The 57,671-nt window shown below is 49.3% G+C and carries 57 protein-coding genes and 1 riboswitch (2 of these 58 running past the window's edge); of the genes, 6 read left to right on the forward strand and 51 right to left on the reverse strand.

Annotation, left to right across the window (positions count from 1 at the left end):
- The 11 genes from ABN764_RS06985 to ABN764_RS07035 form a co-directional block, all read right to left on the reverse strand.
- Positions 1-1,521: the 5' portion of a complex I subunit 4 family protein gene (locus ABN764_RS06985; protein WP_021257162.1), read on the reverse strand. It extends 90 nt beyond the left edge of the window; 1,521 of the gene's 1,611 nt are visible here — the first part of the coding sequence; its start codon is at positions 1,519-1,521; its stop codon lies beyond the left edge, outside the window.
- Positions 1,522-3,420, reverse strand: coding sequence for an NADH-quinone oxidoreductase subunit L (gene nuoL / locus ABN764_RS06990; protein ID WP_446671420.1), 1,899 nt, complete (start codon positions 3,418-3,420; stop codon positions 1,522-1,524). It abuts the gene before it with no gap.
- 20 nt (positions 3,421-3,440) lie between these two features.
- On the reverse strand, positions 3,441-3,752 hold the full coding sequence (gene nuoK / locus ABN764_RS06995; protein ID WP_021257164.1) for an NADH-quinone oxidoreductase subunit NuoK: 312 nt from the start codon (positions 3,750-3,752) through the stop codon (positions 3,441-3,443).
- Positions 3,749-4,276, reverse strand: coding sequence for an NADH-quinone oxidoreductase subunit J (locus tag ABN764_RS07000; RefSeq protein ID WP_021258896.1), 528 nt, complete (start codon positions 4,274-4,276; stop codon positions 3,749-3,751). The genes nuoK and ABN764_RS07000 overlap by 4 nt, the downstream gene beginning before the upstream one ends.
- Entirely contained in the window at positions 4,269-4,721 is a 453-nt protein-coding gene (nuoI, locus tag ABN764_RS07005; protein ID WP_021258897.1) for an NADH-quinone oxidoreductase subunit NuoI, read from the reverse strand. The genes ABN764_RS07000 and nuoI overlap by 8 nt, the downstream gene beginning before the upstream one ends.
- Positions 4,722-4,737: 16 nt before the next feature.
- Positions 4,738-5,748: an NADH-quinone oxidoreductase subunit NuoH gene (gene nuoH, locus ABN764_RS07010; RefSeq protein WP_021257167.1), complete on the reverse strand. Its 1,011-nt coding sequence runs from the start codon at positions 5,746-5,748 to the stop codon at positions 4,738-4,740.
- Positions 5,748-6,848: an NADH-quinone oxidoreductase subunit D gene (locus ABN764_RS07015; protein WP_446671421.1), complete on the reverse strand. Its 1,101-nt coding sequence runs from the start codon at positions 6,846-6,848 to the stop codon at positions 5,748-5,750. Before ABN764_RS07015 ends, nuoH begins: the two co-directional genes overlap by 1 nt.
- A gap of 4 nt (positions 6,849-6,852) precedes the next feature.
- Positions 6,853-7,992, reverse strand: coding sequence for an NADH-quinone oxidoreductase subunit C (locus ABN764_RS07020; RefSeq protein WP_446671422.1), 1,140 nt, complete (start codon positions 7,990-7,992; stop codon positions 6,853-6,855).
- The gene (locus ABN764_RS07025; protein ID WP_021257170.1) at positions 7,989-8,507 is read right to left on the reverse strand and encodes a NuoB/complex I 20 kDa subunit family protein; all 519 of its coding nucleotides are present in this window, start codon (positions 8,505-8,507) and stop codon (positions 7,989-7,991) included. Before ABN764_RS07025 ends, ABN764_RS07020 begins: the two co-directional genes overlap by 4 nt.
- Positions 8,492-8,863, reverse strand: coding sequence for an NADH-quinone oxidoreductase subunit A (locus tag ABN764_RS07030; protein ID WP_005544817.1), 372 nt, complete (start codon positions 8,861-8,863; stop codon positions 8,492-8,494). Before ABN764_RS07030 ends, ABN764_RS07025 begins: the two co-directional genes overlap by 16 nt.
- 495 nt (positions 8,864-9,358) lie before the next feature.
- Complete coding sequence (locus ABN764_RS07035) at positions 9,359-11,443, reverse strand: serine hydrolase domain-containing protein (RefSeq protein WP_446671423.1); 2,085 nt, start codon at positions 11,441-11,443, stop codon at positions 9,359-9,361.
- A 671-nt stretch (positions 11,444-12,114) separates the two neighbouring features.
- Between ABN764_RS07035 and ABN764_RS07040 the strand changes: the two genes are divergently transcribed.
- Positions 12,115-12,768, forward strand: coding sequence for an SDR family NAD(P)-dependent oxidoreductase (locus ABN764_RS07040; protein ID WP_446671424.1), 654 nt, complete (start codon positions 12,115-12,117; stop codon positions 12,766-12,768).
- Between the two features lie 99 nt (positions 12,769-12,867).
- Here ABN764_RS07040 and ABN764_RS07045 read toward each other — a convergent pair whose 3' ends face one another.
- The 22 genes from ABN764_RS07045 to ychF all read right to left on the reverse strand — a co-directional run bounded on the left by ABN764_RS07045 (position 12,868) and on the right by ychF (position 33,116).
- Positions 12,868-13,284 (reverse strand): F0F1 ATP synthase subunit epsilon, encoded by a 417-nt coding sequence (locus ABN764_RS07045; protein ID WP_005544821.1) that lies wholly within the window; start codon positions 13,282-13,284, stop codon positions 12,868-12,870.
- Between the two features lie 66 nt (positions 13,285-13,350).
- Positions 13,351-14,757 (reverse strand): F0F1 ATP synthase subunit beta, encoded by a 1,407-nt coding sequence (gene atpD, locus ABN764_RS07050; RefSeq protein ID WP_021257173.1) that lies wholly within the window; start codon positions 14,755-14,757, stop codon positions 13,351-13,353.
- Positions 14,758-14,792: 35 nt separating this feature from the next.
- Positions 14,793-15,653, reverse strand: a complete 861-nt coding sequence (gene atpG, locus ABN764_RS07055) for an ATP synthase F1 subunit gamma (protein ID WP_028533393.1) — start codon at positions 15,651-15,653, stop codon at positions 14,793-14,795.
- Between the two features lie 103 nt (positions 15,654-15,756).
- Complete coding sequence (gene atpA, locus ABN764_RS07060) at positions 15,757-17,271, reverse strand: F0F1 ATP synthase subunit alpha (RefSeq protein WP_021257175.1); 1,515 nt, start codon at positions 17,269-17,271, stop codon at positions 15,757-15,759.
- A 78-nt stretch (positions 17,272-17,349) separates the two neighbouring features.
- On the reverse strand, positions 17,350-17,898 hold the full coding sequence (locus ABN764_RS07065; protein WP_028533392.1) for a F0F1 ATP synthase subunit delta: 549 nt from the start codon (positions 17,896-17,898) through the stop codon (positions 17,350-17,352).
- Positions 17,895-18,380 carry a F0F1 ATP synthase subunit B gene (gene atpF, locus ABN764_RS07070; RefSeq protein ID WP_005544831.1) on the reverse strand — a complete coding sequence of 162 codons (486 nt, stop codon included), beginning with the start codon at positions 18,378-18,380 and terminating at the stop codon, positions 17,895-17,897. The genes ABN764_RS07065 and atpF overlap by 4 nt, the downstream gene beginning before the upstream one ends.
- A 90-nt stretch (positions 18,381-18,470) precedes the next feature.
- On the reverse strand, positions 18,471-18,686 hold the full coding sequence (gene atpE, locus ABN764_RS07075; RefSeq protein WP_174811504.1) for a F0F1 ATP synthase subunit C: 216 nt from the start codon (positions 18,684-18,686) through the stop codon (positions 18,471-18,473).
- Between the two features lie 100 nt (positions 18,687-18,786).
- Positions 18,787-19,572: a F0F1 ATP synthase subunit A gene (gene atpB / locus ABN764_RS07080; RefSeq protein WP_021257178.1), complete on the reverse strand. Its 786-nt coding sequence runs from the start codon at positions 19,570-19,572 to the stop codon at positions 18,787-18,789.
- Between the two features lie 30 nt (positions 19,573-19,602).
- On the reverse strand, positions 19,603-19,983 hold the full coding sequence (locus tag ABN764_RS07085; RefSeq protein ID WP_021257179.1) for an ATP synthase subunit I: 381 nt from the start codon (positions 19,981-19,983) through the stop codon (positions 19,603-19,605).
- Positions 19,976-20,209 carry an AtpZ/AtpI family protein gene (locus ABN764_RS07090; protein ID WP_044353145.1) on the reverse strand — a complete coding sequence of 78 codons (234 nt, stop codon included), beginning with the start codon at positions 20,207-20,209 and terminating at the stop codon, positions 19,976-19,978. Before ABN764_RS07090 ends, ABN764_RS07085 begins: the two co-directional genes overlap by 8 nt.
- A gap of 174 nt (positions 20,210-20,383) precedes the next feature.
- Positions 20,384-21,538 (reverse strand): non-hydrolyzing UDP-N-acetylglucosamine 2-epimerase, encoded by a 1,155-nt coding sequence (gene wecB, locus ABN764_RS07095; protein WP_268624089.1) that lies wholly within the window; start codon positions 21,536-21,538, stop codon positions 20,384-20,386.
- A 308-nt stretch (positions 21,539-21,846) separates the two neighbouring features.
- Positions 21,847-22,476: a uracil phosphoribosyltransferase gene (gene upp, locus ABN764_RS07100; protein WP_005544846.1), complete on the reverse strand. Its 630-nt coding sequence runs from the start codon at positions 22,474-22,476 to the stop codon at positions 21,847-21,849.
- A gap of 472 nt (positions 22,477-22,948) precedes the next feature.
- Entirely contained in the window at positions 22,949-24,199 is a 1,251-nt protein-coding gene (gene glyA, locus ABN764_RS07105) for a serine hydroxymethyltransferase (RefSeq protein ID WP_021257182.1), read from the reverse strand.
- A 151-nt stretch (positions 24,200-24,350) separates the two neighbouring features.
- Positions 24,351-24,920, reverse strand: coding sequence for a TIGR01440 family protein (locus ABN764_RS07110; RefSeq protein WP_174808053.1), 570 nt, complete (start codon positions 24,918-24,920; stop codon positions 24,351-24,353).
- A gap of 76 nt (positions 24,921-24,996) precedes the next feature.
- Complete coding sequence (gene rpiB, locus ABN764_RS07115; protein ID WP_021257184.1) at positions 24,997-25,455, reverse strand: ribose 5-phosphate isomerase B; 459 nt, start codon at positions 25,453-25,455, stop codon at positions 24,997-24,999.
- A gap of 184 nt (positions 25,456-25,639) precedes the next feature.
- Positions 25,640-25,720, reverse strand: a riboswitch (ZMP/ZTP riboswitch).
- Between the two features lie 121 nt (positions 25,721-25,841).
- On the reverse strand, positions 25,842-26,423 hold the full coding sequence (locus ABN764_RS07120; protein WP_446671425.1) for a low molecular weight protein arginine phosphatase: 582 nt from the start codon (positions 26,421-26,423) through the stop codon (positions 25,842-25,844).
- 100 nt (positions 26,424-26,523) lie between these two features.
- Positions 26,524-27,090 carry a manganese efflux pump MntP gene (locus ABN764_RS07125; RefSeq protein WP_174808045.1) on the reverse strand — a complete coding sequence of 189 codons (567 nt, stop codon included), beginning with the start codon at positions 27,088-27,090 and terminating at the stop codon, positions 26,524-26,526.
- A gap of 121 nt (positions 27,091-27,211) precedes the next feature.
- Entirely contained in the window at positions 27,212-28,534 is a 1,323-nt protein-coding gene (locus ABN764_RS07130) for an L-threonylcarbamoyladenylate synthase (protein WP_446671426.1), read from the reverse strand.
- Between the two features lie 252 nt (positions 28,535-28,786).
- On the reverse strand, positions 28,787-29,551 hold the full coding sequence (gene spoIIR / locus ABN764_RS07135; RefSeq protein WP_446671427.1) for a stage II sporulation protein R: 765 nt from the start codon (positions 29,549-29,551) through the stop codon (positions 28,787-28,789).
- Positions 29,552-29,785: 234 nt separating this feature from the next.
- Complete coding sequence (prmC, locus tag ABN764_RS07140) at positions 29,786-30,739, reverse strand: peptide chain release factor N(5)-glutamine methyltransferase (RefSeq protein ID WP_268624094.1); 954 nt, start codon at positions 30,737-30,739, stop codon at positions 29,786-29,788.
- Positions 30,736-31,809, reverse strand: coding sequence for a peptide chain release factor 1 (prfA, locus tag ABN764_RS07145; protein WP_021257190.1), 1,074 nt, complete (start codon positions 31,807-31,809; stop codon positions 30,736-30,738). The genes prmC and prfA overlap by 4 nt, the downstream gene beginning before the upstream one ends.
- Before the next feature lie 206 nt (positions 31,810-32,015).
- Positions 32,016-33,116, reverse strand: coding sequence for a redox-regulated ATPase YchF (ychF, locus tag ABN764_RS07150; RefSeq protein ID WP_065292957.1), 1,101 nt, complete (start codon positions 33,114-33,116; stop codon positions 32,016-32,018).
- A 507-nt stretch (positions 33,117-33,623) separates the two neighbouring features.
- Between ychF and ABN764_RS07155 the strand changes: the two genes are divergently transcribed.
- Positions 33,624-33,767 carry a hypothetical protein gene (locus ABN764_RS07155; RefSeq protein ID WP_021257192.1) on the forward strand — a complete coding sequence of 48 codons (144 nt, stop codon included), beginning with the start codon at positions 33,624-33,626 and terminating at the stop codon, positions 33,765-33,767.
- Positions 33,768-33,872: 105 nt separating this feature from the next.
- On the opposite strand, the gene ABN764_RS07160 is transcribed toward ABN764_RS07155, so the two are convergent.
- The 16 genes from ABN764_RS07160 to cls all read right to left on the reverse strand — a co-directional run bounded on the left by ABN764_RS07160 (position 33,873) and on the right by cls (position 53,466).
- Positions 33,873-35,105 (reverse strand): hypothetical protein, encoded by a 1,233-nt coding sequence (locus ABN764_RS07160; RefSeq protein ID WP_446671428.1) that lies wholly within the window; start codon positions 35,103-35,105, stop codon positions 33,873-33,875.
- Between the two features lie 247 nt (positions 35,106-35,352).
- Positions 35,353-36,705, reverse strand: a complete 1,353-nt coding sequence (locus ABN764_RS07165; RefSeq protein WP_268624096.1) for a sodium-dependent transporter — start codon at positions 36,703-36,705, stop codon at positions 35,353-35,355.
- A 246-nt stretch (positions 36,706-36,951) separates the two neighbouring features.
- On the reverse strand, positions 36,952-37,755 hold the full coding sequence (locus ABN764_RS07170; protein ID WP_028533386.1) for a carbohydrate ABC transporter permease: 804 nt from the start codon (positions 37,753-37,755) through the stop codon (positions 36,952-36,954).
- 117 nt (positions 37,756-37,872) lie between these two features.
- Positions 37,873-38,766, reverse strand: a complete 894-nt coding sequence (locus ABN764_RS07175; RefSeq protein WP_446671639.1) for a carbohydrate ABC transporter permease — start codon at positions 38,764-38,766, stop codon at positions 37,873-37,875.
- A 119-nt stretch (positions 38,767-38,885) separates the two neighbouring features.
- The gene (locus tag ABN764_RS07180) at positions 38,886-40,259 is read right to left on the reverse strand and encodes an ABC transporter substrate-binding protein (protein ID WP_446671429.1); all 1,374 of its coding nucleotides are present in this window, start codon (positions 40,257-40,259) and stop codon (positions 38,886-38,888) included.
- Between the two features lie 295 nt (positions 40,260-40,554).
- The gene (locus tag ABN764_RS07185; protein WP_174808051.1) at positions 40,555-41,382 is read right to left on the reverse strand and encodes an energy-coupling factor transporter transmembrane component T family protein; all 828 of its coding nucleotides are present in this window, start codon (positions 41,380-41,382) and stop codon (positions 40,555-40,557) included.
- Positions 41,375-43,087, reverse strand: coding sequence for an ABC transporter ATP-binding protein (locus ABN764_RS07190; protein WP_446671430.1), 1,713 nt, complete (start codon positions 43,085-43,087; stop codon positions 41,375-41,377). Before ABN764_RS07190 ends, ABN764_RS07185 begins: the two co-directional genes overlap by 8 nt.
- 38 nt (positions 43,088-43,125) lie before the next feature.
- Positions 43,126-43,689 (reverse strand): ECF-type riboflavin transporter substrate-binding protein, encoded by a 564-nt coding sequence (locus ABN764_RS07195; RefSeq protein ID WP_268624100.1) that lies wholly within the window; start codon positions 43,687-43,689, stop codon positions 43,126-43,128.
- A gap of 302 nt (positions 43,690-43,991) precedes the next feature.
- The gene (gene fni, locus ABN764_RS07200) at positions 43,992-45,044 is read right to left on the reverse strand and encodes a type 2 isopentenyl-diphosphate Delta-isomerase (RefSeq protein WP_021257201.1); all 1,053 of its coding nucleotides are present in this window, start codon (positions 45,042-45,044) and stop codon (positions 43,992-43,994) included.
- A gap of 88 nt (positions 45,045-45,132) precedes the next feature.
- Positions 45,133-46,023, reverse strand: coding sequence for an L-serine ammonia-lyase, iron-sulfur-dependent, subunit alpha (sdaAA, locus tag ABN764_RS07205; protein ID WP_021257202.1), 891 nt, complete (start codon positions 46,021-46,023; stop codon positions 45,133-45,135).
- Positions 46,024-46,050: 27 nt separating this feature from the next.
- Positions 46,051-46,713 carry an L-serine ammonia-lyase, iron-sulfur-dependent subunit beta gene (gene sdaAB, locus ABN764_RS07210; RefSeq protein WP_021257203.1) on the reverse strand — a complete coding sequence of 221 codons (663 nt, stop codon included), beginning with the start codon at positions 46,711-46,713 and terminating at the stop codon, positions 46,051-46,053.
- A 422-nt stretch (positions 46,714-47,135) separates the two neighbouring features.
- The gene (rocF, locus tag ABN764_RS07215) at positions 47,136-48,074 is read right to left on the reverse strand and encodes an arginase (protein WP_174809426.1); all 939 of its coding nucleotides are present in this window, start codon (positions 48,072-48,074) and stop codon (positions 47,136-47,138) included.
- A gap of 160 nt (positions 48,075-48,234) precedes the next feature.
- Positions 48,235-49,443 (reverse strand): ornithine--oxo-acid transaminase, encoded by a 1,209-nt coding sequence (locus ABN764_RS07220; protein ID WP_174809425.1) that lies wholly within the window; start codon positions 49,441-49,443, stop codon positions 48,235-48,237.
- 161 nt (positions 49,444-49,604) lie between these two features.
- Positions 49,605-50,822, reverse strand: a complete 1,218-nt coding sequence (locus ABN764_RS07225) for an MFS transporter (RefSeq protein WP_174809424.1) — start codon at positions 50,820-50,822, stop codon at positions 49,605-49,607.
- Between the two features lie 156 nt (positions 50,823-50,978).
- A complete protein-coding gene (locus tag ABN764_RS07230; RefSeq protein ID WP_021257207.1) occupies positions 50,979-51,833 on the reverse strand; it encodes an ABC transporter ATP-binding protein in 855 nt (284 codons plus the stop codon).
- Positions 51,834-51,954: 121 nt separating this feature from the next.
- Positions 51,955-53,466 carry a cardiolipin synthase gene (cls, locus tag ABN764_RS07235; RefSeq protein WP_021257208.1) on the reverse strand — a complete coding sequence of 504 codons (1,512 nt, stop codon included), beginning with the start codon at positions 53,464-53,466 and terminating at the stop codon, positions 51,955-51,957.
- A gap of 244 nt (positions 53,467-53,710) precedes the next feature.
- On the opposite strand from cls, the gene ABN764_RS07240 reads away from it, so the two are divergent.
- Complete coding sequence (locus ABN764_RS07240) at positions 53,711-54,295, forward strand: TetR/AcrR family transcriptional regulator (RefSeq protein ID WP_021257209.1); 585 nt, start codon at positions 53,711-53,713, stop codon at positions 54,293-54,295.
- Between the two features lie 97 nt (positions 54,296-54,392).
- On the opposite strand, the gene ABN764_RS07245 is transcribed toward ABN764_RS07240, so the two are convergent.
- Positions 54,393-55,073 carry a TorD/DmsD family molecular chaperone gene (locus ABN764_RS07245; RefSeq protein WP_021257210.1) on the reverse strand — a complete coding sequence of 227 codons (681 nt, stop codon included), beginning with the start codon at positions 55,071-55,073 and terminating at the stop codon, positions 54,393-54,395.
- Positions 55,074-55,395: 322 nt separating this feature from the next.
- On the opposite strand from ABN764_RS07245, the gene ABN764_RS07250 reads away from it, so the two are divergent.
- On the forward strand, positions 55,396-56,130 hold the full coding sequence (locus ABN764_RS07250) for a hypothetical protein (RefSeq protein ID WP_446671431.1): 735 nt from the start codon (positions 55,396-55,398) through the stop codon (positions 56,128-56,130).
- Positions 56,131-56,232: 102 nt separating this feature from the next.
- Entirely contained in the window at positions 56,233-57,192 is a 960-nt protein-coding gene (locus ABN764_RS07255) for a helix-turn-helix domain-containing protein (RefSeq protein ID WP_446671432.1), read from the forward strand.
- Here the strand turns inward: ABN764_RS07255 and ABN764_RS07260 are convergent.
- On the reverse strand, positions 57,174-57,314 hold the full coding sequence (locus ABN764_RS07260; RefSeq protein WP_161627355.1) for a hypothetical protein: 141 nt from the start codon (positions 57,312-57,314) through the stop codon (positions 57,174-57,176). The two genes, ABN764_RS07255 and ABN764_RS07260, sit on opposite strands and share 19 nt — an antisense overlap.
- Before the next feature lie 84 nt (positions 57,315-57,398).
- On the opposite strand from ABN764_RS07260, the gene ABN764_RS07265 reads away from it, so the two are divergent.
- Positions 57,399-57,671, forward strand: the beginning of a protein-coding gene (locus tag ABN764_RS07265) for a glycoside hydrolase family 38 N-terminal domain-containing protein (RefSeq protein ID WP_446671433.1). The gene runs 2,295 nt beyond the window's last position; only the first 273 of its 2,568 coding nucleotides appear in the window; its start codon is at positions 57,399-57,401; the stop codon falls past the right edge of the window.

Genomic DNA, 57,671 nt, shown 5'->3' on the forward strand with positions numbered 1-57,671 from the left:
AATGCATGCCGTCAGCACCATGATCGGCACAGCTTCGACAAGTCTGGCATCCTTCAAGCTTGCATAGCGATCGTCTCTTGGCCCATAAGAGATTGCCAGTACCCCACGAAGCACATAGACACTGCTTAATATAATCCCAAGTGCAGCAAGAATGGCTGCCCATTTCATCGTTCCGAACAGACCAAGCAGGGACAGAAGCTCTGCTACGAATCCCGACAAGCCTGGCAAGCCTAACGATGCCAAGCCTGACAGCAATAAGATGCCACACAAGAATGGCATGCCCTTCGCTAATCCACCCAGTTCGCCAATTTTTGTTGTTCCTGTACGCTCCAATAATGCGCCTACCAGCAGGAAGAACAACGCAGAGATAAATCCATGCGAGACCATCTGCACAACAGCACCTTGAAGCCCAATGTCATTCATCGCTGCGATACCAAGCAGAACGAAGCCCATATGACTAATACTAGAATAAGCTAAGATAAGTCTAAATTCTGTCTGCACAAAGGCGAGTATGGCCCCATACAGCACATTAATAACACCCAGTACTGCTAGTAGTACTGCCCAAGATGCGGTCTCCTTTGGAAGCAATGCTGTTCCGAACTGAATAAGACCGTAAGCACCCATCTTCAGCAATATTCCTGAGTGCAGCATCACCACAGGTGCCGGAGCTTCAGCATGCACGCGCAGCATCCATGTGTGGAATGGGAAGATCGGGAGCTTCACACCAAAGGCTACAATGAGCAAGAAAAAGACAAACGTCCGCATGCTGTCAGACAAATATACGCCGCTCTGCTCTTGATATATAAAAGAAGTCGCATCATTAATGTTCTTCATAATGACATCAAGATTGCCCGTATATACGTAATGGCCATTCGCCGCCATGTCCGGGTTAGGTGCAAAGCCTGCTGTCACCGTAAGTACAATGAAGGCAACTAAGAGAAGCGCAGAACCGAGCCCATTGTACAGCAGAAATTGATTCGCAGCCTTCTCGCGATGCATATAGCCCCAGATACCAATAAGGAAGTAAGTCGGTACCAGCGTCCATTCGAAGAACATGAAAAATAAGAACAAATCACGTGCCATAAAGACACCCAGCATTCCAACTTCAAGCAGCAGGAAAAGAATAAAATACGACTTCCAGCGTTTCTTCACATACAAGGAAGCAAACGCCGCCATCGAAGCTACGATCGTGGTCATTACCACGAGCGGCAACGATAAGGAATCTATCGACAAATGATATTGAATCGTAAATGCCCATGAGCTTAGCCCTTCAATCAATTCTGAATTGAGCGGAATCGATATCCATGACCATTGCTCTGCTATGGTTTTGCCTTGCTCGAGTGCATCGTAATTGCCATAAATGATAAGCGCCAGTAGAAGAGGCACGAATGTCGTTACAATGCCTGTCACCTGAATCGCACGTGTACGCCCCTGCGGAATGCACAGAAGCACAATGACTCCAAGAAGCGGAGAGAAGGTCAGCAGCGTTAGCAGCGGCATCGAAGAAAGTATATTCAGCATCTACCAGAACCTCCTTCCAAGTGCCAGCACGAGCAGAATCAATCCGACAAAGCCAAACAGGGATACCAGGCCATAAGTTTGCAGTTGACCGTTCTGCACACGCAGCGATGTTCGGCCAACACTGACTGTAAACCATGCTACCAAGCGTACCAGACCATCTATTACCCATTTATCGATTGCCTTCAGCAGTTGCCCAATACCCGATAGGCTACGAACAAATACGATTTGATATAGTTCATCAATATAATATTTGTTGGCAAGCAGACGATAGACAGGTGCTGCCGTATGTTCGAGCGTATCTTGACGCTTGCGACCTGGTCCGTACATGACATATCCAAGTCCAATACCCAATACACCGATAAGCGCCGATACAATCATCACCATGATATTTGCGTGCTCACCTACTTCTTCGCCTGTGAGCCAGGTGCCGAAGCTGCCCCCGAACGGAGTGTTGACGAATCCTGCAACCACAGACAGTACACTGAGCACGATCAATGGCACTGTCATAGACAATGGCGATTCATGCGCCCTGGAAGCCTCGCTGTCTGCTGATGGATCCCCTGTAAATACGAGGAAGAACAAACGCGCCATATAAAAAGCGGTAAAGAATGCAGCAACTGCACCAATAATAAATAAGAGCCAATTATTCTGATCCCAAGCCGCTGTCAAGATCGCATCCTTAGACCAGAAGCCGGACAGAGGAGGAATACCAGACAGTGCCAGTGCGCCAATACCGAATGTCCAAGCTGTAACCTTCATATTGCGGCCAACGCCGCCCATCTTGAATATATCTTGTGTATGTACAGCATGAATGACGCTTCCCGCTCCGAGGAACAGAAGCGCCTTAAAGAAGGCGTGCGTAAACAGGTGGAACACCCCTGCGGTCACAGCCCCAAGACCAAGCGCCATCATCATGTAGCCGAGCTGACTAACCGTTGAGTATGCAAGGATGCGCTTCAAATCGCGCTGTGCGATTGCAATCGTCGCTGCAAAGATCGCAGTAAATCCTCCAACACTCGCGACAATCGTCATTGCCGTAGGCGACATGTGGAAAATATCAAACGTACGTGCAACGAGATATACCCCTGCCGCAACCATCGTAGCCGCATGGATGAGTGCTGAGATCGGTGTCGGCCCTTCCATGGCATCTGGGAGCCAGGTATGCAGCGGGAATTGACCCGACTTGCCAACCGCTCCTACGAATATGAGAGATGCAATCCATGTCGTCAGTCCGGCAGATATACCGCTCTGTGCCAGTGTATCTGCATTGCTGAACACATTGCTGATCGATCCGAAGTCAAGCGCATGACCCGGCATGTACCAGAACAGAAGCAGCAGTGCTATAAATAAACCAACGTCTCCGATCCGTGTGACGATGAAGGCCTTCTTAGCCGCAGCACGTGCTGCAGGACGCTCATACCAGAATCCAACGAGGAGGAATGAGCATACCCCTACAAGCTCCCAAAAGATATAGAGCTGGAGTAAGTTTGGAGACAGCACAAGTCCAAGCATCGAGCTGGTAAAGAGCGCAATATAGGCGTAGAACACCGTTTGCCGCTCATCACCATGCATGTAGCCTTTGGAATATACATTTACTAGTAAGCTGACCAGCGTGACAATGACGAGCATTAGCGCGTTCAAGTTCGTCACATCGAATCCGAACTCCAGGCGGATGTCACCGAAGCGAATCCAATCAAAGCTCCGTGTATAGTCCTCCATCGTTCCGGACACCCGCTCCCACAAGAGGAGCGCAGACAGAATGAACGCAGCAAGAGAGCTGATGACACCGAGCAGAACGGCTGCGCCTTTCATCTGGCGGCCAAATGCCGTCAGTATGAGGAACGCGAGCAGCGGAATGACCGGGATAGCCCATGCGAATTGCGAAAAGACGGATTCCATTGTCGTATCCTCCCTACCGATTATCTCTTCAAGTCGTCAAATTCGTCCACGTTGGCCGTTCCGCGATTCCGGTACAACGCGATAAGGATGGCGACACCAATTGCCGCTTCTGCAGCTGCAATCGCAATTGTAAAAAGAGAGAAAATTTGCCCCTTCAGGCTCGGTACGACCCCGTATTTCGAAAAGGCAATCAAGTTCAAGTTCGCCGCATTGAGCATCAACTCAATGGACAACAGCACAATAACTGCATTGCGCTTTGTTAATACACCATATAAACCAATACAGAACAATATAGCAGCAAGTGTTAAAAAGGAAGCAAGCATCGTACTCATCCTTCATCCGCCTCCTTCTTAGCCAGCACAATTGCTCCGATAAAGGCCACCGTCAACAGAACAGACAGCAGCTCGAACGGAATGACATGCTCTGTGAACAGTTGCTTCCCGATATTCAGCGTATTATCCTGAACCAATGCAGCGTCTTGATGTACAGGAAACTCAGAGCTGCGAATAGAGAAGAATAGCACTCCAAACAGGGCAATACAGCCTATCGCGGCTAACGCTTCCTTCCACGGCTTGACGAATGCCTCATCCTGCTTATCGTGCTTGGTCATCATAATTCCGAAAATCATGAGTATCGATATCGCGCCTGTATAAACAAGTACCTGTACAAAAGCAACAAATTCAGCATCCAACAGCACGTACATCCCTGCCAACCCTAGGAAGGAGAAGGCAACAGAGACGACCATATGTACAACCTTCGTAAAGTTAAGCATCAATACCGCGCCGGAAATAATGCAGATGGCCAACACGAAGAAGACTATCGTCTCCCCTGTCCAATCCAAAGAGAAGTTAAACACTTTTCTTCGCGCCCCCCTTCGGCATGGCGGAGTTGTTCTCTTGACGAACATTGACATTATTGTCGTTCAGCCAGTTCAAATTTTTGAACAAGTCATCGCGACTGTATGTCGCCAGTTCAAAATTGTTGGTCATGACAATTGCTTCAGTCGGACATACTTCCGTACAAAGATCGCACAAAATGCAAATCTCAAAGTTTATATCGTACGTGTCGATCACTTTGCCCTTCTTCTCTGGATCTGGATTCGGTTTGCCTGTCAACGTAATGCATTCCGTTGGACAGATGCGGGCACATTGATTGCATACGATGCACTTATCCGGATCGAAATGCTGTATGCCGCGAAAACGGTCGGGCATTTCAAGCGGAACATCTGGGTATTTGTAGGTGACCTTCTTCGACGTCATCGCCTTGAATGTAACGCCTAGACCCTTCAACAGTCCTTTCACGGATCTCACCCCTAGCCTATTTGTTGAAAATTTCGATGTAAAACGCCGTCAAGAAGACGTTAAGCAGGGCAAGCGGCAGCAACACCTTCCACCCAAAGCCCATCAATTGGTCTACGCGTATACGTGGCATCGTTGCACGCAGCCAGAATAGGAAGAAGACGCAGAATGAAAATTTCAGGATGAACCACAGCAGCCCCGGAATGAAATCGAGGAACGGGAGCGGTGGATGCCAACCGCCTAGGAACAAGACCGTCGTCAGTGCCGAGAGTGCGAATACATACACGTATTCCGCCAACATGAAGAAGGCGAATCGGAAGCCGCTATATTCAACATGATAACCCGCAACAAGCTCTGATTCTGCTTCTGGCAAATCAAATGGGGTACGATTCAACTCAGATACCCCCGCGATAATGAAGACAATGAATCCGATGATTTGCGGGATAAAGTTCCATTCCCAAAAATAGTTGCCTTGCCCTTCTACAATGGTACGCAAGCTGAGCGATCCGTTCAACATGATTATACCCGCGACTGAGATAACGAGCGGAATTTCATAGCTAATCATTTGCGCCGCTGAGCGCATTCCGCCAAGCAGAGAGTATTTGTTGTTGGACGCCCACCCTCCTAAAATAATACCAATGGTAGAGATGCTGGACAATGCGGCATAATATAACAATCCTACATTTAGATCAGCAAAGCCTAGATTAGCGGCATAAGGAATCGTCGCAATGACCGCAAATGCCGGTACATACGTGATGACTGGAGCCAAGATGAATAGTGCTTTATCAGCCTTGCGAGGTATTGTGTCTTCCTTGAGTAGTAGTTTCAATATATCAGCAACCGTCTGCAGCAGTCCAAGCGGACCTACCCGTGTAGGACCATGACGCAGCTGCATCCAGCCGATGACCTTGCGTTCGAAGTAAATCGCATAGGTTACGAAGCCAAGGACGACGAAAAGAAGAACAACTCCCCATGCAATAAAAATTAGACCATTCTGCCACGTGAGCGTCTGATTCAACAAGTCCCCCACTATGCATCCACCTCCCCGACGACGATATCGATCCCGCCCAGTATGGTAATCATATTCGTCATCGTTTCGCCTACGAGCAGCTTCGGCAGTATTTGCAAATTAACGAAGGACGGCCGACGGAACTTCAACCGGAACGGCTCCGCCTTGCCCTTGGATACGACATAGCAGCCAATCTCTCCGCGTGGCGATTCAATACGAGCGTATACTTCACCAGCAGGCGGACGTATGACGCGCGGCACTTTGCCCATTGTCTCTCCCTCGCTCGGGAACTGCTCCACAGCCTGCTCCAAAATGCGTAAGCTTTGCCGTATCTCTTCAACACGAATCAAATACCGTTCATAGCAGTCCCCACGGGTTCCAAGTGGAACATCGAATTCGAATCGATCGTACAGGCTGTAAGGCTCCTGCTTCCTCAAATCCCAATTCACTCCCGTGCAGCGCAGATTGGCACCGCTAAGTCCATATGCGATTGCCGTTTCCGCATCATAAGTACCGATTCCTTTAATGCGGGACAGGAAAATTTCATTGCCGCTTACGAGCTTGTTGTATTCATCCAGCCTTTTGCGCATGTATGGAACAAACTCGCGGACTTTGTCGATCCAGCCTGGAGGCGCGTCCCACTTGACGCCGCCGACCCGCATGTAGTTGTATGTCAGCCGTGCCCCGCATAGTTCGTTGAACAAATCGATAATGATCTCCCGGTCGCGGAACGCAAATAAGAACGGGCTCATCGCCCCAATATCAAGCAAATACGTCCCCCACCATACCAAATGGCTTGCTACACGTTGCAATTCCATAACGATAAGTCGGAGAAACTCTGCTCTCTCCGGAACTTCCAGCTGCATCAGCTTCTCAACGGCATGCACGAGTACATAGTTGTTCGTCATGGCGGACACATAATCCATACGATCGGTATAAGGAATAATTTGCGTATAGTTCAAGTTTTCCGCAAGCTTCTCCGTTCCGCGGTGCAAATATCCCATTACCGGGGTCGCTTCCTTGATCACCTCGCCATCAATCTTGACGACGATGCGGAATACACCGTGCGTACTCGGGTGCTGCGGTCCAACATTAAGCAATAGTTCTTCTGTACGAATCACAGGGTTACACCTCCGAATCTAACGGCACGTAGTCTTTGCGAAGCGGATGTCCAACCCAGTCATCCGGCATCATGATGCGACGCAAGTCGGGATGTCCCGGAAACGAAATGCCCAACAAGTCGTAAACTTCGCGCTCATTCCAGTTCGCAGTAGGCCATATAGGCGTTACCGATACGATGGAAGGCACCTCGCGATCTGTCTTTACACGAACAGCAACCTCTGCTTTCGTGCTTAAATTGATAAGATGATAGATTACTTCTAAATGAGTTTCCTGGTCAATGCCGGATAAATTACGCAAATAGTCACACGACCAATCTTTATGTTCACGAAGCAGCTGAGCTGCTACCAGCCAATGTTCATTTTTCACCGTTACCGTTGGCAAATGATCATTGACTTCATTGATAGCCGCCTCTTCAACCGCATCCTCTGCGACTTCGGCCTTAAGCAAGGCTATGAGCTGATCAAGAACTGGCTGTTTGGGTGAGGGCTCTTTCGGCTTTGGCGGTTCTTCATCTGCCTTAACCCGAGGCGCTCGTGCGGGCCGTTCTGGCTTCTCCGCAGCATCCCCTGTACCGTCTTCCTTCGCACGCGCTCTTGGTGGACGAGCTGCTGCATCGGCTGTAGTCGATGTTTCACTACCGCCTTCTGCTGCCTTCGCCCGCGCCGTGCGCGCCTCAGCAGCCGCTTGAATTCGCGCAGCCTTCTCCTCTTCCGTCAAAGGGGCACGCTTCGGCTTCTCCGTTTCCGCTGTTACGGAAACCTCCTTCGTCGCATCCGCATGCTCTTGGGATTCAGCAGATGCAGGAGCCACTGGATCATCTTGTAGTGCTGCCGCTTTCTTCTGCTCTTCTACTGTCCCTTCGACCGTCTCTAGCTTCTGCGCTGGCACTTCAGGGACGGTCTCCACATCTGATGCCGCCTGAACTGGCACTTGCGGTTCATCCGCTTTCACTTCGGACTTTTCTCCTGCTGCGGTCTTGATTCCTTCACTTGCTGTTGCTTCATCTAAATCCGGTTTTGAACCTAGATTCGATTCTGGTTTCGATTCTGGAATCGAATTAGATTCCGTATTTGATTCTTGCTTCGATCGTTGCTCAGAGGATTGTTCTTCAGTTGTCTTGTCCTTCTCTTGTTCCTCGCTCATCGATTCGTCACCCGCTTTCCGGTTTTCGCCTCATAGCGGATTTTCTCTTGCAGCTTGTTGATGCCGTAGATAAGGGCCGCAGGATTCGGCGGGCAGCCTGGAATATAAACATCAACAGGCACTATCTGATCCACGCCTTTGACGACTGAATACGACTTCACGTACGGCCCTCCAGCCGTCGCGCATGATCCCATTGCGATGACCCATTTCGGCTCAGGCATTTGATCATACAGACGCTTCAAGAGCGGCCCCATCTTCTTCGTGACTGTACCAGATACGATCATAACATCCGATTGTCTTGGAGACGTTCGAAAGATAACGCCGAAGCGATCCAAGTCGTAGTGCGACGCTCCCGTCCCCATCATCTCGATTGCGCAGCAGGCAAGACCGAACGTAAGCGGCCATAATGAATTACTGCGAGCCCATGCCTTCAACTGTTCAAGCGTGCCAAAGAACACATTGCGTTCCAACTCCTGCCGTTCTTCCGGCGTAATTGATTCTAAAGTGAGTCCCATTGAAGCACCTTCTTTTTCCAGGCGTAAATTAATCCAACCAACAGCAATCCGACGAAAATCAACATTTCGACAAGTGCAAACAATCCAAGCTGATTGTATGCAACCGCCCATGGATACAAGAAAACGGTTTCGACATCAAAAATGACAAACATGAGCGCAAACAAATAGTACCGTACGTTGAATCGGACTTGTCCGACACCAACAGGTTCGTTACCGCTTTCATAAGTTGTTTGCTTCATATCTGTCGGCTTCTTTGGTCTAAGCCATCTCCCTACCGTCAGTGCGACAACCGGCAATAAAATACCGAGTGCAATAAAAATGGCCACAATGACGTAATTGTTGATGTACTGTTCCAAAAGTCATCCCCTCCGCCGCAGCAACTGCCATTTTGCAAAAAAATAGAGAATTTTGTAATAAACCCGCCACAATTATAACAAAACCTACCAACTCCGTCTATGCAATTAATACCACCTTTTGGACAGTTTTATGAAAAGTTGTTCGGTTTTGGTTATATACATATTCACATAAGGAGAACGATAGAAGATCAGCTGGTGAATGTTTTATGAACATCTGGGAGCTCGAGCAGCTCTGGAGTCTCAGGAGAGTAACCAATCAGCAGATATGCTTCTTTCCCCTCACTGAATGCGACCACTGGCTGAGCTATGGAATTATATCGTGTAAAAACCAAAAATGCACTCCTTATAGACATTCATCAGATATGACACAGAGGTGTCTACCCAATGACTACTATAAAGAGTGCACTTCAGATTAGATAGATCCAGGAAGCGGCTCAGCTTACTTCAACTATCGCGTGCATGCCGCTGTCGCCGTTCCATTATCTATCGTTTGGTTTATTTCAATGTAATGCCAAATTCCGAGCCTGGTACACCAGCAAAGACGATTGTGCCATTCTTAGGCAGCGTCACTTCGTTATTGCCGCTGACAACTGTAAAGTTAACTGGTAGGCCTTGCTCGTTATAGACCACGAATCCACCCTTCGCCGGTAGCGCAACAGTCATCGTCTTGCCTGCAGCTGCATCTGGAACTGTATACCATCTTGCGTGCCCGTTCGCTTGCAGCGTGACAGCGGAGCTTGTTCCTTTATAGAGAGGGCTAACGTTGGCACCGCTGATATACAATTTGCCGGCCTCCTCCATATATTCGACTCCGTCTTGAGAGAAGAATCTGGATTCCGCCAGATCCCGACCGCCCAGCATGCCCGGAATATTAAGCTGGCTTGCGGCCGTGTTTGAACCTGTAATTTTTTTGTCCCCTAGATAACCTGGCAGTTCATCAGTAAGGACTATTTGTATCGTCGGTTTCATCAAGAAATACAGAATGGAGGTATATTTCTCGTTTACTTGATAGAACGTAATGCCTTTTCGCTTCTCCCAAGTCTCAGCAGTCTCCTTAGAGAGCTTGTTCTCTTCCAATTTTTCTGCTGCATAGTGCGACAGTACAAACTGTCCCAGACCTGGCATTGTCATATATTCTCTCACCCAGATGTATGTGCGGCCATTCTTCTCGGTTACAAAACTGACCTTGGAAGTTCCATTCTCATTGATGAAGCTTCCATCCGATGTGTACACATACTTTTCTTTCGAATGATCAATGAGAGTCATTAACGGCAAAGTCAGTTCACCGTCCTTCTTGATCTCAACCTTCACTTGCTGATTTCTAGTACCATAATAACCAGCCTGATTCGCCACCTCAGCAGGCATTCCCGCCTTTACCGGCTTGCCGAAGGATTTCTCCGGTTTTATCGTTTTAATTGCCCCCTTCTCCTTCAGCGCTTGCAGCAGCAAGTCGTTCGCCAGCATCTCATTAGTCATGCTAGAACCGCCAGAAGTCAACACTGCTGCTGCCATCTTCAGTTCTGGAAGCACGACGAGGGAAGCATGATACAGCATCGTATCGCCGCCTTTAGCTAATCCCTTCAATCCATATTCATTGAATGGGAACAGCTTCACGCTGTCCCAGCCGAGACCGTAGTTGAAACTATTATCCGTATCTTCCGGCCACAGGCCCCTCTTGTATTCCTCATTCGCCATCGCCTGTACCGCCTTGTCAGAGAGAACACCCTTCATCTCACCCGTAAACAGTTGAGAGAATCTCACCAAATCTTCCGCCGTAGAATAAATCCCCCCTGTCCCAATCGCATTGACGGTTTCATTTGGAAGCTGTCCTTGGTAGAAAGGGAAATAGAGCCCCGCCAACTTATCTTGTTCCAATACGTCCTGCGATGTCTTCGTATGGCTCAACTTCAATGGTTCCGTAAAATAGTTGTGTATAAATGCTGTAAAGCTCATGCCGCTAACTCTCTCTACCAGAATCTCAGCTAGTGTGAAGCCGTCGTTACAGTAAACAGAAAACGCACCTGGATTTGCTTTTAGGCTTTGCGTTGATAATTGTTTAAGCAACGTATCATGCGGATAGGTATCATTGTCCTTGAACAGGAAGGCGTTGCCGTAACTGGAGCCTCCTTGCAAGCCAGAGGAATGGTTCAGCAACATGCGCGGTGTGATCTGCTTATACCGTTCATCCTCCATTGTGAAATCGGGAATATAGTTGATCAAGGGCGCATCGAGGTCAATCTTCCCCTCGTCCACTAGCTTCATGACGGCTGCGGCCGTGAACACTTTGCTCGTTGAGCCGATGCCATACATCGTATCCTTGGTCAACGGCTTCTTCCCTTCTCTATCGTTGATGCCAGCCTGGCCGGACACCGTAATCTTGCCGTTGTCAATCAGTGCATATTGTACACTGACTGTCCCCATTTTAGTGAGAAGAGCAGCTTTCTCCGCCGCGATCTGTTCTAGTCTCTGAGTGACTGCTGCGACATTACTATTGCCTGTTGGGGACGCCATTACTGCTGACGGAACAATCATCGACAGCGCAAGGGTTAGTTCAAGTATCCTAGGGAATCTTTTTCTCATTACAAATTCCTCCTTATTGCGAATCTGTAGTTAGTACGATTTTCCTTTTTGATTCGTTCATTACAAAATTAAAAACAGAGAAACAATAAAGCCCCTTTCTGATCCTCAGATCAAAAAAGGGGCCAATGAATGCCCGTATTCCACGGGCCAGCTTCGACGTATTCCAGTACAAGTTACATTCAACTTATATCCAACTTATATTCAACTCATATAGCTCATTTTCAATTCAGCTCAGCCTTAACCTAGATTCACTCTATTGAGCAGTGACCATCCATTTAGCTGGGCGTGGAAATGAGGGCAAAAAAAAAGAGAGCTGCGATCCGGCCACAGCTCACGGAGGATGAGGAAACTACCTACAATTAACCAACCTACTGAAAATCAAAAGAACCAAGAAGAAGGAAATTTCACTTGATGTGACAGTTCAAGAAGCAGCCTTCCCGAACGTACACTTGATGAGGTTAATTGATAACCTTCATTTGAGAATGATTATCAATATTAACTGTCTTTATTATAATCAGACCCCGTACATGCGTCAAGCAATAAAATGATATTTTCCAAAATTTATTTTCCGATGAATGACGGGTTATGTGAAAAATGGTTTTGAACTCTGCTACATATTCGGTTTACAATATCCATACATCGGATCATACAACAAGGGGTTGAACGATAATATGACACAACCGATGATTTGGATCGTCGGCGCCGGCTGCGGCATCGGACTTGGCATTGCCAAGTCATTTGGACAACGTGGTTACCTTCCTGTTCTCATTACGCGAGAATCGGATACGCTAGAGCAAATGAAAGACATCCTGCATGATATGAATATTGAAGCGGCAGGGGCTGTCGCACTTACTAGCGACGAAGCTGCTCTTCGTCAAACACTGTCAGCACTTGAAACAGAGTACGGCACGCCTGAGGCCGTCGTATACAACGCCTCTGCCCATGCACCTGGACTTCCCTCTGAAGTACAGCCTTCTGATATGATCGAAGACTTCAAGGTTAACGTAGTAGGAGCGTTGACGACTGCCCAATGTATTCTTCCGGGCATGAAAACGCGCGGTACAGGTTCATACCTGCTGACGGGTGGTGGACAAGCACTGCAGCCGACACCATCACTGGCATCTCTCGGTGTCGGGAAATCTGGTCTGCGCAGCCTTGCCCTCAGCCTACATGATGAGTTCAAGCAATATGGTCTCTATGCTGGCACATTGACCGTCTGCGGCTTCGTCCAGCCAAATACCTCCTTTGACCCACAGTTGGTTGGAGAAGCCTTCTACAGCATGCATACGAAGCGCTCTGAGGCTGAGGTTATGTTAAAGCCATAATCAAGCTCATATAAATGATGAAAAAATATTCCTTATGAAAAAAGAGCTGTTCCAAAACCTGAGGGTCCTGGAACAGCTCTTCTTCGATTTATATCATGATTACCATTCTTTTTGCGAGACTTTAATCCGCGTCACGGCACGTTGGAGCGACAATTCCGCACGACGGAAGTCCAGGGAATCCTGCTTGCTCCGTGCAGCCATCGCCAAACGTTGCTCCGCCCGGGCTTTCGCTGCCTTGGCACGTTCCACATCGATGTCTTCCGGCATTTCCGCGCTTTCTGCAAGCACAACGACTTTGTCCTTACGTACTTCAACAAATCCGCCATGAACCGCAATCCAATGCTCCTTGCCGCCTTCTTTGATCTTCATTGGACCAATGCGAAGCGGCGTAACCATCGGAATATGGTTCGCCAAAATACCGAGATCTCCTTCGACGCCCTTGACGCTAATCATGTCCACCTGCTGTTCGAACACTTTGTGCTCCGGTGTAACGATTTCCAACAAAAAGGTGCTCAACTGCGGTTTCCTCCTTCCGTTCTGTCCATGCCTTAGCAATAGACAGCCCGTTTCACGTCAAGCCGCTTACAGCGTCTTTGCTTTTTCCACAGCTTCTTCGATTGTACCAACGTACAAGAAGGCTGCTTCTGGAAGGTCATCATGCTTGCCGTCCAGGATTTCCTTGAAGCTGCGTACTGTTTCTTTAACTGGTACGTATTTACCAGCAAGACCCGTAAATTGTTCCGCAACGTGGAACGGTTGAGACAAGAAGCGTTGAATTTTGCGCGCGCGCGCAACCGTCAACTTATCTTCTTCGGACAACTCGTCCATACCAAGGATTGCGATAATATCTTGAAGCTCTTTATAGCGCTGCAAGAGGCGCTTAACACCTTGTGCGACATGATAGTGCTCTTCACCTACAATGTCTGGTGCCAAGATCCGGGATGAGGATGCAAGCGGATCAACCGCAGGGAAGATACCCATCTCGGAAATTTTACGCTCCAAGTTCGTCGTTGCATCCAAGTGAGCAAACGTCGTAGCTGGAGCTGGGTCTGTGTAGTCATCCGCAGGAACGTAGATCGCCTGGATAGATGTTACAGAACCTTTTTTCGTTGAAGTAATACGTTCTTGCAACTGACCCATTTCCGTAGCCAATGTCGGTTGGTAACCTACCGCGGAAGGCATGCGGCCGAGCAAGGCGGATACTTCGGAACCCGCTTGTGTAAAGCGGAAGATGTTATCGATGAACAAGAGAACGTCCTTGCCTTCTTCATCACGGAAATGTTCAGCCATTGTCAGACCCGTCAAGGCAACGCGCAAGCGTGCTCCTGGCGGCTCATTCATCTGACCGAATACCATCGCCGTTTTGCTGATAACGCCGGAATCCTTCATTTCATGGTACAAGTCGTTACCTTCGCGCGTACGCTCGCCGACACCCGCAAATACGGAAATACCGCCGTGCTCCTGCGCGATGTTGTTGATCAGCTCTTGGATCGTTACCGTTTTACCTACGCCGGCACCGCCGAACAGACCGATCTTACCGCCCTTCACATAAGGAGCCAGCAAGTCGATAACTTTGATCCCTGTTTCGAGAATTTCCGCTTGCGTGGAAAGCTCATCAAACTTAGGAGCTTCTTTATGAATCGGGCTAACTGTTTCTTTTACAACGTCGCCCGCATTATCAATTGCTTCACCAAGCACGTTGAATACACGACCCAACGTCACTTCGCCTACCGGTACTGTAATTGGAGCGCCAAGATCTGACGCTTCCATGCCGCGAATCAAGCCGTCTGTAGAAGACATCGCAACGCAGCGAACTACGTTGTCACCCAAGTGAACCGATGCTTCCAACGTCAAGTTGATGTCAGGCGCGCCGGCAGTTGTCGACTTCTGCTCAATCTTGATCGCGTTCAAAATTTCAGGCAGTTGTCCACGTTCGAACTCAATGTCGACAACCGGACCCATTACGCTAATCACGCGTCCTTTACTCATCTCGTTCCCTCCTACTTTCAAACATGCATTTCCGATTAAGCCTGAGCGTTTGCCCCTGCTACAATTTCCGAAATTTCCTGCGTAATCGCCGCTTGGCGTGCACGGTTGTACACGAGCGTCAGCGAGTTGATCATCTTCGTTGCGTTCTTCGTCGCACTGCCCATCGCGGTCATCTGCGCGCCGAACTCACTTGCCTTCGCATCGAGGAGCGCACTGTAAATGAGTGTCTCCGCATACTTCGGCAGCAACTGCCCGAGCACTTCTTCAGCAGAAGGCTCATATTCATACGATGTTACTGGACCGTTAAACGCTTCATCATCAAGCGGCAAGAGTTTTTTCTCTACCGGCACCTGTGTGATTGCGTTCACGAATTCGTTATAGAACAGAATCAGTTCATCATACTTGTGCTCTTCGAAATATTTCACGGCGTTGTATGCGATAGACTTAATATCTGCAAATGTAGGCGTGTCCGGCAACTCCGTAACAGCCTCCACGATATTAAATCCTCTTCTGCGGAAGTAATCACGACCCTTGCGTCCGATGACGAATAATACGATATCATCCTTCGTCAGCTTGTTTTCCTGCATCGTCACCATGACCTTACGAAGCACGTTGGCATTGTAGCCGCCCTTCAAGCCACCGTCGGATGTGATAACGAGATATCCCGTCTTCTTCACAGGACGCTTCTCTAGCATCGGGTGGGAAATCCCTTGCGTACCAGCCGCAATGCTGGAGACGACCTCCTTCAGCTTATCCGCATAAGGACGAGCTGCCTCAGCCTTCGATTGTGCACGGCGCAGCTTCGCCGCACCAACCATCTCCATCGCCTTCGTGATCTGCTTCGTGCTCTGCACGCTCTTGATCTGGCGCTTAATCTCGAGAATTCCTTTAGCCACTTCCATCTCACCTGCCTTTAGCGCTTTGCGCAGGGCAAAGCGGACTTCTTCGAATGCGCACTGGGAGCCCTGAGGCTTCCCAGCTGCAGTCAACTTCTATCTATTACACGGACACGGCGAAGCTCTTTTTGAATTTCGTTACCGCTTCAACCAGTGCGTCTTCGTTTTCTTTTACCAAGTCTTTCGTATCGCTGATCGATTGGTAGATGCTATCTTGGTTACTTGCCAAGTAAGCATGGAATTCATTCTCGAAGCGTTGAATATCTGCAACTGGAATTTCATCCAGGTGCCCTCTCGTCGCTATATACAAGCTGACAACTTGCTTCTCTACTGGAAGCGGCTGGTTGACACCTTGCTTCAGAATTTCCATCAAGCGCTCACCACGGTTCAAGCGGGCAAGCGTTGACTTATCCAAATCGGATCCGAATTGGGAGAAGGCTTGCAATTCACGATATTGTGCCAAGTCGAGACGAAGTGTACCTGCTACCTTCTTCATCGCCTTGATCTGTGCGGAACCACCAACACGGGATACAGAAATACCTACGTTAATCGCTGGACGTTGACCGGAATAGAACAGGTCAGCTTCCAAGAAAATTTGTCCGTCGGTAATCGAGATTACGTTCGTCGGAATGTAAGCCGATACGTCAGATGCTTGTGTTTCGATAAATGGCAATGCAGTCAAAGAACCGCCGCCATTCTCGTCGCTCAGCTTCGCAGCGCGCTCCAGCAAGCGGGAGTGCAAGTAGAATACGTCACCAGGATATGCCTCACGGCCTGGAGGACGGCGAAGGAGCAAGGACAATTCGCGGTAAGCCGCAGCTTGCTTCGACAAGTCATCATAGATTACGAGCACGTGCTCGCCTTTGTACATGAAGTACTCGCCCATGGAGACGCCTGCATATGGAGCCAAGAACAGAAGCGGTGCTGGCTCGGATGCCGATGCTGTAACCACGATTGTGTACTCCAATGCGCCATGACGACGAAGTGTTTCTACAACTTGTGCAACTGTAGATTGCTTTTGGCCGATTGCGACGTAAATACATTTCACGCCGTTGCCTTTTTGGTTAATGATCGTATCGATTGCGATCGTTGTCTTACCTGTTTGACGGTCACCGATGATCAGCTCACGCTGACCGCGGCCGATTGGAACCATGGAGTCAATCGCTTTAATACCCGTTTGCATCGGCTCATGTACCGATTTACGGTCGATAACGCCTGGTGCATTGGATTCGACTGGACGGAATTCCGTCGTAGCGATTGGGCCTTTGCCGTCTACTGGCTGGCCGAGCGGATTGACAACGCGTCCAAGCAGCGCTTCACCGACTGGAACTTCCATGATGCGGCCTGTACGCTTTACTTGGTCACCTTCGCGAATGTCTTTGTAAGGTCCAAGAATTACGATACCAACGTTATTCTCCTCCAAGTTGAGGGCCATACCCATAACGCCGTTAGAGAATTCGAGCAACTCGCCGGACATACATTGCTCTAGTCCGTGTACACGGGCAATACCGTCACCAACATTAATGACCGTACCGACTTCCGCCACTTCGATCTCCGATTTATATTGTTCGATTTGACTTTTAATCAGTGTACTGATTTCATCAGGTCTGATGCTCAACTCGCTTCACCCCATTCTTCCGTGCTAAATAGTAAATGAGAGTTCAAAAACGGACTTCTTGAACAGTCTCGATAAGAACTACTGCGCTTGCGATTTCAATGATCTATTTAGGCGTTCCAACTTGCCGGACAAGCTGCCGTCATACAGGTGATCCCGAATGCGGACTTGCAAGCCTCCGATTACGGATGCGTCAACAACGTTATGAACGCGAATCGTCTTGCCTAGTTTCTGACCGAATTCAGCAGCGACAGCTTCCTTCTCCGATTCATCAAGCGGATAAGCGGATGTCACTGTTGCATCCAGAACGCCGAGTGCTTCGCCAGCAATGCGAACATAGCTGTCCGCAATCTCGCGCAGTGCGTCAATGCGCCCACGTTCGATAAGCAGCTGAACCATGTTCAACACGATATCAGATACGTGACCGTCCAGTACTTTGCTAAGTACTGCTGACTTCTCGGCATGACCAATATTCGGCGACGTCAGAATAAGGTACAATTCATGATTGGCTTTCACCAATTCCGCAGTATCTTTCAACTGCTGTTCCGTTTCTGAGACCAGTTGACGCTCCTGAGCAAGTTCGAACAACGCTTTGGCATAACGCTTGGCGATTACGATGTTCTGGCTCATTGTTTGCCTCCTACCTCTTTCAGGTATTGGCCGACCAATTGCTCTTGATCTTTCTCGTCAACTTGCTTCTCCAAGATCTTCGATGCGATTGCAACGGACATGTTGCCCACTTCTTCGCGAAGAGCGGCAACTGCCTTGTTCTTCTCGCTCTCGATATCGCGAGCTGCTTCTTCCTTCAGACGAACAGCCTCGCTCTTCGCGCCGCCGATAATCTCGTCTGCTTGACGAACGCTCGTTTGTTTCGCTTGTTCGATGATGTCATACGCATCTTTGCGCGCTGTAGCAAGAGCTTCCTTCTGTTCTTCTACGTATACTTGTGCCTGTGAACGGCTATTCGCCGCTTCATCCAATTGCTGTTGCACGAGCTCGCGGCGTTTCTCCATCACGTCGAACAATGGTCCGAACGCGTACTTTTGAAGTAAGAAATATAGGATTAAGAAAGCAAGGATCGCCCACACGAAATTTTCCCAAACAAAACTCACTACAGTCACTCCTTTCCGTTAACATGACGTGCTAACAAAACGAAGGCGCGGATGGCATCGGCCTTCCCCGCCAAACCGTTTGTCTATTCATTAAGAAGAGAACATTGCCAAGAACGCGATAACTGTAGCTGCGAGCGGAATAACCTCGACGATACCAACACCGATAAACATTGTCGTTTGCAACATGTTACGAGCTTCTGGTTGACGAGCAATCGACTCAACTGTGCGGCTAACGATCATACCGTTACCAAGACCTGCGCCCAAAGCGCCCAAACCTACTGCAATTGCTGCTGCTAACAAATTCATTAGAAAAGTCCTCCTCAAAATTCATGTATTATTGAATTGCTTTGTTTATATGTCTCACCCGAAGTTGCCCATAACTCAGTATGGGACTCGGCAGAGTTTGTTAATGTTCTTCATGTACAGATGCCTGCGCGATGTATACCATTGTCAACATCGTGAAGATGAAGGCTTGGAGCGCGCCGATAAATATACTGAAGCCTTGCCATGCCGCGAGGAATGGTAGACCGAATACCCCTGCTCCAATGAGCGTGGATATCAGTACCTCACCCGCGAAGATGTTCGCGTACAACCGGATACCAAGCGCAATTGGCTTCGCCAAGTTCTCCACGATGTTCAATGGAAGGAAGATTGGGAATGGCTCGATATAGTGCTTCAAGTAGTGCTTCCGATTGTTCTTGAGGCCTAGGTAGTTCACGAGAATGAAAACCAAGAACGCCAGACCGAATGTTACGGATACGTCAGCCGTTGGCGACTTATACCACAACAAGTGGACGTGTTCAGGTTTCCCCTTAGCTGCAAGCTCATCGAATGCCGCCTGACTAGTTGCTACAATCTCGTGACCGAAGATAGACACCGGATGGTGCGCTTCGGTAATCACTGCGAACGGCAATCCTAGTACGTTAGATACGAAAATAAACAAGATAAGCGTCATCCCTAATGAGATGAATGCCTTCCCCTTCTTCAGCGGCATCGCACTACCGATAATGCCGTGCACGAATTCGACAACCCACTCCAAGAAGTTCTGCATCTTGGAAGGCTTTTCAACCGAAAGATTGCGAACAGCGAGCCGGGCAATAATAAAGGTAATGATTCCGCTAAGAAGTAGCGTGAAGATGATGGACAAATCCAGGTGCAGTCCCATAACCTCGATAATCGGTGCTGAGTGCATAAATGTGTTCACCCCTTTCCAATAGACTGCTTACACTTTCTTTTTGCTTGCCCAAATTATACTAACGAAAATCGACAATAACTGAGTAATGAAAAATCCGACAATTGTCGCCACAAGGGATATGTGCTGTTCGAACTTAATGGCGAACATGACTGCCAAGAGTACAATGCACATCCGAGTTACAAATCCAAAGCTGTACCGCCTCTTCTCTTGACTAGCAGCCATCTCTGCAATCTGTCTAACTTTGATAGACAAATAGTGAGCATAGGCCAGCCCTGCCGCAGTTCCCAGTGTCAGTCCAGCCGTATATATCCGGTATTCCGGCGCTACAGCCCAACCGAGGATGAACGCAGACAACAAGAGGAGCGTTACTCTCGTAACGGCACGAACCATGGAAGCCATATCATTCATTTTGTTCCCCCATGAACTTCTTTACTAAGTAGATGATATTGACGATGCCAAGGCATAGCCCGACGATACTCCCTACTCCAAGCCAGAGCTTGGACCCATTAGACGCATTCGCGATCCACTTCCCCGCGTAAAAGCCTAAGAGTATGTACAAGGCAAGCAAGACACCCGCTCCACTAATAGAGAGGGCGACCAGCCATGGGCGATCGTTACGATTCGACATTTTCATAGCCTATAATTCCCATTCATTTTACTTAAGATTACGAGTCTTTGTCAATTGATAAAAACCGCGTAACAACAAGGATGAAAACGATATACATTCGCTTTCAAGCTTCGAAAATCCGCGTAAACCGTACAGTATCACTGTATGCTGGTGCCTTCCCTCATAGAAGAGTGTCATCTATCAATTTGTGAACTTTGTGTGAAATGGCTCCGGACGCTCTTCTTGAACCCCAAAACTGTGAAGAATCGCACTGACGATCCTTTGGGACGCTTTGCCATCCCCATAAGGGTTTGCAGCCTTGCTCATGCGTGCATATGTCGTTTCGTCCGACAACAGCGCCTTCGCACGCGCGTACACTTTCTCTTCATTCGTGCCGACCAATTCCAGTGTTCCTGCATCAATGCCTTCCGGTCGTTCGGTAGTTTCGCGGAGGACAAGCACAGGAATGCCAAATGACGGTGCTTCCTCCTGAAGACCGCCTGAATCGGTAAGGATGAGATGCGTGTGCGGATAGAAGTTGTGGAGGTCAACCACATCAAGCGGTTCTATCAGCTTAATGCGCGGGTGATCTCCCAGCATCTCATGAGCCGGTTCACGTACAGCCGGACTTGGATGTACCGGATATACGATAGCGATGTCTTCAAATTCGTCTGCAATACGGCGAACAGCACGGAAAATGTTGCGATGCGGCTCACCTTGTGATTCGCGGCGATGTGCAGTCATCAATACTAGACGTTTGCCTTGCGCCCAATCGAGCACCTCATGCTTGTAGTCAGATCGTACTGTATATTGAAACACATCTGTAACTGTGTTGCCTGTGACAAATATCGATGCATCTTGCTTATTTTCTTTACGCAAATTGCTTGCCGACCAATCGGTAGGCGCAAAGTGCAAATCAGCCAAAACGCCTGTCAATTGGCGATTCATTTCTTCCGGGAACGGAGAAAGCTTATTCCATGTACGAAGTCCCGCTTCAACGTGCCCTACCTTAATCTGCTGCATGAATGCCGCGTAGCTGGCGAGGAACGTCGTCAATGTGTCACCATGTACAAGCACAATATCTGGCTTCGCTTCACGCAATACAGGCTCCAATCCTTGAAGGACACGCACGGAAATATCATTCAGCGTCTGACGCGCCTGCATAATGTCCAGATCATAGTCTGGCTTAATATTGAACACATCGAGCACCTGGTCCAACATCTGACGATGTTGGGCCGTGACGCATACGATGGATTCGATGTGTTCCGGATGCTTCTGTAATTCCAGAATAAGCGGCGCCATCTTAATTGCTTCTGGACGAACACCGAATACCGTCATTACTTTCACTTTGGACATAGTCTTATCCTCCGTCTTTCTTCTTGCATAATAGTCAATACATTATTGGCTCTAAAATCATTTTTTTGACCTCAAAAAGATCGCTTTTCAGCACCGAGAAGGTTGCAAGAACTCGAAGCCGAGCTTCCGAAGCGAGTTTTGCCGAGCAAAACTTGTAAGGAGCAGCAGAGTGCAGACAAAGACTACATGAGCAGCTAAAATGTTTCCGCAGGAAACATACTTCGTAAGCATAAGTTCTTCGAGAGTGAATGCATGATTCGATGCCGAATTGCCTCTTGAGTTGCTTCGTGATCCAAAAGCGAATTCTTCTACTTTGTGCCGAACAAGCGGTCGCCGGCGTCACCCAGACCTGGAACAATATAGCCGTGATCGTCCAGACGCTCGTCCAATGCCGCCAAATAAATGTCGATGTCCGGATGTGCTTCTTGAACAGCCTTGACACCTTCCGGCGCTGCAATGAGGCACATCAATTTAATTTGCGTGCAGCTGCGCTTCTTCAGCACGTCAATAGCCGCAATCGCCGATCCGCCTGTAGCAAGCATTGGATCAATAACGATCAATTGACGCTCAGTCACGTCTGTAGGAAGCTTCGTATAGTACTCAACCGGTTGAAGCGTCTCAGGATCGCGGAACAAGCCCACATGTCCGATCTTCGCACCTGGAATCAGCTTTACAACGCCTTCTACCATACCTAGTCCAGCACGCAAAATAGGGATTAGTCCCAGCATGCGGCCAGCGATCATTTTGCTCTCTGTTTCGGCAACTGGCGTTTCGACTGTCACCGTTTGCAATGGCAGTTCACGTGTAATCTCATACGCCATCAAAGTTGCTACTTCGTCCACGAGCTCGCGGAAGTCCTTCGTCGTTGTCTTTTTGTCTCGAATCAATGTCAATTTGTGTTGAATCAGTGGATGATCGCAAATGACCAGTTTACCCATATTTCGTGTCCCTCCGCCTTTTACTCTCGTTGCTTTTAATCTCAATACGTGATGATTTGAACTGATATTCCTACTTTGAACAGCCGTACATGCCAAGCTTATCCGGCTTCATCTAAGCTAAACAGGCTCTATTATAACATTCCGAGCCTATCACTGCACGTTTTGCAGGCACTTTTGAGGTATTTTTCACATTTCCGACAACTCGGTGCAAAAGGATCACACTGTACTATTTCTAAGCATGTTGAAGACAGCTTATACATGGTCATGCAGCAAACATCGGAAATTGTCGAGATTCTACTCTGCTGAGGCTCTCGCACACTACCTAGGCATCCTATACCGAAATCGAGAGTTCTCCCTGCCTATTTACGCAAAAAAGAGCAGGTGATCATCTTCAAGAGTGATTACCTGCTCTGTCCATTAAATATGCAATAAAAGAGTCCTACCCGCCAAAAGGGCGTGTCTTCCTACCTAATTAATATTTCAATGTAGAGTACAACGGGAACTGAGCTGTCAGATCGCTGACCATACCGCGTGCTTTGTTCAATACAGCCTCATCCTGTGGCTGCTTCAATGTCATAGCAATGACTTGACCAATAACGCGCATTGCTGCTTCATCCATGCCTCGGGATGTCGCCGCTGGTGTTCCGATACGAATACCGCTCGTTATGAACGGACTTGTCGGATCGAATGGAATGGCGTTCTTGTTCACGGTAATGCCAACGGAATCCAATACTTTCTCCGCATCTTTACCCGTGATATTGATATTGCGCGTATCGATCAGCATCAGATGGTTGTCTGTACCGCCAGATACAATACTCAAACCTTCCTCAACCAGCGTACTCGCCAATACTTGCGCGTTCTTGATCACTTGCTCAGCATACTGTTTGAACGATGGCTGCAGTGCTTCGCCCAATGCAACAGCCTTAGAAGCCACCACATGCATAAGCGGGCCGCCTTGTGTGCCTGGGAATACAGCCTTATCGATCGCTTGTGCCCAAGCTTGACGGCACATAATCATACCTCCGCGCGGACCGCGCAGTGTCTTATGTGTTGTCGTCGTAACGAAATGAGCGTGCGGTACTGGGCTTGGATGAAGTCCTGCGGCAACCAATCCTGCGATATGCGCCATGTCTACCATGAACAAAGCGCCTACATCGTTCGCAATTTGGCCAAGTACTTCAAAATCGATAATACGTGGATAAGCGCTTGCGCCTGCCACGATCATTTTCGGACGATGCTTGAATGCTGCCTTGCGCACTTTATCATAATCAATACGGAACGTATCTTCTTCCACACCGTAAGCCACAAAGTTGTACAGCAAACCAGATGCATTCACAGGGCTTCCGTGAGTCAAGTGTCCACCATGCGCCAAATCCATTCCAAGCACGGTATCTCCTGGTTTCAATGCTGCCAAGTACACAGCCATGTTCGCTTGCGCACCGGAGTGCGGCTGTACATTGACATGCTCAGCGCCGAAGAGTTCCTTCGCACGGTTGCGGGCAATATCCTCAACAATATCCACGTGCTCGCAGCCGCCATAGTAGCGTTTGCCTGGATAACCTTCCGCGTATTTGTTCGTCAGAACCGTCCCCATCGCTTCCATAACCGCCTCACTGACGATGTTTTCAGAAGCAATCAGCTCGATATTGTTGCGCTGACGCTGCAACTCCAAGTCCATTGCTTTCAACACTTCAGGATCTGCTTGTCGTAAATGATCTACCATTGGCATAGCCCTCCCACATTTTCATTCCCTTATTGCAATGTATGACAACGCATCTGCGTTAAGGTTCTATCGTAGCAGTAATAAAAGTGCAACATTGGCTCTCCCGCCCCACTGCAAATAATTGTGAACAGCCTGCATTCAAGCACTGCTCCTATTCACATGAAGACAATCCATCCTCAGTTGGAAGCTGATAGACTGCCCGCTCCCCGCCTATAAGCTTCGGCCGCGTCCTCGCCATATTGACACGCGCCTTGCCAATATATCGCACTTCTGTACGCAGAGGAACAGCTACCCGGCGCAAATGCATGCCAATAAGCGTCTCGCCGATATCGATGCCAGCATGGGCACATATCTCTTCTGCGAGACATGCATCAGTCAGCTGGCGATACGCATAAGCGGCCATCGATCCGCCCGCCTTCCGAACCGGAACTGCCGATACTTCCACCAGCCGGAGCCGCTCCAATGTGCGGCGTTCAACAACAAGTGCGCGGTTCAAATGCTCACAGCATTGGAATGCAATCTCGAGGCCATAGCTTGAGCGGAGCACGTCGAGACCGGCAAATATCGCCTGCGCGGTATCCGTTGCGCCCGAAGTTCCAATGCGCGCACCTGCCACCTCGCTTGTACTGCAGCCAATGACGACTAGCTGCCCGGGCTTGAGCCCTGCCTCGCGAACGAGGGCATGTGCAGCTGCCTCTGCTTGCTCGCGAACCTGCCCCATTTTCAAGAATGACGATGCTGGCCCTTGATGTTCGTTCTTCTCGATCTCATTCATACTGCCCATTCACCTCCACTCGCTACGCTTGCGAGTGATATTTATGTTCTACGTCCGCGACTTTGCGAAGACGTCCAATATGGCGCTCTCCTTGGCTGAATTCTGTACCCAGCCATACGCGTACAATCTCTTCAGCAAGTCCAGGTCCAATGACACGCTCACCCATAGCAAGTACATTCGTATCATTGTGCTCTCTCGTTGCCTTAGCAGAGAATAAATCATGAACAAGCCCGCAGCGGACGCCTGGCACCTTATTCGCTGCGATGGACATCCCAATCCCGGTACCACATATGAGCACGCCTCGATCTGCTTCGCCTGAGGCAACCATCTCTGCAACAGGTACCGCATAATCCGGATAATCTACTGATGTTGTACAATCGCAGCCTACATCAATGACGTCATGACCAAGCTCCTTGATGACTTGTACAATCCCTTCCTTAAGTCGTACGCCAGCATGGTCTGCACCAATGGCAATTTTCATTGTCGTACCCTCCATCCGTTGTCTTCAATTGTGCTCTCCGTCCATGTTACCATGCTCGGTATGCTACGGGTCTATTATAACGAATTTCCCGCAAATTAGACGAGCCAATTGCACGTTACTCCCAGTGTAACATGTCTCATTGATTGAAAAAAAGAGCATAGCACGGCTCTCTATCCGTACACTGCTCTTCTGCCCAGGCGACCGGCCGTATGCTCCGATGCTCCACCGTGGTTCCCCACTTCCGTCGCCAGTTACATCGGATCCTCTCCATATAGAACGATCATAATGGATGTCGCAACCAATTGCAACCGTTATTTTCCTGCCCACTCATACACAGCATCCTACTGCTGCATTTGGCAGTGCCATAAACCCAACACTTAAACCGTCTATGGCTGAAGCTTATCAAGCAACCTAGTCAGCGCAGCCTGAATCTCCGCCGCTGTCATCCGATACTGCTCCAAAGAACCGCCATACGGGTCTGCCACATCCTGATTCGGCATAAGCCGCTGCAATTCAGCAAGCTGTACCAGCTCGTCTTCCGTTGGAGCTTGTCCCATAGCAAGCTTCAATTGAAGATCCGCAGCCAATGATTGCAGCTGTTGATATTGCTCCTGCTCTGAATCCGGATTGCTCACATATTCCTTAAACGCAAATGTCTTGCTCGTTGCACTCGGGAACTGTTGAAGCACATGACGCTTGTGGCTAGTCGTCAATGTCAGTATAAGATCTGCCCAATGCACACGCTCTTCATCCAGTGCAGCCGATCGAAAATCTCGATGATTGGCAATATTCTGCTCCTCCAGTACAGTAGAAGCGTGCTGTGACATTGGTGTGCCGTCCCATGCTGCTACACCTGCTGACTGAACATGAATGTCCAAGCCGCGTTCCTCTGCCATATGCTTCAGCATAGCCTCTGCGATTGGACTTCGGCATGTATTGCCTGTACATACAAATAAAATGCGTATCATATGACCCCCTCCCTTCATACCATGAAACCTATCTATAGGGTCGCGCATCTTCATCAATCTCATTCCTGCTTGCTTTGACTTCGCTCCAAAGCTTAAAAGCTTAGAAAGGCAGCAAAAACAATACCCCAAAGGTAAGCAGGATCGCCCCACCTACAGCCTCCCCGTACTCACCGAAATGCTTGCCTGCGTGGTGGCCAAGCAGTAAGCCAAAGATCGACATTGCACCGCCAAACAATCCAAAGGCAATGATCGTCATCAACAAATCAGAGCCGAACATGCCGAGCGATATTCCAACGGAAAAGGAGTCTACACTCACACTAAGTGCGAACAGCAGCATCCCCCATACCGTTGAAGTATTAATCATTTGCGAGGATTCACCCTTCAACGAGCTGTATATCATATGCCCCCCTAGCATAATAAGAAGGCCTCCCGCTGCCCATGTGGTTACTTCACCGAGCAGTATGCTCATATACATGCCTGTTGCAACACCCGCCAGCGGCATCAGTACATGGAACAATGCGATAACCCCACTAATGCGAACTGCATCTCTTCGCCGTACCCCTCTCATACCGATACCTAGACACAGTGAAAAGGCATCTGAGCCCAATGCTGCCGCCATCAAAAAAATCGTGATCCATTGGCCGATTGGCGCTGCCGTTTCCCACATTGCCCCCACTCCTCGTCCCATAGCGTCTGTATCCAACGTATGCGGACAAGGATAGTTTCATGACAAGCAGCAAAGAGATAACAAGGCTTGTCTCTTATAAGCTACATTACCCAAACAAGGTTCATTCACACCAAATGATACGATGACCTGCTGCCTTCATCATACGGTTCATCACTGCAAGACCGATACCTTCTGTAGTGCAAGCTTCTGCCAGTATATAAGTTGCGCCCGCTTCATCGAAATGCCGTAGGGCATCATATAGCAGTGCGGCTGCCTCTTCCAATGCATGCACACTGCCAATCGTTGCTACAATATCAGCTCGGTAATGTTCTGCATGCTCTGCGAAGGCAAGTACACCCGTTGTCTCCCCGCGCTGCTGTGCTTCATGCAGCATACGCTGAATGCATTCGCTCACTTGTTCCGTAGACTCCCCCTGCACGATATGCAGCTGACCTTGGGGAGCATAGTGGGTATATTTCATTCCAGGTGAGCGAGGCGCGTTCATCTGGATGTCATTCGCTTGCCCCATTTGCTTTGAAGCAGCTTGAGGAGATACCGACTCCTCGCTAATCATGCCGCTCGCTGCTGCCGAAGGATCTGCTTCCTTGTTCACCAGCGGCGTAGACAAGGAATCTCGATCCCCCAGCGCAGATTCTGGAGTTTGTGGAACCTGTGCATGGCTCATTCCCCCATTGGGATCGACCGCTGGATCAATCGTTACCTCGGAGGCCACCTCTTGCAGCATCGCTGTTGTTATCCCACCCGGGCGGAGGACATGCACACGATTGCCTATTAATTCTACAACAGTAGACTCTACCCCTACGCCTGTCGCACCGCCATCGACAATACCGTCGATAAGACCGTCCAAATCCTCCCGTACATGCTCCGCACGCGTCGGACTAGGACGTCCTGAACGGTTGGCGCTTGGAGCTGCCACAGGACATCCAGAAGCACGTATAAGAGCCAAAGCTGTATCGTGACCCGGCATCCGTACACCAACCGTATCCAGTCCCGCCGTCACGCGAGGGGATACAGCCCCCATTCGCACCGGCAGCACGATCGTCAACGGACCCGGCCAAAAGCGTTCCATAAGACGAGCAGCGATATCACTATAAGGCAGGACAAGCTCATCAAGCTGGTTCCGTTCAGCAATATGAACGATTAACGGGTTGTCGGATGGACGCCCCTTGGCAGCAAATATACGTTCAACTGCCTTCGTATCACGGGCATCCGCGCCAAGCCCGTATACCGTCTCCGTTGGGAAGGCAACGGTGCCGCCGGCAGCTAGAATTGCCGCCCCCTCTGTTATTCCATGCTGCTGTTCGAGCTGCATATGTTCGTCTACCGACCACCACTTCGTGTGCAATCGTTGAGCGCTTCCTTCCGTCACGGCAGTCGCGCTGTCCTTCTGTTCCCGTTCATGTCGAGTATTCATTGAGTACATCCCTTACTTCGATATAGAGTGTATGCTCTCCCGCCCCGATGCCGACATCGACACTAAAAAAAAGAAAAGGCGGAAGCAACGCAAGAAAGATGCCAAAGGAGCTTCGGCATCTTCATAAATTGAAGTTTCACACGTATTCGTACTTAACTCAAATCTATAAATAACTGTTGCTTATTTTAGTTGTACCATAATGACGGCAACACGTCCAGACGAGTGGAAGGCACACCTAGTGCATACAACTACTCGATTAGATTACCCAAATATTGCACTGAAAATGGAACCAATCAAACGAAACAATGCCTCTAGAGCCTCCCACAGGAAGAACTTCACTTCTGTCTCGCCTGATTCCATCGCGGCACGGGCTTGAGCCTTCCCGTCTGCAGCCTGAGCATCTCCCTCAGCTGATAGAGCGCCCTTGTCTTGTTCTCCACTCTTAGATGGCGCAGCTGACTTGGACTTCGCATCACCAGCTTGTGCTTGAGCCGTACTCCCATCGACGAAGCAGAGCGGCGGGAACAGGACACACCACCAATTCTGTCCGCTTCCCTCGCCTAATGTAACGAGCAATGCTTCATACATCCCGGCAGGATATACTTCACCTCCATACCACTTGGCCGGGAAGGATACTTCTCCAAGCTTCACCTTGACTCCATACGCCAGTCCTTTTTCGTTTAACACTTGCTCTGCCGTCTGCTTCAGTTCGTCCAAATGCCCTGCTATCAGCTCGCGTGCCTTTTCACGAGTATCCGGCTTCTCTTCTGTCTTAAGCCAGCCGTTAATCTGCTCCACAATCCGATCCCGGACCATGCGCTTCACACGCTGATCGTTATCAACGTCTGAGTTGGCCAATATTCGCAGCCGAATCGCATCCTCAGGAATATGATCCTGCTTCTCTATCTTTTGCTTCTGAATATTTTGATTATCAATGGCCTCCGCATGGCCATTTTCCCAACGCATCAAAGCTCCCGCTGCCAGTACGGCAATCGCGAGACCGAGTACGAACACGCGTAAGTTCATGTTCATCCTGCTCCTTGTGAGGTTGGGCGCGCCTCTTGTCTATCAGTATGTCCGTGAGCAGGATCCTTAAACCTATCAATAGTGGTTTTTTTGATAGATAGATTCGTCAGAGTCTTAGGTGAAACTGGTGGTTATCAAACGACCTATGAACCGATATCCAACTTTTGAATGCATAAAAAAGGACTGTCCTAGTCGCAGATATGTTTTCTGCGTCATGGAACAGTCCTTATAGAGCTAAATTCCTCCTAAGTGTCGAACACCAATCACATGGCGCTCAATACCAGCCAGGTCAGGCACAATGATCAGCTTCTCATCATAACCAGCTTGCGCGAGCATTGCCGCCACATCTTGCGCTTGTCCTTGACCCACTTCAAAGCCAATCATTCGTGGAGCCTTGCCAAGCTCGGACAGCATGGTGACAAGCCGTCGATACGGATCCAAGCCATCCGCTCCACCATCCAGCGCCGTACGCGGCTCATAGTCGCGCACCTCACGCATCAGATCCGCGATATCACCAGCCGGAATATAAGGTGGATTGGATACGAGAATGTCCAATTCACTACCAGCGAACGGCGCCAGCAGATCCCCCTGTTTCCACGACATCTGCTCTGCAACGCCAAGCCGCCCCGCATTTCGCTTCGCGACAGCAAGCGCCGCTGGCGAGATATCTCCAGCCGTGATATGCCAATGTGGACGCTCATGTGCCAATGTACAAGCAATTGCACCGCTGCCGGTACCAATATCCACAACATGAAGTGATTCATCTTGCGACCAGATCCGGTCAGCTTCAGTAAGAATTGCCTCCACGAGGAGCTCTGTCTCCGGCCTTGGGATAAGCACATCCGACGTCACTTCGAACGGCAAACCATAGAAGTAAGCATCCCCAATAATATATTGGGTCGGTTCACCCGCAGATCGCCGTGTCACTGCCGATTCAAAAGCATGGATTGCATCTTCAGGCATCAGCTCTGTCAATGCAACCAAGTAAGCGACTCGCTCCATACCCAGCACATGCCGCAGCAGCAGTTCGGCATGATGTGCAGCATCATCGACTCCATTCTCTGCTAAAAAAGAAGAAGCCTGCACCCAGGCTTCTCTTATTGTTGCAGGCCATGCGAGGCGATACGGAGCTCTGTCTGCCGCATTTAGCTGACTACGCTCCTCATTCCGTCCGCAAGGCTCACTCATGCTTGATTCTCCCTTTCCAGCAGCTCCGCTTGTTCAGTCAGCGTAAGCGTTTGGATGAGTTCCTCTACATCGCCGTTCATAATTTGATCAAGCTTATGCAGAGTCAAGCCGATACGATGATCTGTCACACGGCTCTGCGGATAGTTGTACGTCCGAATACGTTCACTGCGATCACCCGTTCCGACCTTACTTTTGCGTTCGCCAGCGTACTTGGCTTCTTCCTCTTGACGCTTAATTTCATAGATGCGGGCACGCAAGACTTGCAATGCCTTCGCCTTATTATCGTTCTGAGACTTCCCGTCCTGACACGTAGCCATGATCCCTGTCGGAATATGTGTAACACGTACCGCCGATTTCGTTGTGTTGACGGACTGACCGCCCGCACCAGAAGAGCAGAATGTATCAACACGGATATCTTTATCGAATATTTCGACTTCTACTTCATCTACCTCTGGCATTACAGCTACAGTCGAAGTTGACGTATGAATACGTCCGCCTGATTCAGTTGCCGGTATGCGTTGAACGCGGTGCGCGCCGCTCTCATACTTCAGCTTGCTGTAAGCACCCTTACCGGATACCGAGAAGATAACTTCTTTGAATCCGCCCAGATCGCTCATGTTCGCTTCCATCAGCTCTGTACGCCATCCTTGTGAATCCGCATAGCGCGTGTACATGCGGTATAAATCAGCAGCGAAGAGCGCAGCTTCATCACCGCCTGCCGCACCGCGAATTTCCACGATCACGTTCTTGTCATCATTCGGATCCTTCGGCAGCAGCAAAATACGAATACGTTCCTCAAGTTCCGTTTGACGCGCACTCAGTTCCTCGATTTCCATCTTCACCATTTCGCGCATCTCATCGTCAAGCTTCTCTTGCATCATTACCTTCGCCGCATCCAGTTCGCTAAGTACATTTTTAAATTCCATAAATGCTTCATAAGCTGGCTGCAGATCGGATTGCTCCTTCGAATACTCACGAAGCTTCTTCGGCTCGTTCGCCACATCCGGGTCACATAGCAATTCACTCAACTTCTCATAGCGATCCGCAAGGGATTGCAGTCTATCTAACATCATACACGCTCACCTCTCTTCTCCAATTCGATACTACCACGTATATTCATGAACCTTGATTTGCGCAATCATGGTTCGTGCTTCAATAAATGAATGATTACGGCATTCCACCATAACCATTTCCGCAACCATTCCCTCGCTCAACCTACATTACAATGCGCAGATGATCTCACTGCATTAGCTAAGCAAGCGAAGAAGCAGAAACGCTATACGTTGAAGCGGAAATGCATAACATCGCCGTCTTGAACAACGTATTCCTTACCTTCCAATCTTAGCTTACCCTGTTCCTTCACCGCATTCATAGAACCGCCAGCAACTAGATCATTATAAGAGACCACTTCGGCACGAATGAAGCCGCGCTCGAAGTCGGAGTGGATAACACCTGCCGCTTGCGGGGCCTTCATCCCTTTGCGAATCGTCCAAGCGCGTACTTCTTGTACACCAGCAGTAAAGTACGTATACAGACCAAGCAAGCGATAGGCAGCCTTAATCAAGCGGTTCAGACCGGACTCATCCAGTCCAAGCTCTTCAAGGAACATTTCCTTATCTTCGCCCTCAAGCTCAGCAATTTCTGCTTCTACCTTTGCGCTAATCGGCACAACTTCCGCATTCTCAGCTGCGGCAAAGTCACGTACCTGCTGTACATATGGATTGCTATCCGCATCCTTCACGCCATCTTCGCTTACGTTCGCCGCATACAATACTGGCTTCATCGTGAGCAAGTGCATGTCGCGTACAAGCACCTTTTCTTCGTCGCTCAGTTCCAAGCTGCGTGCTGGCTTATCATCGTACAACGCCTCTTTCAAGCGCTCCAATACAGCAGCCTCTGCCGCGTACTTCTTATCGCCGCTCTTCATGTTCTTCTTTGTGCGATCAAGACGCTTCTCAACCGATTCCAAATCCGCCAGAACGAGCTCCAAATTGATCGTTTGAATATCGCTGACTGGGTCAACCTTTCCGTCAACATGCGTAATATTTTCGTCTTCGAAGCAGCGCACAACGTGTACGATTGCATCTACTTCACGAATGTGAGCCAAGAACTTGTTCCCAAGCCCTTCGCCCTTGCTCGCACCACGTACCAGACCGGCAATATCAACAAATTCAAACGCTGTTGGAACTGTACGGTTTGGAACAACCAACTCAGTCAGCTTATCCAAGCGCTCATCTGGAACCTCTACCACGCCGACATTCGGATCGATCGTACAGAACGGATAGTTCGCCGATTCAGCCCCTGCTTGTGTGATCGCATTGAACAACGTCGATTTGCCGACGTTAGGCAGCCCAACAATACCTGCTTTTAATGCCATTTATAAGTACAACTCCTTAGACCGTATATTTGAATAACCATTGTTTCGAACATTACCTTACTATCATAAACCTAGTCTATCAATTATGTTTCATGTATCGTTAAGATGCGTGTAAAAAACACGCAAAAATTCCTTAACCATTATAACCAACAACGCAAAAAAAACCTAGTCATCGACTAGATTTTTTCCGTATTGTCAACTTTTGCTCACTTCAGGAGAGCAGAAAAGCACTAAAGACTTCTGCGATCTTAGCAATTTTTATTGTTCGGAATAATAAATCCTTACTTAAGAGCTGCTTGTCTGAAGCCAAGTACGTATCCATCCACTTGCAGCCAGATCTTAATTTTTTTGGAGGTAGCGTTGTCTGATATTTATCTATGTAAACCGTTTCCTTTACCTTGCCTTGGCTCTCCTCGGATAAGGAGACTGTGCACCGAACATACTATTGCTGTAGCTGGATCCAACATTCAATTTCCATCATTTTTGAGTAAAGTGAGGGGCACAACTATGGAGAATAAATCGCATCGTGGCAATTATAAAGGCACTACGGCAATGAAAGCGAAAAATCAAGATATGGCGTTCGTAAATGACACCATTGAAGGAGCAAAATCCGTAACACCTTTCTCCGAGAAAAAGAAAAAGACGGACTAGTTCCGTCTTGCCAGCTTCAATTCCAATTGTGTATTCACATCATAACTTGTCCAATCGATCTACCTGCGTTTCACCGAAGGTAGGCTTAACCTAGCAAGGGTTCTCTTATGTGATGAATCGATACAGCGAACGAATCGTCATACCCGCTCCGTAGCGTTCTGCATTCGGCATATCGACTTGATTTTGCAAGCATACCTTAATAACACGTGCAGCTGCAGGATGGATCGATACCGTTCCATCTTCCTGCTTCTGCATAACGCTACCGTCTTGACCTGGCGTCTGGAATAAAGAATACAGCATCCCATCTGCGACAAGCATCGGGCTGTTCCAGTTCCATTGCAGCCACTCCTCATCCCACTGAACCGTTGACTCACCTATCTCCCATACTACCTGCCGTGAGCGGCGCTGATGAGCAGATATCGTCTTCTCCAGTGCTTCTTTCCAAAAAGCAGCTCGTTCGTCCAAGGTTGTCCCCTTACTTAAGGAGCGACATGCAGCTTGCGCACATACCGACGCAATAGCGCCGTCCGCCCACGGAAACTGAATGCGATCCATACGAGGCAGCGTACACCCCGATATGAGCTTGCTCATCTCCAGAAGACCGAGTGACTCAGGAGCGGTAACAGCTACGCATACAGCGCGAATCGCTTCGTGAAGCTCATCGTCTTGATGCTGTAACGCTATGGATGGGTTGAATGGCTTACCGATACGGTGCCGATAATCTGCCAACGCAAGCAAGCCATTAAGTCGTACACGTGCTGTAAGGCCATGGAAGGAAGCCTCCTGCAGCGTGTCCTCAACAGCCTCATCTGTCCATTGGAGCAAATGCAGCACATAAATCACCTGCACTGCTGTTCGATCATCTTCGTGAATGAGAGACGTCCAATCTGCATAGCGTTCGCGAAGTACGTGAAGCCAGCTCTGCTCCACCTGAGAGGCAATATCTCTAGTCTCCGCATCATCAGCATGTCGATATCGAGAGGGTGTCACTCCAAATGGGAGATGGCTGTCCATCACCGTTCGCAGTACTTGCGCAATTCCATTCAAGATGGATGCCTTCGCAACCGACTTATATCGTACGGTCAAAATATCCAAGAGCGGCTCGATCAGCGCACTAGTTGCTTCATGGACACCATGCTCCATGCACAGCTGCTCGAATAATGCTTGAGCCGCCTCCGCCGATTGCTCCATCGATCCGTTCTCCATGACACAGAGCAATTCCGGCACATTGTCTTCTGAGCCGAACGAATATACCGATCCTGCCCCATTAGCCAAGCCCATTTTCTCTACGCCTCCATAAGCCGCCCGAGTTACAGGGGCTGTGGTTTTAATTTCCATTATATCATCTCATGTCAACTTTGGAATGGTTTTATCGAAATATGTCGAAAAAAGAACACATCAGCAGAAACAGCCCGCGGCCGTGCAAGTGTATGTTAAGAAATCATATTCAAAGATGATTCAAATCATCACTGATTGGTGAATGATAAGTAGCATGACATTCTCCCCCTTTAGATGAATAGGCAATACAAAACAACGCCCCGGAAGGCTCATCCAGCCATCTGGGGCGTTGTTCAGCATTTCTAATTTAGACCAAGCCGATCGACGACAAGAAAATCAATATTATGAGCACAGGAGCTATAATACGCATCGTGAACAGCCATATACTTCTCCACACGGGAGACAGACCCGTCTCTTCTCCGGACTGCTTCCATGCGTATCCGACAAGCAGCGTTACGAACAAACCGCCCAGTGGCAGCATTACATTCGAGGTCAGGAAATCAATCCATTGGAAGAAGTTACGGCCGCCCAGCGTCGCTCCCTCCAGAACCCCTCCCGCTGCCAGCGTGCACGGAAGTCCGATGATGTACATGGCAGCAATCACAAAGAAGGTTGCCTTGCCACGCCCCAAGTTGTAGCGGCGCATGATATAGGCTACAGGCACTTCCGCAAGGGCCAAGCAAGACGTAACCGCAGCAATTGCCAGGAGCAAGAAGAACAAGCCGCCGAACAATGCACCATAAGGCATCGAGGCGAATGCTGCAGGGAGAGCAACGAAGACAAGTCCCGGCCCTGAATCCGGTTCAATTCCAAATGTAAATATCGTTGGGAAGATGATCAACCCTGCAATAAGCGCATAGATTAAATCACCCGCTCCTACTGCAACAGTCGCTAGTGGCAGCGATTGATGCTTGTCTACGTATGCACCATACGTCAGCATGGCCCCCATACCAAGCGATAAGGAGAAAAATGCAAGCCCCAATGCCATCAGTGCGGAATGGAAGGTCAACTGCGAGAAGTCAGGCTTCAGGAAATAAGAGATCCCTTCAGCAGCGCCGTCCAGCGTAAGCGTACGCACCATCATAACCAATAAAATGATGAGCAGGCCCGGAATAACAATCTTATTGAACTTCTCAATACCACCAGATATCCCTCTGGCAATGATGAATCCAGTTAAGGCAAACACGACGATCTGCCAGACAATCGGCATCATCCCTCCGGTGAAGAGCTTGAAGTGTTCCCCATAATCGCCGCTTTGGAACAAGATTCCGGATACCGACTCAACTGCATAATGGAGCGTCCATCCCGCAATCGTGCTGTAATACGTCATAATCAGGAAGGCAGCCAATACGGCGATGAAGCCCAGTACGCCCCATCCTCTTTTGCGTGATAAAGTGGTGAAAGCAGAGACTGCGTCACCGCGTCCGCCACGTCCAACAGCCAGTTCGCCAAGCAATACTGGCAAGCCAACAATTAAGAGACAGGCGATGAATAATAGGAAGAATGCTCCTCCTCCATTTTGCCCCGTAACGTATGGGAACTTCCACATGTTGCCCAGCCCGACTGAACTGCCGATAGCGGCCAATATAAATCCTGCAGAGCTGAATTGCTCCGACTTATTTCCCTTCTGAGGATCTTGCTTTGATTGCTTATTTGACATAAATGGGTATGCCACTCCTTCTTTCCTGCTGTATTTTCTAGGGTGCCCCAAGGACTGAGATAAACTCCATTTTATTCAAAAATGCGCTCCGAATCGAATGTAATATTTCTCAAATCCTCCAACCTACTTCAAGCATACCAATCTCCATGCAGCATCCATATGAAAAAAGGCACCCCTTGTGCTGCGTGAGCAGCCAAAGAGCGCCTTAGATCGAGCTATTCACATCCGTGCGGCCAAGAGTGGCTCTTACTTAATTCCTGAGTGCATGAAGCTGCTAATAAATTTGCGCTGGAACAGCAAAAATCCAAGAATCAGTGGCCCTACAACAAGCAATGTTGCTGCACTTACTTCTGCCCACTGCGCCCCCGTCTCGAAAGACTGAGCAAACATAGCAAGCCCTACAGTAAGCGGACGATTCTCTACGGAGTTCGTCACAATCAGCGGCCACAGGAAGTTATTCCACTGATAGCTGACCGATACAACCGCAAATGAGATATATACAGGCGCAGACAACGGCACGAAGATGCGCCACAAAATGCCCAGGCGAGAGCAGCCTTCCACCATCGCTGCTTCCTCCAATTCAAGCGGCAGCTGCTTAAATGTCTGGCGGAGCAGAAATATCCCGAATGCTGATGCGAAGTACGGCAGCATGATGCCCAGCTTCGTATCTAGCAAACCAAACTCCTTCAATACATGGTAGTTCGAGAAAATAAGAACATCCGCTGGTACCATAAGTTGTACCAAGAACAGCATAAATACAGCGTCTTTCCCGAAGAAGCGCAGGCGTGCAAATGCGTAAGCAGCCAGTGTTAGGCTGAGAAGCTGCGCAAGCAGCACTCCTCCTGCAATCGTGAAGGTGTTCAAATAATACTGGGCAAATGGAGCACCTTCCCATACCTTTGCAAAGTTAGCTAACGTCCACTCCCATGACCAGAATGAATTCATGCCCGCATCCTTGGGACGGAACGCCGTCCATAACATCCAGATGAGTGGCACAAACCATACGACGCTGACCACGAGCATAATCGCATGCCAGAGCCACTGCTTCATCCGTCGCTTCGTCCGTTCGATCTTCAAGGCTCGATCCGATAAAGGCGGCCTACGGCCTACGGCGCCTGTACTAAATTCTGTGTTGATCCCAACTGATTTGTCCATAAGGCGCCTCCTTTATTGATAATGGATCTTGCGATCCCAGCCGAAAAATTGTAGTGATGATAGTACCAAAAGCAGTGCGATCATAATGACAGTCATGGTCGCCGCCATTCCTTGATCGTAGAAGCTGAAGGCTGTGTCATAAATGTGATACAGAAGCAGGCTGCTCGCATTGTCTGGACCACCCTTGGTCATAATCCACAAATGATCCACAAGCTTGAATGCATTCGTCAGCGCTACAACTGCTACAAACAGCGTAGTAGGCATCGTCAATGGGATTGTAATCCGTGTCGTTACCTTCCAAGTACCAATGCCGTCTACCGAGGCCGATTCATATAAGTCCTTCGGAATATTCTGAAGTCCGGCCAAGTAGAAGATCATGAAGTATCCTGCTTCCTTCCAGATCATCATGACGATCATAGCCCACATGACCGTATCGGGATGCCCCAACATATTCATGTCCGCCGACTGTCCAACCCACTTCGCCAGTTGAGCCAACAAACCATACTGAGGTGTGTATATAAACAGCCAAATATTCGCTACCGCGATCATTGGAATCATATTCGGATAGAAAAATGCCACACGAGAGAATGAACGTCCCGCCAGTGCCTTATCAGCGAACAGCGCCATAATGAAAGCAAGCGCCATGGAAGTAGGCACTGTGCCAAACGCAAACCATATATTATTGCTGAATACCTTCTGGAATACAGGGTCTTGGAACAGTGCAGTAAAATTATCAAGCCCTACAAATACCGGCTCTGGTGTAGCCAGGTCGGATTGATACATACTGAGCCAGGCTGTCTTCAGCATTGGATAATAGGTGAAGAGCATGAGGAACAACAGGGACGGGAGCAGCAGCGCCCATGCCAATGTATTGCGGGATAGACGTTCTTTCCATTTGGCGGTCATCATCCTGACCTCCTTCTCCAATGAATTCTAGTAAGTTCATGATGTATATAAATCGGCAGGGCCTAGGCCCTGCCGATACAGCACGCACATAAGGCATGCGATTGCATCTTGAGCGTGTATTACTTGTTGAACGGCTTCAGTGCGCGATCAGCCTCTTCCTGCGCCTTCTTCAATGCAGATGCCGGATCCGTCGTGCCTGTCAGCACCGCTTGCACTTGATCCGTCAAAGCCTTGGAGACTTTACCATTGTTGTGCGTAGATAATTCCGCGTAGGCGTGCTCCAATTGATCACGTGCAACAACTGCTTGCGGGAACTCAGCTGCATATTTCTTCATCACATCTGTGTCGTACGCTGACTTGCGAACGCCAACATAGCCTGTATCAATACTCCATTGAGCAGCTTGCTCCGGCTCTGTCATGAACTTGATGAATTCCCAGGCTGCTGCTTGTTTCTTCGGATCGATGTCCTTGAAGATATACAAGTTGCCGCCGCCTGTAGGTGAACCGTACTGCTTGTTCATCGGCAGGAATGCAACACCGAAGTCGAATTTAGCGTTATTCTTCACATTCGTCAGGTTGCCCGTAGTATGAATCATCATAGCAGTCTTCTGCTCTAAGAAGTCTGTAGGAACCGTTGCCCATTCTACAATACCTTCCGGCATTACCTTATGCTTCTTCGACAGGTCTTGCCAATACTGCAATGCTTCTACATTCTCTGGTGTATCGAAGAATACTTTCTTGCCGTCTTGGGACATAAGGTTGCCTTTTGGATCAGCCATGTTCTGCAGGGAGAACAGTTGGAACATCCAATAAGCAAATCCGGATCCTGGCACCTCGATGCCTTGGCGACCGTCTTTTTTCAGCTTCGTTGCATATTCTGTAAGCTCAGCCCAAGTCTTCGGCGGTTGATCCGGGTTCAGGCCAACTTCTTTGAAAGCATCCTTGTTGTAATAAAGAACGATAGTACTGCGTTGGAAAGGGATACTGTATGTCTTGTTCTCAACTTGCGAGTTCGCCATGAAAGCCGGGTAGAAATCATCAAGGAAACCGTTGCCTTCCTTCGCGATAAAGTCATCAAGCGGAAGGATTGCATTCGTATCCAGCATGCTGAACAGTTCCGTAGACAGCATAACCGCTACATCCGGCGGCTGCTTGGCTTGGATGCCAGCCTGAATCTTCGTCGTCGTATCTGCATAACTGCCTGTATAAACAGGCTTCACTGTGATGTTCGGGTGCTTCTCGGTGAACTTCGCCGTCATACCCTCAACCACTTTCGTCAGTGGACCACCAACTGCGATAGGAAAATAGAATGTTAACTCCACATTCTCATCCTTCGGTGTGGTTGCGTTATCGGCTGGAGCTGTTGGTGCCCCCTCCTGCGTCGCACCTTTCTCTGGCGTCTGTGTTCCTCCTGCTGTCCCTGACTGGCCACAGCCGACCAGCAGCGTAAAGCACATAAACAGAAGTAGCATCCACTTAGAGCGCATTTGCATATCCCGTGTTCTCCCCTTTTTCAATATCGTCCTTATTGAGATGGTATGTCTCACACCACCCTTTCATACCATAACCTTGCTCTAGCAAGAGAGTGTTAATTCCATATAAATGTTTTGTTAATGATAGATTCTCAAGTAGATTCCTACGATTCCATTGATTCCATGATCCGGTATCAAAAAAAAAGAAAACACCCTCCCAGGTGTCCCAGATAGTCATGCACAGCATCATGCATGCTCTATCCTAGAGGAACCCAAGAGGGTGTATATACATTACGATTCCTTCGTTACGAATTCGTTAAAATGGATACCAAAATGTCCCGAACCCTTGCACTCGCCATATAATCGCTGCAGCAAGCACGAGTATGCTGACGATGACCACGATATAATCCTCACGATGCCATTCCGTCGACGAGAACCACGTACGCTTCGAATGCTTCCCGAAGCCGCGCAAATCCATTGCATTGGATATCGTCTCAATGCGATGCAGCGAGGAGAGTACGAGCGGTGTCGTAATGGATACAAAATGCTTAAGCCGCTGCACAATCGTGCCCTCGCCCTTGCCGAATCCAAGTCCACGCGCCTGCATGGCATTCGAGATATGCCGGAATTCCGCCTGCAAATCTGGAATATAGCGGAATGCGATACTGAACGCATAGGCGATTTTGTAAGGAACGCCGATTCGATTCAAGCTGCTCGCCATCCGTGTCGGATGCGTGGTATAGATGAACAAGACGGTTATCGGCATAAGAGACATATACTTCATGGACAATGTAAATACATAGATAACAGTCTCCAGCGTCAATACGTTGTAGCCCATATCGAGAAGCACAGTAGTCGTACCTGTCAATGTACTGCCATAAGCCGGTGTAATTAATAAACTGAAAAAAGAATTGAATATATTAAATACGATCATCAGCCAGACGAGCAGCCGAATTCGCTTCCATGGCAACTGCGCATTGATAAGAAGGACAAGACCAATTCCAAACAGGGGCACGAAAATGCGCAAATCCTGAAATAAAAATACGATTACAGTCCACACAGCCAGCACAAGCATCTTCGCTGCTCCATCCATACGATGGAACATCGTATCCCGTTCAATATAGAGCATACCTGACTTACTCATGATGCTTCACCCGCTTCTCGTGGTCGATGAATTTGCGCACAAGCGCCTCCGGCTCGCACACGCCAGTCAGACGGGCAAGCGTGCCAAGTGAGGTCTCCTTCACATTGGCTCGTTCAATCGCCTCCATATGGGTCAGTACATGAGCGGTATCGCCAATTGCAAGCAGCTCCCCATTGCATAATACAGCTGCACGCTCCGTATATTCCAAGGCTAAGTGCATATCATGGGTAATGAACAGGAAGGACATGCCGCTGTCCGCCAGCTCAGAAATAAAACTCATAAACTCCGTATAGTGCTTATGATCTTGACCTGCTGTCGGCTCGTCCAGAATCATAAGACTCGGCTTCATGGCTAAAATCGAAGCAATGGTCACCCGCTTCTTCTGACCATAACTGAGCGCAGATACCGGCCATTCCCGATATCCGTATAGACCGCATATACGCAGTGTCTCCTCAACGCGCGACATGACCTCTTCTTCCTTCATGCCTCGCATGCGCAGTCCGAAGGCCACTTCTTCACGAATCATAGGCTGTGTAATCATGTGGTTCGGGTTCTGCATCACATATCCGATATGTCCGCCCCTTTTCCGAATCGACCACGAGCGGATATCTTCCCCATTTAGCTTGATCGTGCCCGCCGTCGGCGCAGCTATTCCCGTCAACAAATGCGATAGCGTGGACTTGCCTGCGCCATTGTTCCCGAGCAGTGCCATTCGCTCGCCAGCACCAATCGTCAGCGATACTCCCCGAATCACTTCCCGTTCGCCGTCATAAGAGAAGCGAACATTATCCATCTCCAGCATCGAAGTCCGTTCTGTCTGGCGAGTGACATCCCCTTCCCCAGCGACCCAATTGGATAGGCATTCCCTTGCCTCATCATTGTTGCTAATCGCAAGAAGAGAAGAAGGCTTGTCCTCAGGCTTGCATACATAGCCAGCATATTTCAGCGCAGAGACATATAAAGGCTCTCTTAATCCATGCTGCTGCATGATAGAAGAAGCCAGCATCTCATCGGGCGTTCCGATCTGAACAATACGACCTTCTGACATGAGGACAATGCGATCAACATGCTGCTCCAGTACATCCTCAATCCGATGCTCAATAATAATAATCGTCTTATTTGTCTCGCTATGGATATGATCCATCAACTCGATGGCTTGCTTGCCGCTTGCCGGATCCAGGTTCGCAAGCGGCTCATCGAACAGCAAAATATCCGCATCCATCGACAGCACACCAGCCAGCGACACACGCTGCTTCTGACCGCCCGACAGTTCATGCGGACTATGATCGATATAAGGAAGCATGTCCACGACTTCCAATGCCTTCGATACCTTAGGCTTCATATCCGCCGTTTTCATGCAATCATTTTCAAAAGCGAACGCTACGTCTTCCCCGACTGACAGACCAATGAATTGTCCATCCTGATCCTGCAGGATCGTCCCAACGCTGCGGCTAATCTCAAAAATGCTAAGCTCAGAGGGACGCTTCCCCTTAAGCGTGTACTCTCCCGTTATCGTTCCACTGTACGTAAAAGGAATTAGCCCATTCATACAATGGGCCAAAGTCGATTTGCCGCAGCCGCTTGGGCCGGCAATTAATATTTTTTCTCCTGGGTAAATATCCAGGTTCACATTTCGCAATGTCGGTTCGGACAAACTGCGGTATTGAAAGCTAAAATCTCGAAACGAGATAAGCGGTTCTTTCATTGAATCTGTAGCTCCTGTCTTCACACTTGGGCGCTGCATTATTTCTGCACTCGCAGATTCGAGTTGTTGCGATTCATTTGAAGCAGTGCCAGCACAGCCAACAATCCAAGCACCAAGTGAACTCCGATATTTGCCAGTGTGGAAGCCGTGAACTGTACCCACATCTTATCTGCCGGCTCTCCGAACAAATACACATCTAAAATACTGGACACACCAAAGCCAACAGCAAGCGCAAGCGATCCGGTTACCGCCAATGCTATAATGCTGCCCTTCGAGGAGCGTCCTTCCTTAATGTTGAATGACGAATTCAAATACACAAGTCCCATCCCAAAGCCGGATATAGCCGACCCGAGCACCCATGTCCACCAGATTGTTCCGCCGCCCCAAGTCAAATCAGTAATGATATGCCCGATAGCTCCACTCAAAAATCCAACGATCGGGCCAAACATGGCACCGAAGATGGTCAGAATGGCAATTGCCGGACGCAATCCGGTCTGCGGCACTAACGGAATAGTAACTGTGCTTAGCAAGCCGTACAATGCTGCCCCGATGCCGATGGCGACTACCGTTTTGGTGTTAAAGTCGAAAATTGATTGCTTCATCCTTATGCAACCCTTCCTTCTCACTCAAAATAGGTATCGACGCTCGCCCGTTCGAGAGGTGGCCTCATCACGATTTATTAAATCCGAACGTTAGATTGTGATTCCAATCATAATATAAAGGATTTTCCATAGTATGGATACAGGTTTTATTTACCAAAACCGAGTTTTTCTAGCCTTTTGCACCGAAAACTAGGGATTATTGGGAGGAAACCATATATTTTATCTATAAAAGCAATAGATATAACGATATTATTCCGTTTATCCCGAATTATGCCGATCAGATATTCAATCCACGGTGACAATTACAGCAGCCGAACCAAACGTTCGGTATGACGCAGTTCTTGTATCGTACGCACCCCAATGCCGAACATGGCAATCCGCAGCTCAGCTTCCACCTGAGCCAGAACCTGATCAACCGCTTCTTCGGAATCTGCTGCTGCAGCAAGCAGTGAACGCCCGAAACCAGCCACGTCGGCACCAAGAGCAATCGACTTGGCCGCATCGACTCCTGTATGTAATCCGCCGCTCGCGATAACAGGCTGATTCGGCAGTGCTTTGCGTACCTGCTGCACACTGACTGCGGTCGGAATGCCCCAATCGGCAAAGGCCTCCGCGGCACGCTGCATGACAGCATCGCGAGCACGCAGTTTCTCAACCTGGCTCCATGAGGTTCCACCCGCCCCTGCAACATCGATGAAGGCTACGCCTGCTTCCACAAGCTGCTTCGCTGTATCCGGCGCAATGCCCCAGCCAACCTCTTTCACGCCGACCGGCACGTCCAACTCGCGGCATAGCTGCTCGATACGGCGAAGCAGACCGGAGAAATTGACATCCCCCTCCGGCTGGAACACTTCCTGCATCGCATTCAAATGCAAAATAAGCCCGTCCGCCTCGACGAGCTCTACCGCACGGCGGCACTGCTCAATTCCCATCCCAACATTAAGCTGAACGGCACCAATATTGGAGTATAACGGAATGGTAGGGGCTAGGTCGCGGATGCGAAACGTACCCGCGACCTCGGGATTCTCCACCGCAGCGCGTACGGAGCCTACACCCATCGCCCAGCCCCGGGCTTCAGCCACGGCAGCCAGCCTGCGATTGATTGGCGCCGCATGACTGCTTCCTCCAGTCATAGAGCTAATCAGCAGCGGTGTGCGAACTTCCTTGCCAAGCCATTCTGTCTTCAATTCGATCTCCCGAAAATCAACTTCGGGCAGTGCCTGATGGACGAAGCGATATTGCTCCAGCCCTGTGGTTATCCCTACTCCGTTCACTGGTTGTTCGAGGCATATTCGAATATGCTCTGTCTTGCGCTGCTCGGTCAACGATGCCGAATCTGGCTGACGTTCCCGCATCGGCGCACCTCCTCACCTGATCGTATGTGCAGTTATGGCCTGTCAGCTACAGTTTGCAATTCTCCCTCATCCGCCGTTCAAGCCCCGATTAACCCTCTTCCTTCGGTTCTTCTGCACCGAAAATTTGCCGCTTCAATCGCTCTCCCGTTGGCGTAACCGCAAGCCCTCCGCGCGCCGTCTCCCGCATCGTCGATGGCATCGTCTGCCCAATGCGGAACATCGCCTCAATCACCTCATCGCACGGGATGACACTCTCTACACCCGCCAGTGCCATATCTGCTGCGACCATGGCAATCGCTGCGCCCATAGCATTTCGTTTCACGCATGGCACTTCCACGAGACCTGCAACAGGATCGCAGACGAGCCCCAGCATGTTCTTCAGCGCAATTGCCATCGCATGCGCGGATTGCTTAGGGCTTCCCCCTGCCAATTCAGCAATGGCAGCCGCAGCCATCCCAGCTGCTGATCCGACTTCTGCCTGGCAGCCGCCAGCTGCTCCGCTGATCGATGCATTGTTCGCAACGACAAGTCCGAACGCACCGGATGTGAACAAGAATTCCACCATCTGCTCGCGGGTAGGATTTAATTTGTCCTTCAATGCGAACAAGGTTCCTGGAACAACTCCAGCCGAACCCGCGGTCGGCGTGGCACAGATAAGCCCCATCGCAGCATTGACTTCATTCGTTGCGACCGCCTTGCTCACGGCATCCAGCAGCGTGTCCCCACAGAGGGACTGTCCAGATTGAATATATTGTTGAAGCTTTACCGCATCGCCGCCGGTCAGCCCAGAATGGGAACGAACGCCTGCTAAGCCGCGCTCAACTGCCTGCTCCATCACATCCAAGTTCCGCGTCATCTGCTCGATCACCTTCTCACGCGAGCATTGACGCACTTCCATTTCCTGCTCAATCATCACATCGGAGATTTTACACTGTCGTTCTTCAGTAATTGCGATTAATTCTGCCACATTGCGAAACATAACTGCTCCTCCTTCCTTCTATCGTATTTAGTCTTCCATTCGAAGCACACGATTTACTCCAGGGAGCTCTCGAATTTGCTGCAGGATTGGTTCGGCAATCGCCTCATCCGTCTCAATGACCATGAGCGCCATCTTCCCCTTCTCCTTGCGGCTTACTTCCATATGCCCGATATTCACCTGTTCTCCGCTCAATATATTGGTCACACCCGCAATAACTCCATACCGGTCATGATTCATAACGAGTATCGCAGGACACTGCCCAGAGAGCTTCAGACGGAACCCGTCCAGCTCTGTAATTTCAACCTTCCCGCCACCGATTGAGATTCCTGCAACCTCCATCTCATCGTGCTCGTCCGTCATCCGAATGCGGGCAGTGTTGGGATGCTCCGGTACAGCTTCCTCAGGTGTGATGATGACTTCCATTCCTGCGTCTTCTGCATATTTCAATGAGTCCGGCAATCTTGCATCGTTCGTATCGTAATCGAGCACGCCAGCAACAATGGCAACATCTGTCGCATGCCCCCGGTAAGTCTCAGCGAATGAGCCGTATAGGGAGATATGAACCCGCTTCGGCTGTCTGCCGAAAATACTTCGTGCCAATCGACCAATCTTTGCTGCTCCCGCTGTATGCGAGCTGGATGGCCCCACCATGATTGGGCCGATAATGTCAAATACACTGCGATATTTCATCGCGCTTCCCCCTTCGTCGACATCCCCTTCTCATCATGCACACGCTTGGTCACGATCTATCATTACATAGCTATTAGCGCACGAACAGCGTAGGATTGAGATACAATAAGATCCGCTTCTGCTTCTTTCCTATCTGCTAATGCACTGCAATGCTGTCGTTATCATTCCGTGCTAGGATTAGGTTCCACTACCTTCTATATTGTACGCAATCACGGCAGCTTTCTCTACGGCTAAAACCATCCAATACCAGCTTATTCAAAACTCATCCTAGCAGGGCTATCGCCGGATGACAACCCTGCATCGGAACAACAAAGGATCAGAATGTGGACACGAATTTGTTATGATAATTTCTCTACATGCTGCCCTCACTTGGATGCCATCGTATAACTGTTCATGTCATGCGAAAACAATAGGGTCGAAGCCTACAGGATTCGATCTCCAAGCAGGGTACCAATCAACTCCAGCGCGAGCCGTGCCGTGCGATTGTCTGTATCCAGCGAAGGATTCACCTCGACGAATTCAGCGGAAGTCACAATACCAGACTCATGCAGAAGTTCGAGCGCAAGATGGGCTTCCCGATAGCTTACCCCACCCCGTACCGGTGTACCCGTTCCCGGAGCCTCAACAGGATCCACACTATCTACATCGAAGCTCAAATGAACCCCGTCTGTGCCATCACTGGCAATTCGGATTGCCTCCTTCATCACATGCAGCATGCCATAGCGATCAATATCATGCATCGTAAAACATGCAATTCCTTGCTCACGAATATAGGAGCGCTCGCCAGGATCTAAATCTCGGGAGCCAACAAGTACAATGTTCTTCGGATTTAGCGACTTGCCAGGCCAATTCCATTGACCTTCGGTCAAACTTGCTCGTCCCAGCGCCACAGCCAGCGACATTCCATGCACATTGCCTGACGGACTAGTCTCTTCTGTATTCAAGTCTGCATGTGCATCGAACCAGATCACACCTAATTGCTGATATTGCTGTGTCAACCCTGCCAAGGTTCCAATGGCGATACTATGATCTCCGCCCAGCACCAGAGGGAAGCGTCCCGACTCTATAGATGCCTGTACCTGCTCGGACAAGGCGTCGCTCATCGCAATGACTTCATCAACATACTTGGCCTTGCGTACCGGGGCTGCGGTTGCTGCTGCCTCCGAATGTACAGCGGCAGCCGTACAGCCCACACGGCGTTCCTCGCCTACAGTAATCCCTAATTGATTGAGATGCCGCACCAGTCCAATCTGCATCAGGCATTCCGGTCCCAACTCCGCACCACGCCGTCCTGCCCCTAGACCGAATGGTACTTGAATAATAGATAATGGCATGTTCATCTGTCTGTCCTGTGCTGTCATACTGATCGCTCCCTTCGATATGACAATCCTGGAATATCCGTTCGAACTTCTACTTATTCACTGCGTCTATGATCATATCTATTACCTTCTCTAACTAAATAGGCATGACTTAAACCTTCTATCGAGTAAGCAGATTGCGATGTTGTCACCCTCTTGTTGTTCAAGCAATAATCGCCCCTGAGACCAGCACACTGCGAATACGCTCTACTGCCCAATCCAGCTGTTCCTCCGTGATGACCAGCGGCGGCGCAAAGCGAATGACCGTGCCATGCGTCTCCTTACAGAGCAGACCAAGACGCATAAGAGCCTCACAGTAGAGTCTGGCCCCCTCCGTTAGCTCCATGCCAATCAGCAGGCCACGACCACGAATTTCCTTCACAATCGGGCTGGATATGCTGGCGAGCTGTTTCTCGAAATATGCCCCGAGCCGTTCGGCGCGCTCTGCCAACTCTTCTTCGTCAAGTACGGTAAGCGCCGCTGAGGCCACCGCACAAGCTAGCGGATTGCCGCCGAAGGTTGAGCCATGCGAACCTGGCTCAAAGACGGATAAGATCGCTTCGTCTGCTGCTACAGCAGAAATCGGAAGCACACCTCCGCCAAGTGCCTTGCCCATAATGTACATGTCCGGTATCACTTGCTCCCAATCGCAGGCGAAGCGCTTGCCGGTGCGCCCGAATCCCGTCTGAATTTCATCTGCAATGAACAGCACATGATGACGGGTGCAAATCTCTCGCACCTTGCGCAAATACCCATCTGGCGGCATTACAATTCCATTCTCTCCTTGAATAGGTTCAACGAGGAATGCAGCCGTGTTCGGCGTAATTGCACCTTCCAGTGCCTCGGCATCGCCGTATGGAATGATCGTGAAGCCTGGTGTAAAGGGGCCGAAGTCTTCTTTGTATTCTTCACTGGAAGAGAATGAGGTAACGGTAATGGTACGACCATGAAAATTGCCACTGCATACGATAATATCCGCTTGGTCGCGTGGAATGCTCTTATGGCGATATGCCCAGCGTCGTGCCGCCTTGAGAGCAGTCTCAACTGCTTCAGCACCCGTATTCATAGGCAGTATCTTGGACTTGCCTGTATATGCTGCCAACTGTTCGCTCAGACGAGATAACGGTTCGCTATGGAAGGCGCGTGAGCACAGCGTCAATTGGTTCGCCTGATTCACAAGAGCTTCGATCAGCTTCGGATGGCGATGACCATGGTTCAAGGCAGAGTAAGCGCTTAACATATCCATGTATTGGCGCCCTTCTGGATCTTCAACCCACACTCCTTCTGCCTTCTCGATTACGACAGGAAGCGGATGATAGTTCCTCGCTCCGAATCGTTCCGCTGTCTGTATAATTTCCTCTGACCGTTTCATGTTCCGTCCTCCTCTGTCCTCAAAATCGATACTTCCCTACATCCTATTCCACAAGGGGTGTACACTCTCCTTTTCTCATACAGAAAAAGTTCCCATCATATTCCTTCTACGGAACATTTGGGAACCCTCCTGTACACAGCCCATTTACGAATATCTTACTTTCAAATCGCCGATTTCTCGGTGTCCTGCTTGCGCTTGGACGTCGAGCCAGCGGTATGAGCCATTCCATACAAAAGGATAGCTAGCGATAGCACGCTGAAAATCAGTACCATGTAAGGCAAGCCTATCGTATCCAGACTGAACCCTGCCGCAAGAAGCACCACTTGAAACATGACCCGATCCAGCATCGTCCTGAATGAGAAGAATCGGCCATGCAGTTCTTTCGGAATCGACTTCTGAAAATACGTAGACAACAAGGGGAAGAAGAATCCAGCTGCAAAGCCAAAGAGTCCGAACGCCACAAGCGTCATCCATTTCACATGAGCGAAGAACAGCAGCCCTTGCGCAGCTGCGATAATGAAGGACAGCGCGAACAATTGCTTTAATAGATCGCGCTGACCGGATAAGCGTTTCACGAAGAATGCAGCCAGTATGAAGGCAACGCCTTCAGCTGCGTAGAGCCATCCCTTAATTTGCGTATCCTGATGCATTTCGCTAATATTAATGACCATCAAGTTGAAGCTCCCAATAAAGAATCCTGGAATAATCGATAGACAGAGCGCCATGAGAGCAACTGGCATCCCTTTGAGCATCGGGACAATTTCCTTAAATCCGCCGCCTTGCTTCTCTTTACGCTTCTGGCCGCGCTCTTCCTTAGCCTCCTCATCAATATCAAGGAAGTATGTGGAGACAAGCAGAAGTCCATAGGCGACGAGCGATGCCGTGTACAAGGCAGACAAACTCATGACAGACAGCATCATACCGGCTGCCACCGTTCCGATAATACGAGCAATCGTAGATGCGTTCATATGAACCCCGTTCAAAGCGATAAGATCTTTATCTTGAACGATAAGTGGAATGACCGATTGAAGCGCCGGAAAATAAAAGGCCGCGGATATTTGCAGACACACTGCAAATAGAATCATCCACCAGACCGAGCCTTGTGCAATGGCGAGAAACATGAAGCAGACACTTACCATCCGTCCGATACCCGCCCAGATAAGGACGCTCTTCTTGCGATGCGAATCGATCACTTTCCCTGCATATGGCCCAATGAGCACACCTGCGAGAAGGCCCGTGAACAAGATCAATGACTTCATAAAGTCTGACGGCACATAATGCTGCATAAATTCCAAATTCGCGATAATGGATGTCCAAAGCCCCAGGCCGGCGATAAATTCGCCACAGAGCACAATCCATACGTTACGATTGCTCCACAAATGAATGTCCCTCCGATGATCATATGTCATAATTAATAGTCCAAGCATATCAGTTGGAAAAAGAAGGGGCAATAAGGGTGCAAAAAAAGCCGTTTGGCAACGCCAAACAGCTTCTTAGATTTCTCCGTCCACATCTTTCTAAAGTCCGTATTTCCTTTATACAGCGCTTGATTGCAGCATTGTGTTCGCTGCGCACTCATCCTTGCGTTCACAACGTTCACCGCAGATGCGCCCTTTGCCGCGCGGCACGCACATCGGTGTACCAAACAGCGGATCATCGCATACGATGCATTCCATGCAGAATACGTCCCTCACCATGTCGACCGTCAGCACATCTTCTGGAGCTCCCTGTGAATGAATGCCCTTATTGCGCACAGCTATAATATGATCCGCATACCGGCAAGCCAAGTTCAAATCATGAAGAACCATCACGATGGTACGGCCCTCATTCCGGTTCAAATCATACAATAAATCCAGTATCTCGATCTGATGGCTCAAGTCCAAATACGTTGTCGGCTCATCGAGCAGAACGATATCTGTATTCTGCGCAAGCGTCATGGCGATCCACGCCCGTTGTCGTTGACCGCCGGACAAGGCATCTACTGGCCGATCAGCCAATTCCTCAAGGCCTGTTACCTTCAGCGCATGGCGTACAAGCCGCTCATCCTCTTCCGACCACTGCTTCAGCCAGGTCTGGTATGGATAGCGTCCTTGCTTCACAAGCTGATGAACCGTCAACCCTTCTGGCGCTGTTGGCCCCTGAGGCAAGATCGCCATCTTACGCGCAACTTCCCTCGTTCTGGAACGATGAATATCTTTACCATCCAGCAGAACCGTACCAAGCGTAGGCTTCAGCAAGCGGGCAAGGGAGCGAAGCAGCGTCGACTTGCCGCATCCGTTGCTTCCAATCAGCACCGTAATCTTGCCTTCAGGTATGCTTACCGTTAAATCTTCTATAATAGAGGTTTCCCCGTACGATAACGTAAGAGAGCGTGTGTTCAATACAGACATGATCGTTCCTCCCGCATTCCACAGATAATGAAAATCGTTCTCAAAAGGAGTTCTAACTAATCATGCCACAAACCACACATGGAGTCAATCTATTCCAACTACCACTATAGTCCACTTAGGCCTACAGCAGCGGTGAGAATAGACGTGCGGCCGATTCAAGAAAGCGCATGAACACTTTTTTGCGTGCGAACTGTTCTTCTACGATCGGTGCGGCCGACTGCAGATCAAGCTCGAACTCCTCTACGAGCTGCTGAACACTCTCTGTACGCATCAGCAGTGCATTCACCTCGAAGTTCAAGTGGAAGCTGCGCATATCCATATTGGCCGTTCCGATCGTCGCCATCTTTCCGTCCACAATAATGAGCTTCGAGTGCAGGAAGCCCTTCTCATATTCATAGATGCGAACCCCCGCCTCCATGAGTCCCGGGAAATAGGAGTGCGATGCCAGGAACGGCAGCCACTTATCCGGCTTAGCCGGGAACAGCAGCTTCACGTCCACACCAGACAATGCTGCTACACGCAAGGCTGTAAAGATATCCTCATCCGGAATAAAGTACGGCGTTGCGATCCAGATTGATTTCTTGGCCGAAGTCAGCATCGAGAAGAATACATTTTTCATTGTTTTGAATTCTTGATCGGGGCCGCTTGCGATCATCTGAACCGCGCCTGAGGCCGACTCCGTTGGCTGTGGTGTCAAGTATTCTGGATCGTACAACTTGCATCCTGTCGTATGGCACCAATCTTGTAGGAAAATGATCTGCATCGTCTTCACCGCTTCGCCTCGGACGATCATATGAGTATCGCGCCAGAAGCCATACGTCTTGCTGCGGCTTAAATACTCATCTCCAACATTCAATCCGCCGATAAAAGCGACGTTTCCGTCCACGACAACAATTTTGCGATGGTTCCGATAATTCACCCGATTCGAGAACAGCGGGAATTTCACAGCACCAAACACCGCCACCTCGACCCCGGCATTTCGCAGATCCGCCAAGAATGTCTTCGGCAGATGCATGCTTCCGACCGCATCCACCATGAAGCGAACCTTAACCCCAGCAGCTGCCTTATCAATCAGTATTCGCTTAAGCGATCGTCCGATGTCGTCATCCCGATAGATATAATACTCCATATGAATATGATGCTGCGCTTGGTTCAATTCCGTAATGAGCGCAGAGAACGTCTCTTCCCCATTGTTCAAAATCCGCGTATCGGAGCCGAAGGATATCGGGCTCTTACTAAGTCGGCTCGTCAGTCGCAGAAGCTGGCGCTCATCAGGATTGAAGGTAGCGAATACCTGCTCCCTGCGTGTCAGCGATTCATTATCAATGAAGGCATACCCCTGCCGATCCTGGACAGCCTTGCGGGCATAACGGCGCCGCTTGCGATAATTCTGACCAAATAGCATATAGAAAATAAATCCGACTACAGGAACGAGTGCCAGCACCAGAATCCATGCAACCGTGCTGGAAGGATGCCGATTTTCCATAAAAATAATAACGGCAAGCGTGATGACCGCGAGTGTCGTCATAATACTTAAGGATGTAGCGATGGTATGCCCGAACGTATCGTTTATGTATAGACCTAGCGTCATCAATAAGATCAGAAACAAACCTACCTGCAATGCTCTCCTCATCCGCATGCTCCCCCATCTCTAAATATCTGTATCTAACATGCTTCTATCCTTATACAGCATCCTACTATATAATTCTGCAATATGTCTTAATCAAGAGGTGAAGGAAGAACAATCCATATTGAATTACTATACCCGAATTCTCCGCTTTCAAATATGTCATTGACAACGATTTCAACCGTGTGACATAATTTCGTCGAACGAACGATAGGTAGTTATGGAACAGCTAAGAATGGAGGGTTTCCCTTTGACTGCCAACCGCATTCAACTTATCGCTCTATCCCATTTTGCCAAATATGGCTATGCCGGGACTTCCTTGTCCAAAGTTGCCGAGGAAGTCGGCATTAAGAAGCCATCTATTTATGCGCATTATAAGAGCAAGGAAGATCTGTTTTTGCACGTGCTGCAATCTGTATTTGTCGATGAGTTAAACTGGATCACGGACTTTTTCCACAAGCATGAGCATTTGCCGCTCTACGATCAGTTGAAGCTGCTGCTTGACTCGTACCGTCACCGGTACAGCCAGTATGATGTGCTCAAATTTATGCTGCGGGTCGCCTTCTTCCCGCCTCCATCGCTGCAAGAGCCTGTCCTTGAACGCATGCACTCCTTCATCGAGCGGCTGGAGAAGGGGCTCATCCCCCGCATGGCACAGGCGCTGCGCTCACAAGAAATTCACGGTGTTCATCCCGAGCAGGCAGCCAAGGCATTCATCTCGATATTGGACGGGCTGTTCGTACAGCTTCTGTACGGAGGCGTAAGCCGATTCGAGAGCAATCTTGAAGCCGCTTGGACGATCTATTGGCGCGGCATTACGTGCAAGTCCGTATAGAGAAGAAGGGACCTTTGTGTGGAAAGGTCCCTTGTCATATGCATAGATCTCGATCTCGTTCTATCTTACTGCATCAATATCGATACAGAATGTGCAACTATGCGATCTTCATCTGTTCTGCCCATGCGGCTTCTTTAGCGATGAACTCTCTTAGCAGCATTCCAATTGCCTTATAAATTGGATGTTCAGCATGCTGTGCCAAGTCCTCTGCGAAGCGTGGCGCCCAGCTCTTCAGATGATCCAACACGAATTCGCGCTGGCCATTCATATAACGCTCATAACGCTCTTTCGAGGCCACATTGTTCATCATCTTCTCGATGAGAACAGCCATGAATTCCAATTCTATGGAAATATGGTCGTCAGGCTCTCCGTTCATCTTCTTGAAATATAAACTGAATTCAGCATACATTTGCCGCACATCATGAGCGTATGACTTAGGCAACATTTGCTCGCTCGCACGATACATGGTCTCGCAAGGCGCTACAGGCAGCTGGCCTGAAGAGCCGAACAAGCGCAAATACTCGTCTCGCAGCGAGGAGTATACGGCGTACATTTCGTTAATCGACATGTTCGTGAGCATACTGCACAGCTTCTGGGCTCCTTCGGAACTGGATGACAACAACTTAAGCTCCTGCCCGTTCCGCCATGCCATGATGACATCTAATGTTGGAACTTCTCCCAGGAAATCAGCCAGCAATTGATAAGCTGCCTTGCGCGTCTCCATTCGCTCCACGGTATCACCACTCCACTGTTCCAGCTGTTCTGCCGTTAACAACATCGTCCGTCCCCTCCATATGATGATTTCCAGCTTCCATCCATATTGTCCCATAACCGGACGATCAATTGCTGTGACGAATTGTGAACAACATGGCTGCTGAAAGCGTTATATGTGACACTTATGTGAATTCGAACTCAATTGCCCGGTAAATTGATACGATTCAACTGCATACATACTTTGTTCGTAAAACCGATTTATTTAGATACTAAAATACTGGTAAATTTTATTGTAACAAACGTCATAGCAAAGAGACAGTTCCAATTGTTGCCTCACTTTACAGTTGATCTTCACATTTTCCAGGGAAGAAATCAGAGGAGAAACCATGAAAAAAACACTTAATAAAGGCTTTCTATTTGATCTTATTGTCGTAGCCTCCCTAGCATTGATTCTCATCATTATTTTCCTACTGGGAACAGGTAAAGAAAGGGAGACTCGCAGCCTGATTTCGAAGCTGGAAAATATAAAGCCAGAAACGACGATCGATTTGTCACAGAACGGTTATCAAATTATTGAAGGAAAAATGACAGCTGCGGCTCCAACAGGAGATTCCGATTACGTTCAGCCTGCATTTGCACTGCTGCAAAGAGAAACTTACGTCCCCAACAAAAGGAAAGACTATCCTAGTACTCCCGATGAGATTAACAACTGGCTCGCAAAAGATGCAGCTGTAGCTGGATACCCGATTCGTTCTAATGAATGGTTGCTGCTGACCGGACATCTTATATTAACACCATCGATGGTATATGGAGCGGAGACTCAGGAAGAAATATACCTGATATGCAATGACGGAATTTTTTCAAAAGAAAATAGATGTGCCTATCGAGGCATTCGGCCTGGCAGAAGCTCAATTATTGCCGTCCACGTGCAAGAGGGACAGCTCGTCCCGCTCAAGGAGAACAAAACCCTTCTCGTCTCTACCGATCAAGCTACCCTGCTAGCACAGCTAGAGGAGGATGCTAATCAAACTCTTTCGTGGTATCTGGGAGTAGGTGCTTACGTAGGAATTTTCCTCTTTGCCATTGGCAAGCATATCCTTTCGTCAAATAAGGAGGATTAAGAGAGATCAGGGCCATACTGCGAAGAATCAGAACTTCGCTACGCAGCTGCATTTCAACCAAGCATCATGTTAGACATACGTATGGTACACAAAGGAGTACATATGATGAATGCGAGTCCTATAGCATACAAAAAAGCAAATCATGCGCTCAATATATACGCCACCCAGATCGACTGCGGGCCTGTGCGCTATCGTGTCCATTACTGGGGCTTCATGTCCCAACATTACCATAACACGCTGCATCGACATTCTTTTTTTGAAATGTGCTACGTCATGGAAGGGAGCGGAGAATATATCGACGATGGCAAGCATTATCCGCTATCCTCAGGAACCTCCTTCTGTTCCCGACCTGGCATCTGGCATCAGATTCGCAGTGACGAGGGTCTTGCGCTATGTTACGTCGCCTTCGACATCATCGAATCAGATTCGGCAGATGCTTACGCTCGTGCCTATCAAGTACTGGCGCAAGATGCCGTCCCTGTTATTCCTTCAGCTGAGAAGTCAGCAACAGCAGCGCTGTGGGGCGCCCTGCTGTACATGTTCGATAACGCGAATGGGCAGGGACAAGCCGCTTACCCGATTGCGGTACTGCAATCGACAGCTGGGGCACTGCTGTATTCGATGCTGCCGCTATTCGCGCCGCATACCTACCAGCTCCCGGAAGTGTCCATAGGCGCCGCGAACATTTCTGTCGGCACGAATGATCTGTTCCGCAGAGCCTGTCTGTACTTAGCGGATAACCTTAGTGAACCGCTGTCGCTTGAGATCGTGGCACAGCATTTGCACATTTCTCCCCGTCATCTATCCCGACTGTTCATGCAGCATGGCGGTCAGACGTTCGTCCATTATGTACAAGAACGGCGTATCCAATTGGCGAAGGAGCTTCTACTCGATACTGATGCAGCCATTAAGCATATCGCTGCGCAGTGTGGCTTCGAGTCGGTGCATTATTTTACAAGAGTATTCACCCAGCTGCTCGGAGTATCTCCTGCACGTTACCGTCGCCGTGATCTCCACCGCGCTCGTCCCGATACAGATCCGAGTCAACGTCCGAACGCATAATGATGTCCGTATTTTACAAAAACAAAGCCAACCAGTCCAAATACAACCTTCCCACCATTTCTTACAATGAGGGCATACAGGAGAGAAGACAGGGACACACGATCTCTGCTCTTCGCTGCCATGTCACTGACCTTCTGAACCCGGAATGGAGCGGAAGGTCTCTTTCATTACTTGTTACCTAGCTGAAATGGAATTGGAGGCCTTACATGATGAACATCGAACAGCATATCGCGCGTGCGGTAACCCCCTCCCCGAAGCGGACTTGGACCATTTATGCGATACACCACTCCCATACGGACATTGGATATACAGAACGCCAGGAGAAGATCGAGCGCTATCACGTCGAATTTATTCGACAGGCGCTGAACATTGTACAGCAAGCATCGAACGGAACGAAGCCGGAATGGAGGGGATTCCGCTGGACTTGCGAGACATTCTGGGCAGTGGAACGTTTCTTGGAGCAAGCTTCGGAGAAGGAG

Origin of the sequence: Paenibacillus wuxiensis, from assembly GCF_040195695.1 — a bacterium.
Lineage (GTDB): Bacteria > Bacillota > Bacilli > Paenibacillales > Paenibacillaceae > Paenibacillus_B > Paenibacillus_B suaedae.

Bases quoted from the DNA above. Each gene is read 5' to 3' on its own strand.
- nuoL (WP_446671420.1), bottom strand. From the start codon at position 3,420: ATGGAATCCGTCTTTTCGCAATTCGCATGGGCTATCCCGGTCATTCCG.
- nuoK (WP_021257164.1), bottom strand. From the start codon at position 3,752: ATGAGTACGATGCTTGCTTCCTTTTTAACACTTGCTGCTATATTGTTC.
- ABN764_RS07020 (WP_446671422.1), bottom strand. From the start codon at position 7,992: ATGAGCGAGGAACAAGAGAAGGACAAGACAACTGAAGAACAATCCTCT.
- ABN764_RS07025 (WP_021257170.1), bottom strand. From the start codon at position 8,507: ATGGGACTCACTTTAGAATCAATTACGCCGGAAGAACGGCAGGAGTTG.
- ABN764_RS07035 (WP_446671423.1), bottom strand. From the start codon at position 11,443: ATGAGAAAAAGATTCCCTAGGATACTTGAACTAACCCTTGCGCTGTCG.
- ABN764_RS07040 (WP_446671424.1), top strand. From the start codon at position 12,115: ATGACACAACCGATGATTTGGATCGTCGGCGCCGGCTGCGGCATCGGA.
- atpD (WP_021257173.1), bottom strand. From the start codon at position 14,757: ATGAGTAAAGGACGCGTGATTAGCGTAATGGGTCCGGTTGTCGACATT.
- ABN764_RS07065 (WP_028533392.1), bottom strand. From the start codon at position 17,898: ATGAGCCAGAACATCGTAATCGCCAAGCGTTATGCCAAAGCGTTGTTC.
- atpE (WP_174811504.1), bottom strand. From the start codon at position 18,686: ATGAATTTGTTAGCAGCAGCAATTGCAGTAGGTTTGGGCGCTTTGGGC.
- atpB (WP_021257178.1), bottom strand. From the start codon at position 19,572: ATGCACTCAGCACCGATTATCGAGGTTATGGGACTGCACCTGGATTTG.
- ABN764_RS07085 (WP_021257179.1), bottom strand. From the start codon at position 19,983: ATGAATGATATGGCTTCCATGGTTCGTGCCGTTACGAGAGTAACGCTC.
- ABN764_RS07090 (WP_044353145.1), bottom strand. From the start codon at position 20,209: ATGAAAATGTCGAATCGTAACGATCGCCCATGGCTGGTCGCCCTCTCT.
- wecB (WP_268624089.1), bottom strand. From the start codon at position 21,538: ATGTCCAAAGTGAAAGTAATGACGGTATTCGGTGTTCGTCCAGAAGCA.
- upp (WP_005544846.1), bottom strand. From the start codon at position 22,476: ATGGGTAAACTGGTCATTTGCGATCATCCACTGATTCAACACAAATTG.
- glyA (WP_021257182.1), bottom strand. From the start codon at position 24,199: ATGGTAGATCATTTACGACAAGCAGATCCTGAAGTGTTGAAAGCAATG.
- ABN764_RS07110 (WP_174808053.1), bottom strand. From the start codon at position 24,920: ATGGGGCAGGTTCGCGAGCAAGCAGAGGCAGCTGCACATGCCCTCGTT.
- rpiB (WP_021257184.1), bottom strand. From the start codon at position 25,455: ATGAAAATTGCCATTGGTGCAGACCATGCTGGCGTACGACTTAAGGAA.
- ABN764_RS07120 (WP_446671425.1), bottom strand. From the start codon at position 26,423: ATGATACGCATTTTATTTGTATGTACAGGCAATACATGCCGAAGTCCA.
- ABN764_RS07125 (WP_174808045.1), bottom strand. From the start codon at position 27,090: ATGTGGGAAACGGCAGCGCCAATCGGCCAATGGATCACGATTTTTTTG.
- ABN764_RS07130 (WP_446671426.1), bottom strand. From the start codon at position 28,534: ATGTACTCAATGAATACTCGACATGAACGGGAACAGAAGGACAGCGCG.
- spoIIR (WP_446671427.1), bottom strand. From the start codon at position 29,551: ATGAACTTACGCGTGTTCGTACTCGGTCTCGCGATTGCCGTACTGGCA.
- prmC (WP_268624094.1), bottom strand. From the start codon at position 30,739: ATGAGTGAGCCTTGCGGACGGAATGAGGAGCGTAGTCAGCTAAATGCG.
- prfA (WP_021257190.1), bottom strand. From the start codon at position 31,809: ATGTTAGATAGACTGCAATCCCTTGCGGATCGCTATGAGAAGTTGAGT.
- ychF (WP_065292957.1), bottom strand. From the start codon at position 33,116: ATGGCATTAAAAGCAGGTATTGTTGGGCTGCCTAACGTCGGCAAATCG.
- ABN764_RS07155 (WP_021257192.1), top strand. From the start codon at position 33,624: ATGGAGAATAAATCGCATCGTGGCAATTATAAAGGCACTACGGCAATG.
- ABN764_RS07160 (WP_446671428.1), bottom strand. From the start codon at position 35,105: ATGGAAATTAAAACCACAGCCCCTGTAACTCGGGCGGCTTATGGAGGC.
- ABN764_RS07165 (WP_268624096.1), bottom strand. From the start codon at position 36,705: ATGTCAAATAAGCAATCAAAGCAAGATCCTCAGAAGGGAAATAAGTCG.
- ABN764_RS07170 (WP_028533386.1), bottom strand. From the start codon at position 37,755: ATGAAGCAGTGGCTCTGGCATGCGATTATGCTCGTGGTCAGCGTCGTA.
- ABN764_RS07175 (WP_446671639.1), bottom strand. From the start codon at position 38,766: ATGACCGCCAAATGGAAAGAACGTCTATCCCGCAATACATTGGCATGG.
- ABN764_RS07180 (WP_446671429.1), bottom strand. From the start codon at position 40,259: ATGCAAATGCGCTCTAAGTGGATGCTACTTCTGTTTATGTGCTTTACG.
- ABN764_RS07185 (WP_174808051.1), bottom strand. From the start codon at position 41,382: ATGAGTAAGTCAGGTATGCTCTATATTGAACGGGATACGATGTTCCAT.
- ABN764_RS07190 (WP_446671430.1), bottom strand. From the start codon at position 43,087: ATGAAAGAACCGCTTATCTCGTTTCGAGATTTTAGCTTTCAATACCGC.
- ABN764_RS07195 (WP_268624100.1), bottom strand. From the start codon at position 43,689: ATGAAGCAATCAATTTTCGACTTTAACACCAAAACGGTAGTCGCCATC.
- fni (WP_021257201.1), bottom strand. From the start codon at position 45,044: ATGCGGGAACGTCAGCCAGATTCGGCATCGTTGACCGAGCAGCGCAAG.
- sdaAA (WP_021257202.1), bottom strand. From the start codon at position 46,023: ATGTTTCGCAATGTGGCAGAATTAATCGCAATTACTGAAGAACGACAG.
- sdaAB (WP_021257203.1), bottom strand. From the start codon at position 46,713: ATGAAATATCGCAGTGTATTTGACATTATCGGCCCAATCATGGTGGGG.
- rocF (WP_174809426.1), bottom strand. From the start codon at position 48,074: ATGACAGCACAGGACAGACAGATGAACATGCCATTATCTATTATTCAA.
- ABN764_RS07220 (WP_174809425.1), bottom strand. From the start codon at position 49,443: ATGAAACGGTCAGAGGAAATTATACAGACAGCGGAACGATTCGGAGCG.
- ABN764_RS07230 (WP_021257207.1), bottom strand. From the start codon at position 51,833: ATGTCTGTATTGAACACACGCTCTCTTACGTTATCGTACGGGGAAACC.
- cls (WP_021257208.1), bottom strand. From the start codon at position 53,466: ATGAGGAGAGCATTGCAGGTAGGTTTGTTTCTGATCTTATTGATGACG.
- ABN764_RS07245 (WP_021257210.1), bottom strand. From the start codon at position 55,073: ATGTTGTTAACGGCAGAACAGCTGGAACAGTGGAGTGGTGATACCGTG.
- ABN764_RS07250 (WP_446671431.1), top strand. From the start codon at position 55,396: ATGAAAAAAACACTTAATAAAGGCTTTCTATTTGATCTTATTGTCGTA.
- ABN764_RS07255 (WP_446671432.1), top strand. From the start codon at position 56,233: ATGATGAATGCGAGTCCTATAGCATACAAAAAAGCAAATCATGCGCTC.
- ABN764_RS07260 (WP_161627355.1), bottom strand. From the start codon at position 57,314: ATGGCAGCGAAGAGCAGAGATCGTGTGTCCCTGTCTTCTCTCCTGTAT.